General features: G+C 31.3%; 48 protein-coding genes (1 of these 48 running past the window's edge). 23 read left to right on the top strand and 25 right to left on the bottom strand.

What is annotated here, in order from left to right; genetic code table 11:
* On the bottom strand, positions 1 to 828 hold the 5' portion of the coding sequence (locus ABD939_RS00265; protein ID WP_345162997.1) for an OmpA family protein. Its footprint begins 270 nt before the window's first position; only the first 828 of its 1,098 coding nucleotides appear in the window; the start codon lies at positions 826 to 828; its stop codon lies beyond the left edge, outside the window.
* 133 nt (positions 829 to 961) lie between these two features.
* Positions 962 to 1,816, bottom strand: a complete 855-nt coding sequence (purU, locus tag ABD939_RS00260) for a formyltetrahydrofolate deformylase (RefSeq protein ID WP_345162994.1) — start codon at positions 1,814 to 1,816, stop codon at positions 962 to 964.
* Between the two features lie 145 nt (positions 1,817 to 1,961).
* On the opposite strand from purU, the gene ABD939_RS00255 reads away from it, so the two are divergent.
* Together ABD939_RS00255 and ABD939_RS00250 are read left to right on the top strand one after the other, a co-directional pair.
* Entirely contained in the window at positions 1,962 to 5,402 is a 3,441-nt protein-coding gene (locus tag ABD939_RS00255) for a methylmalonyl-CoA mutase family protein (protein ID WP_345162990.1), read from the top strand.
* 56 nt (positions 5,403 to 5,458) lie between these two features.
* Complete coding sequence (locus tag ABD939_RS00250; protein WP_345162987.1) at positions 5,459 to 5,887, top strand: hypothetical protein; 429 nt, start codon at positions 5,459 to 5,461, stop codon at positions 5,885 to 5,887.
* Positions 5,888 to 5,904: 17 nt separating this feature from the next.
* Here the strand turns inward: ABD939_RS00250 and ABD939_RS00245 are convergent, their stop codons facing one another.
* Positions 5,905 to 6,300 (bottom strand): hypothetical protein, encoded by a 396-nt coding sequence (locus ABD939_RS00245; RefSeq protein WP_345162983.1) that lies wholly within the window; start codon positions 6,298 to 6,300, stop codon positions 5,905 to 5,907.
* Between the two features lie 123 nt (positions 6,301 to 6,423).
* Here ABD939_RS00245 and ABD939_RS00240 point away from each other — a divergent pair, with 123 nt between their 5' ends.
* Positions 6,424 to 6,867, top strand: coding sequence for an Lrp/AsnC family transcriptional regulator (locus ABD939_RS00240; RefSeq protein ID WP_345162978.1), 444 nt, complete (start codon positions 6,424 to 6,426; stop codon positions 6,865 to 6,867).
* Between the two features lie 4 nt (positions 6,868 to 6,871).
* Here ABD939_RS00240 and ABD939_RS00235 read toward each other — a convergent pair whose 3' ends face one another.
* The 3 genes from ABD939_RS00235 to ABD939_RS00225 are packed head-to-tail and all read right to left on the bottom strand — an operon-like array spanning position 6,872 to position 9,790.
* Positions 6,872 to 7,609: a DJ-1/PfpI family protein gene (locus ABD939_RS00235; protein ID WP_345162975.1), complete on the bottom strand. Its 738-nt coding sequence runs from the start codon at positions 7,607 to 7,609 to the stop codon at positions 6,872 to 6,874.
* A gap of 3 nt (positions 7,610 to 7,612) precedes the next feature.
* Positions 7,613 to 8,575 carry a YpdA family putative bacillithiol disulfide reductase gene (locus ABD939_RS00230; protein WP_345162970.1) on the bottom strand — a complete coding sequence of 321 codons (963 nt, stop codon included), beginning with the start codon at positions 8,573 to 8,575 and terminating at the stop codon, positions 7,613 to 7,615.
* Positions 8,576 to 8,584: 9 nt separating this feature from the next.
* A complete protein-coding gene (locus ABD939_RS00225; protein ID WP_345162965.1) occupies positions 8,585 to 9,790 on the bottom strand; it encodes an MDR family MFS transporter in 1,206 nt (401 codons plus the stop codon).
* Between the two features lie 270 nt (positions 9,791 to 10,060).
* Here ABD939_RS00225 and ABD939_RS00220 point away from each other — a divergent pair, with 270 nt between their 5' ends.
* Together ABD939_RS00220 and ABD939_RS00215 are read left to right on the top strand one after the other, a co-directional pair.
* The gene (locus ABD939_RS00220; RefSeq protein ID WP_345162962.1) at positions 10,061 to 10,591 is read left to right on the top strand and encodes a DUF4252 domain-containing protein; all 531 of its coding nucleotides are present in this window, start codon (positions 10,061 to 10,063) and stop codon (positions 10,589 to 10,591) included.
* Positions 10,592 to 10,755: 164 nt separating this feature from the next.
* Positions 10,756 to 11,328: a DUF1684 domain-containing protein gene (locus ABD939_RS00215; protein ID WP_425550272.1), complete on the top strand. Its 573-nt coding sequence runs from the start codon at positions 10,756 to 10,758 to the stop codon at positions 11,326 to 11,328.
* A gap of 1 nt (position 11,329) precedes the next feature.
* Here ABD939_RS00215 and ABD939_RS00210 read toward each other — a convergent pair whose 3' ends face one another.
* A complete protein-coding gene (locus tag ABD939_RS00210) occupies positions 11,330 to 11,566 on the bottom strand; it encodes a hypothetical protein (protein WP_345162955.1) in 237 nt (78 codons plus the stop codon).
* A 143-nt stretch (positions 11,567 to 11,709) separates the two neighbouring features.
* On the opposite strand from ABD939_RS00210, the gene ABD939_RS00205 reads away from it, so the two are divergent.
* The 5 genes from ABD939_RS00205 to ABD939_RS00185 all read left to right on the top strand — a co-directional run bounded on the left by ABD939_RS00205 (position 11,710) and on the right by ABD939_RS00185 (position 19,378).
* Positions 11,710 to 13,665 (top strand): peptidylprolyl isomerase, encoded by a 1,956-nt coding sequence (locus tag ABD939_RS00205; RefSeq protein ID WP_345162952.1) that lies wholly within the window; start codon positions 11,710 to 11,712, stop codon positions 13,663 to 13,665.
* Complete coding sequence (locus tag ABD939_RS00200; RefSeq protein ID WP_345162949.1) at positions 13,666 to 14,517, top strand: peptidyl-prolyl cis-trans isomerase; 852 nt, start codon at positions 13,666 to 13,668, stop codon at positions 14,515 to 14,517. It abuts the gene before it with no gap.
* A complete protein-coding gene (locus ABD939_RS00195; protein WP_425550269.1) occupies positions 14,480 to 15,955 on the top strand; it encodes a peptidylprolyl isomerase in 1,476 nt (491 codons plus the stop codon). The genes ABD939_RS00200 and ABD939_RS00195 overlap by 38 nt, the downstream gene beginning before the upstream one ends.
* A gap of 4 nt (positions 15,956 to 15,959) precedes the next feature.
* A complete protein-coding gene (locus tag ABD939_RS00190) occupies positions 15,960 to 16,913 on the top strand; it encodes an AAA family ATPase (protein ID WP_345162942.1) in 954 nt (317 codons plus the stop codon).
* A 197-nt stretch (positions 16,914 to 17,110) separates the two neighbouring features.
* Entirely contained in the window at positions 17,111 to 19,378 is a 2,268-nt protein-coding gene (locus tag ABD939_RS00185; protein ID WP_345162939.1) for an aconitate hydratase, read from the top strand.
* A 288-nt stretch (positions 19,379 to 19,666) separates the two neighbouring features.
* On the opposite strand, the gene ABD939_RS00180 is transcribed toward ABD939_RS00185, so the two are convergent.
* Together ABD939_RS00180 and ABD939_RS00175 are read right to left on the bottom strand one after the other, a co-directional pair.
* A complete protein-coding gene (locus ABD939_RS00180) occupies positions 19,667 to 20,893 on the bottom strand; it encodes a tRNA modification GTPase (protein ID WP_345162936.1) in 1,227 nt (408 codons plus the stop codon).
* A gap of 245 nt (positions 20,894 to 21,138) precedes the next feature.
* Complete coding sequence (locus tag ABD939_RS00175) at positions 21,139 to 22,671, bottom strand: carboxypeptidase-like regulatory domain-containing protein (protein WP_345162933.1); 1,533 nt, start codon at positions 22,669 to 22,671, stop codon at positions 21,139 to 21,141.
* 302 nt (positions 22,672 to 22,973) lie between these two features.
* Here ABD939_RS00175 and mazG point away from each other — a divergent pair, with 302 nt between their 5' ends.
* Positions 22,974 to 23,747: a nucleoside triphosphate pyrophosphohydrolase gene (mazG, locus tag ABD939_RS00170; RefSeq protein WP_345162930.1), complete on the top strand. Its 774-nt coding sequence runs from the start codon at positions 22,974 to 22,976 to the stop codon at positions 23,745 to 23,747.
* A 37-nt stretch (positions 23,748 to 23,784) separates the two neighbouring features.
* Here mazG and ABD939_RS00165 read toward each other — a convergent pair whose 3' ends face one another.
* The 11 genes from ABD939_RS00165 to ABD939_RS00115 form a co-directional block, all read right to left on the bottom strand.
* Positions 23,785 to 25,824 (bottom strand): DUF349 domain-containing protein, encoded by a 2,040-nt coding sequence (locus ABD939_RS00165; protein WP_345162927.1) that lies wholly within the window; start codon positions 25,822 to 25,824, stop codon positions 23,785 to 23,787.
* A gap of 103 nt (positions 25,825 to 25,927) precedes the next feature.
* Positions 25,928 to 26,668 (bottom strand): shikimate dehydrogenase family protein, encoded by a 741-nt coding sequence (locus tag ABD939_RS00160; protein WP_345164047.1) that lies wholly within the window; start codon positions 26,666 to 26,668, stop codon positions 25,928 to 25,930.
* Positions 26,669 to 26,673: 5 nt separating this feature from the next.
* Positions 26,674 to 27,690 carry a DUF368 domain-containing protein gene (locus tag ABD939_RS00155; protein WP_345162924.1) on the bottom strand — a complete coding sequence of 339 codons (1,017 nt, stop codon included), beginning with the start codon at positions 27,688 to 27,690 and terminating at the stop codon, positions 26,674 to 26,676.
* 2 nt (positions 27,691 to 27,692) lie between these two features.
* Complete coding sequence (locus ABD939_RS00150) at positions 27,693 to 28,703, bottom strand: DUF368 domain-containing protein (RefSeq protein WP_345162921.1); 1,011 nt, start codon at positions 28,701 to 28,703, stop codon at positions 27,693 to 27,695.
* A 52-nt stretch (positions 28,704 to 28,755) separates the two neighbouring features.
* Positions 28,756 to 30,144, bottom strand: a complete 1,389-nt coding sequence (locus ABD939_RS00145) for a tetratricopeptide repeat protein (protein ID WP_345162919.1) — start codon at positions 30,142 to 30,144, stop codon at positions 28,756 to 28,758.
* A gap of 160 nt (positions 30,145 to 30,304) precedes the next feature.
* Positions 30,305 to 31,486, bottom strand: coding sequence for an aspartate aminotransferase family protein (locus tag ABD939_RS00140; protein WP_345162916.1), 1,182 nt, complete (start codon positions 31,484 to 31,486; stop codon positions 30,305 to 30,307).
* Between the two features lies 1 nt (position 31,487).
* The gene (locus ABD939_RS00135; protein WP_345162913.1) at positions 31,488 to 33,281 is read right to left on the bottom strand and encodes an OstA-like protein; all 1,794 of its coding nucleotides are present in this window, start codon (positions 33,279 to 33,281) and stop codon (positions 31,488 to 31,490) included.
* A 134-nt stretch (positions 33,282 to 33,415) separates the two neighbouring features.
* Positions 33,416 to 34,699 carry an adenylosuccinate synthase gene (locus ABD939_RS00130; protein ID WP_345162910.1) on the bottom strand — a complete coding sequence of 428 codons (1,284 nt, stop codon included), beginning with the start codon at positions 34,697 to 34,699 and terminating at the stop codon, positions 33,416 to 33,418.
* 9 nt (positions 34,700 to 34,708) lie between these two features.
* The gene (locus tag ABD939_RS00125; RefSeq protein WP_345162907.1) at positions 34,709 to 35,167 is read right to left on the bottom strand and encodes a Fur family transcriptional regulator; all 459 of its coding nucleotides are present in this window, start codon (positions 35,165 to 35,167) and stop codon (positions 34,709 to 34,711) included.
* 26 nt (positions 35,168 to 35,193) lie between these two features.
* Positions 35,194 to 37,413 (bottom strand): RelA/SpoT family protein, encoded by a 2,220-nt coding sequence (locus ABD939_RS00120; RefSeq protein WP_345162904.1) that lies wholly within the window; start codon positions 37,411 to 37,413, stop codon positions 35,194 to 35,196.
* Between the two features lie 73 nt (positions 37,414 to 37,486).
* On the bottom strand, positions 37,487 to 38,062 hold the full coding sequence (locus ABD939_RS00115; RefSeq protein ID WP_345162901.1) for a non-canonical purine NTP diphosphatase: 576 nt from the start codon (positions 38,060 to 38,062) through the stop codon (positions 37,487 to 37,489).
* 81 nt (positions 38,063 to 38,143) lie between these two features.
* Between ABD939_RS00115 and ABD939_RS00110 the strand changes: the two genes are divergently transcribed.
* From ABD939_RS00110 to hpf, 4 genes are all read left to right on the top strand, one after another.
* The gene (locus ABD939_RS00110) at positions 38,144 to 38,533 is read left to right on the top strand and encodes a hypothetical protein (protein WP_345162898.1); all 390 of its coding nucleotides are present in this window, start codon (positions 38,144 to 38,146) and stop codon (positions 38,531 to 38,533) included.
* A gap of 62 nt (positions 38,534 to 38,595) precedes the next feature.
* On the top strand, positions 38,596 to 40,170 hold the full coding sequence (locus ABD939_RS00105) for a tetratricopeptide repeat protein (protein WP_345162895.1): 1,575 nt from the start codon (positions 38,596 to 38,598) through the stop codon (positions 40,168 to 40,170).
* A gap of 6 nt (positions 40,171 to 40,176) precedes the next feature.
* Entirely contained in the window at positions 40,177 to 41,820 is a 1,644-nt protein-coding gene (locus tag ABD939_RS00100; protein ID WP_345162893.1) for an AMP-binding protein, read from the top strand.
* A gap of 108 nt (positions 41,821 to 41,928) precedes the next feature.
* Positions 41,929 to 42,228: a ribosome hibernation-promoting factor, HPF/YfiA family gene (gene hpf, locus ABD939_RS00095; RefSeq protein ID WP_345162890.1), complete on the top strand. Its 300-nt coding sequence runs from the start codon at positions 41,929 to 41,931 to the stop codon at positions 42,226 to 42,228.
* A gap of 3 nt (positions 42,229 to 42,231) precedes the next feature.
* Here the strand turns inward: hpf and rlmH are convergent, their stop codons facing one another.
* On the bottom strand, positions 42,232 to 42,705 hold the full coding sequence (rlmH, locus tag ABD939_RS00090) for a 23S rRNA (pseudouridine(1915)-N(3))-methyltransferase RlmH (protein ID WP_345162887.1): 474 nt from the start codon (positions 42,703 to 42,705) through the stop codon (positions 42,232 to 42,234).
* 129 nt (positions 42,706 to 42,834) lie between these two features.
* Here rlmH and nadC point away from each other — a divergent pair, with 129 nt between their 5' ends.
* The 3 genes from nadC (at position 42,835) to priA (ending at position 47,167) form a co-directional block, all read left to right on the top strand.
* Positions 42,835 to 43,695: a carboxylating nicotinate-nucleotide diphosphorylase gene (nadC, locus tag ABD939_RS00085; RefSeq protein ID WP_345162885.1), complete on the top strand. Its 861-nt coding sequence runs from the start codon at positions 42,835 to 42,837 to the stop codon at positions 43,693 to 43,695.
* Positions 43,696 to 43,765: 70 nt separating this feature from the next.
* Positions 43,766 to 44,707, top strand: coding sequence for a YihY/virulence factor BrkB family protein (locus tag ABD939_RS00080; RefSeq protein ID WP_345162881.1), 942 nt, complete (start codon positions 43,766 to 43,768; stop codon positions 44,705 to 44,707).
* Positions 44,708 to 44,710: 3 nt separating this feature from the next.
* Positions 44,711 to 47,167, top strand: coding sequence for a replication restart helicase PriA (gene priA / locus ABD939_RS00075; protein ID WP_345162879.1), 2,457 nt, complete (start codon positions 44,711 to 44,713; stop codon positions 47,165 to 47,167).
* Between the two features lie 15 nt (positions 47,168 to 47,182).
* On the opposite strand, the gene ABD939_RS00070 is transcribed toward priA, so the two are convergent.
* The gene (locus tag ABD939_RS00070) at positions 47,183 to 47,878 is read right to left on the bottom strand and encodes a LytR/AlgR family response regulator transcription factor (RefSeq protein ID WP_345162876.1); all 696 of its coding nucleotides are present in this window, start codon (positions 47,876 to 47,878) and stop codon (positions 47,183 to 47,185) included.
* A gap of 199 nt (positions 47,879 to 48,077) precedes the next feature.
* On the opposite strand from ABD939_RS00070, the gene rpsF reads away from it, so the two are divergent.
* The 5 genes from rpsF (at position 48,078) to hisS (ending at position 51,200) form a co-directional block, all read left to right on the top strand.
* Positions 48,078 to 48,416 carry a 30S ribosomal protein S6 gene (gene rpsF, locus ABD939_RS00065; protein WP_345162873.1) on the top strand — a complete coding sequence of 113 codons (339 nt, stop codon included), beginning with the start codon at positions 48,078 to 48,080 and terminating at the stop codon, positions 48,414 to 48,416.
* Positions 48,416 to 48,715, top strand: coding sequence for a 30S ribosomal protein S18 (gene rpsR, locus ABD939_RS00060; protein ID WP_172625923.1), 300 nt, complete (start codon positions 48,416 to 48,418; stop codon positions 48,713 to 48,715). Before rpsF ends, rpsR begins: the two co-directional genes overlap by 1 nt.
* 13 nt (positions 48,716 to 48,728) lie before the next feature.
* Entirely contained in the window at positions 48,729 to 49,172 is a 444-nt protein-coding gene (gene rplI, locus ABD939_RS00055; protein ID WP_345162870.1) for a 50S ribosomal protein L9, read from the top strand.
* A 78-nt stretch (positions 49,173 to 49,250) separates the two neighbouring features.
* Positions 49,251 to 49,718, top strand: a complete 468-nt coding sequence (locus tag ABD939_RS00050; RefSeq protein WP_345162867.1) for a DUF6495 family protein — start codon at positions 49,251 to 49,253, stop codon at positions 49,716 to 49,718.
* 105 nt (positions 49,719 to 49,823) lie between these two features.
* Positions 49,824 to 51,200: a histidine--tRNA ligase gene (gene hisS / locus ABD939_RS00045; RefSeq protein WP_345162864.1), complete on the top strand. Its 1,377-nt coding sequence runs from the start codon at positions 49,824 to 49,826 to the stop codon at positions 51,198 to 51,200.
* A gap of 69 nt (positions 51,201 to 51,269) precedes the next feature.
* Here hisS and ABD939_RS00040 read toward each other — a convergent pair whose 3' ends face one another.
* The 3 genes from ABD939_RS00040 to ABD939_RS00030 form a co-directional block, all read right to left on the bottom strand.
* Positions 51,270 to 56,186: a LamG-like jellyroll fold domain-containing protein gene (locus ABD939_RS00040; RefSeq protein ID WP_345162862.1), complete on the bottom strand. Its 4,917-nt coding sequence runs from the start codon at positions 56,184 to 56,186 to the stop codon at positions 51,270 to 51,272.
* A gap of 200 nt (positions 56,187 to 56,386) precedes the next feature.
* On the bottom strand, positions 56,387 to 57,370 hold the full coding sequence (locus tag ABD939_RS00035; RefSeq protein WP_345164043.1) for an immunoglobulin-like domain-containing protein: 984 nt from the start codon (positions 57,368 to 57,370) through the stop codon (positions 56,387 to 56,389).
* A gap of 14 nt (positions 57,371 to 57,384) precedes the next feature.
* Positions 57,385 to 57,648 (bottom strand): immunoglobulin-like domain-containing protein, encoded by a 264-nt coding sequence (locus ABD939_RS00030; protein ID WP_425550271.1) that lies wholly within the window; start codon positions 57,646 to 57,648, stop codon positions 57,385 to 57,387.
* Positions 57,649 to 57,671: the final 23 nt, after the last annotated feature.

Here is a 57,671-nt window from a genome sequence, read left to right as displayed (position 1 = left end):
TAAAGTTTCATCAATTATTTTCTTTGAAGCTGGTGTAATACGTGCACTACCTAATTCGTAAAATATTGGTAAAACATTAGCATTTAATAAACCACAATCAACTTCTTCCCAAGTTGTAATACCACCTTTTTTAGCTAAAACAGTTCTTGTTACTGTTTGAGATTTGGCAGGAATAGTAACAGTTCTTGTTGAAGCAGGAGTGGCTAAAACTTGACGTGTTATTGTTGTGTATTGCGCTGGAATTTCAATTTCATCCATTCTAGCAGGTGTTTTTATAACACGTTTTTTGTAAGTTGTTCCTACTTCTGGAACAGGTACATTGTTAACAGTTGCATCTTTTGCTAAAGTTGTAAAACTTACATCTCTAAACTGAGCAGGATATCCAACAAAGCATGCTACCATACAATCTTCTTTATTAGGAGAGTCACATGCTGTTTCTTTGTATTCCCATCCAGATGTTTCTGGATAAACCTCAAAAGTTCTGGAGTTTGATCCAAAAGTAGCAGGGCTAATTTTTAAATCATTTCTACTTTCCTTTTTTATATATGATACCTCTACCGTTTCGTAAACAGCAGGTACATATACTAATTTTTTAGAAGCTTCTTTAACTAATACTCGCTCCTCAACAGTTTTATATGTTGCAGGAATTACTTCTAACTTTGAATAAGCTGGATATACTTCAATGGTTTCTTGTACGTCTTTAAATTCATCTTTTGTAATACATTTTACGTAACATTTGCCAGGTTCTGGATTAGATGGCAAATTCTGAGCTTGTAATGCTCCAGAACTAAAAATGACAATTAGACATAAAAATAGATTTGTTTTCATAATACTTTAAAATTTAGTTAATGGATTATAATTTTTATTCTCTGTTGTGACACAGATAAAAATAGCGAGTCACATTAACACTTGTTAATTTTAAAAAAAAATGAGTTTTAATCAGATATTACAAGAAGAATTATTAGGAGAAAATAACCGTTTTGTTGTTGTAAACCATGACTTTTCTATTAGCATGAAGTTTTACAGCATTTGCAAGTACAATTTTTTCAAGATCTCTACCTTTTGCAATTAAATCTTTTATAGAGTATGTGTGCGTTACATGAGCAACATCTTGTTCTATAATAGGCCCCGCATCTAATTCTTCGGTTACATAATGGCTAGTCGCGCCAATAATTTTTACACCGCGTTTAAATGCTGAATGATAAGGTTTTGCACCAACAAAAGCAGGTAAAAAAGAGTGATGGATATTAATAATTTTATTAGGATATTTACTTATTAATTTACTGGACACAATTTGCATATATCTTGCCAAAACTATAAAATCTATGTTGTGTTTTTCAAGTAGTTCTAATTGTTTGTCTTCAGCCTCACTTTTAGTTTCCTTAGTAACAGGTATATGATAAAAAGGTATGTTAAAATTATCAGCAATCGTTTTTAAATCAACATGATTACTTACTATAAATGGTATTTCTAGATTTAATTCTCCCGAATTGTATCTACCCAACAAATCGTATAAACAATGGTCATATTTAGAAATAAATAATGCCATTCTGGGCTTTGTTTCAGAAGAATAAATACGCCATTTCATTTCAATTTTTCCAGCTATTTCCTTCTTAAAACTAGACTTGAATTTATCAGTAGAAAAGCTACTAGAAATAAACTCGCTTTCTAATCTCATGAAAAAGATATCCTGTTCGGTGTCTACATGCTGATCCAAATAAATAATATTTCCACCATTTATTGCTACAAAATTTGTTACTGTAGCAATAATATTTGATTGGTCTTTACAATTAATTAGAAGCGTAATCTTGTTCATGTAATTTACTTTAATTCGGCTTAAAATTAGTTTAAAAAAAATTGATGTGTTAAGCTTGATTTTAATTTTAGATAATCATGTGTAAATCGAATATTTTTTTGAATATTTCGTAAATTGCGTATCTAATTTTGATATTTTTTTATTGATGAAACAAATTTTGCCATACAAACCCAAGCATAAGGTTAGAATAGTAACGGCTGCATCATTATTTGATGGACATGATGCGTCTATTAACATTATGCGAAGAATTATTCAAGCAACGGGTGTAGAGGTTATTCATTTAGGGCATGATAGAAGTGTGGAAGAAGTTGTAAACACAGCCATTCAAGAAGATGTAAATGCAATTTGTTTAACATCATATCAAGGTGGGCATAACGAGTATTTTAAGTATATGTTTGATTTGCTAAAAGAACGAGGAGCAGAGCATATAAAAATATTTGGTGGAGGCGGAGGTGTTATTTTACCTTCTGAAATTAAAGAACTTATGGATTATGGAATTTCACGTATTTATTCTCCAGATGATGGACGTGAAATGGGATTACAAGGTATGATTAATGATTTAGTTGAAAAATCAGATTTTGCCATAGGAGATTCATTAGATGTTAATATAAACAGCTTGCCTAATAAAAACTCAAAAGATATTGCACGAGTTATTTCATCAGCTGAAAATTTTAGAGAAATAGCAAATCCTATTCTAAATAAAATACATGAAAAAAATAAGGCTTCAAAAACACCTGTTTTAGGAATTACTGGAACTGGAGGTGCAGGAAAATCAAGTTTAGTTGATGAGTTAGTTCGAAGATTCTTATTAGATTTTCCAGAAAAAACGATTGGAATTATTTCTGTAGACCCATCCAAACGAAAAACAGGAGGTGCGCTTTTAGGAGATAGAATTAGAATGAACGCCATAAATAATTCTAGAGTTTACATGCGCAGTTTGGCTACAAGACAATCCAACTTAGCGTTGTCGAAACATGTAAATGAAGCCATTGAAGTTTTAAAAGCGGCGGAGTTTGATTTAATTGTTTTAGAGACTTCTGGAATTGGACAGTCTGATACCGAAATTATCGAGCATAGCGATGTGTCTTTGTATGTTATGACTCCAGAATTTGGAGCAGCAACCCAACTTGAAAAGATTGATATGCTTGATTTTGCAGATTTGGTTGCTATTAACAAGTTTGATAAACGTGGATCGTTAGATGCCTTACGCGATGTGAAAAAACAGTACATGCGTAATAATAATTTATGGGATATTCCTCAAGACCAATTACCTGTTTTTGGAACAATTGCATCACAGTTTAACGACCCAGGAATGAATACGCTTTACAAGGCGATAATGGATAAATTAGAAGAAAAAACAAATGCAGATTTAAAATCTAATTTCCATATTTCAACTGAAATGAGCGAAAAGATTTTTATCATTCCACCAAATAGAACACGTTATTTATCTGAAATTTCAGAAAATAACAGACATTATGATAAACGATGTAATGATCAAGTTGAGGTTGCGCAAAAGCTTTATGGTATTTTTAAAACTATCATATCTGTTTCAAATGTTACATCGAGTAAAATTGAGAAGTCTTTTGTAGGGAAATTAGGTTTAAATGAAGATGAAGTTTTAAATCAAATTAATGATGAAAGCAGTAAAGAATTTCTAGGATTGTTGTTAAAAGAATTCGATCGTGTAAAACTAAATTTAGACCCACATAACTGGGAAACAATTATAGGTTGGGACGATAAATTAAACCAATATAAAAATCCAATTTATACTTTTAAAGTAAGAGATAAAGAGATAAAAATTGAAACTCATACAGAATCGTTATCCCACACTCAAATTCCAAAAGTAGCATTACCAAAGTATCAAGCATGGGGAGATATTTTAAAATGGTGTTTAAAGGAAAACGTTCCAGGCGAATTTCCATTTGCTTCAGGTTTGTATCCTTTTAAAAGAACTGGTGAAGATCCTGCAAGAATGTTTGCAGGAGAAGGTGGTCCAGAGCGAACCAACAAAAGATTTCATTATGTAAGCGCCGGTTTACCAGCAAAGCGTTTGTCAACTGCTTTTGATAGCGTAACACTCTATGGTAACGACCCAGATTACCGACCAGATATTTATGGGAAAATAGGTAATGCAGGTGTTTCAATTTGTTGTTTAGATGATGCTAAAAAACTCTATTCAGGTTTTAATTTAGCAGATGTAATGACTTCTGTGAGTCTGACTATAAATGGACCTGCACCAATGCTTCTTGGTTTTTTTATGAATGCAGCAATTGACCAACAATGCGAGATTTATATAAAAGAAAATGGTTTAGAAAAAGAGATTGAAGCTAAAATTTTAAAACTTTATAAAGATAAAGAACGGCCTAAATACAATGCTGAATTACCTCAAGGTAATGATGGTTTGGGCTTAATGCTTTTGGGAGTAACAGGCGACCAAGTTTTACCTAAAGACGTTTATCAAAATATTAAAACAAAAACAATTGCTCAAGTTAGGGGTACTGTTCAAGCAGATATTTTAAAAGAAGACCAAGCGCAAAATACATGTATCTTTTCTACAGAATTTGCTTTACGTTTAATGGGTGATGTGCAAGAATATTTTATTCATAACAACGTTCGTAATTTTTATTCAGTATCAATTTCTGGGTACCATATTGCTGAAGCCGGTGCTAATCCAATCACGCAGTTGGCGTTAACGTTATCAAATGGTTTTACTTACGTAGAATATTATTTAAGTAGAGGTATGGATATTAACAAATTTGGTCCAAACTTATCGTTTTTCTTTTCCAATGGAATCGATCCTGAATATGCTGTTATTGGCCGTGTTGCTAGAAAAATATGGGCAAAAGCTATGAAGCTTAAATATGGTGCTAATTCTCGAGCACAAATGCTTAAATACCATATTCAAACGTCGGGTCGTAGTTTACACGCTCAGGAAATTGATTTTAACGATATTCGTACAACTTTACAAGCACTTTACGCCATTTATGATAATTGTAACTCATTGCACACCAATGCTTACGACGAGGCCATAACTACACCAACCGAAGAATCTGTTCGTCGTGCAATGGCAATTCAGCTAATCATAAACAAAGAATTAGGTTTAGCTAAAAATGAAAACCCAATTCAAGGGTCTTTTATTATTGAAGAATTAACAGATTTGGTTGAAGAAGCTGTTTTAATTGAATTTGATAGAATTACAGAACGCGGTGGTGTTTTAGGAGCTATGGAAACCATGTATCAGCGTTCCAAAATACAAGAAGAAAGTTTATATTATGAAACACTTAAACATAATGGTGATTTCTCCATAATAGGTGTAAATACATTTTTAAGTAGCAAAGGTTCTCCAACAGTTTTGCCTGCTGAGGTTATAAGAGCGACTGAGGAAGAAAAAGAATTTCAAATAAAAACACTTCAAAATCTACATAAAGCTAGTGATACAGATTCGGTTTTAAAAAGCTTGCAAGAAACAGCTATAAATAATGAAAATATTTTTGAAGCTTTAATGGAAGTTTGTAAAGTATGCTCATTAGGTCAAATAACTAAAGCATTATTTGAAGTAGGAGGGCAGTACCGTAGAAATATGTAACGCAACCATTTTTAATATTCAGTATCTATTAAGAAACTTGTAAATTGATACATAAAATGAAGAAGGCTTGTGTATTTCTTTTAGCTTTATTTTTGATAAACTGTACTTCAGATGATGGTAACACAAATGGAGATAATGTTTTAATTGGCAAATGGAAATTGATAGAGCAGTTGGTAGATCCAGGTGATGGAAGTGGCACTTTTCAAACAGTTACAAGTGATAGAGTAATTGAGTTTTTTAATGACGGAACAGTAAAAGTTAATGGCGAGTTATGTTTTATGAGTACAGAAACCGGAGATGAATCTATGGGGACGTTCAAAAAAACAAGTAGTAATAATACAGATATACAAAACGATGGTTGTATAACACCAGATAATTGCGATTTTAGCGAAACTAAAATTTATTTTGATTTACCATCAAGTGGTAACCTAATACTTTGGTATTTGTGTATTGAAGGTTGTGGACAAAAATTTAAAAAAATATAATTAATATAGATTACAGATTATAAGGTAAGCATCCAGCTGCTCTGTAATTTTTTAAACTTTTTTAATTCACTTCGTAGAATAGGTAAAAAATCTTTACCATTACTATTAGATTTTTCTAGTCTGTATGAATTTTTATAGAGTTTATTGGTAAGCCTTTTAAGCGATGCTAAATGTTTATACTTTCTTTCAGAATAGCGTTCTAGTTCTGCATTAACAATTTCTGGTACTAATGATACAGATTGTTGAACAATATCACCAGAGAAGTAAATGTTATTATCTTCAGAACCATCTGATTTTAAGTTAGATATATCATGGCTTATGTAAGTAGAAATGTTTTGCGACAAGGCAAATATCTCTAGGGCTTTTTGGTAAACCGGTAATTCCGATAGGTTTGGTGGGGTATTCTGTAACATGATCTAATTCTATAAGCAATTTTATCAAAATTACTCACTAGAAACGAGATTCATCTTTAGGTTTTAAAGTAAAAATGTATATTTGCTTTAGATTTTAATTATTTTAAGTTAATTTTCATTAAAATGATATTAGATTCGATTAACAGTAAAATATTAAAGTTTTTGCAGCAAAATGCAAGACTATCTAATGCCGAAATAGGCAGACAAGTTGGTATAAGTTCTCCAGCTGTTTCAGAACGCATTAAAAAAATGGAAGACCTTGGTATTATAGAAGGTTATAAAACCATTGTGTCTCCTTTTGAAATTGGATATCAGTTAAAGGCAATCATTACATTGCGGGCTTTTATGGGGAAACTAAAACCATTTTTAGAAAAAGTTAAAACATTTGAAGAGGTTATTAATTGCTACCGAATTACAGGTGATGAAAACATTGTATTAGAAGTTGTTTTAAAAAATCATAAACATCTTGAAACTTTTATAGACCAGTTAATTACCTATGGAGAATCTAAAACCCAAATTGTTTTATCTAATGTTGTTAAACAGAAGGAAGTGATTCCAATAAAGTAAAGTGTTATTTTTTTATTATTAGGTGCGGAACATCATTCAGATTCCAATCTATAACTAAACCTTTTGCCAAATCTTCAGCAATTTTTTTTCCGTATAAATATTCACATAAATACAATGCTGCTTCAAAACTTTTTGCACCTCCTGCAGATGTTATGTATTTACCATCATGAACAAATAAAACATTTTCCCTAATATCTAATTCAGGAAATGTAGTTTTCATTTTATCAATATCGCTCGGAAAAGTTGTTGAAACCACACCATTTAATAATTCAGCTTTTGCTAAAACAAAAGCCCCATCACAATGTGACGTAATAAAAAGCGCGTCTTTATCAACTTTTTGTACAAAATTAATCATGGTCTCATCCTCTAAATCAGTGTCTAAATGATGTTCTGCACTGGGAATAACAAGGATGTCTATTTTTGGAGTTTTATCTTTTAAATAATTAAAATCTGGCAAAATACGCATGCCCTCAAAAGTAGTTATTGCCTCATCAGTATTTGCAACCGTAAAAACATTCATCGCTTTAATACTATCTCTAAAAATAGTGTGTTGAAAAATATCAAAAGGCGCTGTTAATTCTGTGTTATAAACACCATCCATAATTAAAAAACCAACATTATATCTATTTGAATCTAACTTTGGGAATTGTTTTTGTGTTTTTAGGTTTTTGTTTTCTTCTTTTTTTACCGGATTACAGTTAAATAATATACTTAAAACCAAAGTGAATAATAAATATTTCATAACTTAAACTAATGCGTTTTCAATATGCTCAGCAATCCTTTTAGCATGAATTCTACTATTTTCTATAAACCATTTGTGTGTTTCCATGCCTCCACAAATTACACCAGCAAGATAAACACCTTTAACATTACTTTCCATAGTTTCAGGATTGTATTGAGGTAATTTTTTATCGTCCATTGAAAGTGTGATACCCAATTGATTTAGTAAATCGAAATTTGGTTTGTAACCAGTAAGTGCAATTACAAAATTATTAGAAATCGTTTTTATGCCATCTGGAGATTTAAAAGTTATTTCGGTTTCTGTTATTTCTGTAATTTCAGAATTAAAATAGGCTTTTATACTGCCCTCTTCAATACGATTAATTACATCTGGTCTTACCCAATATTTAACGCGTTTACCAATTTGTTCTCCGCGAATAATCATCGTTACATTGCCACCTTTTCTATAAATTTCTAGTGCGGCATCAACGGATGAATTACTTGCTCCAACAACAGCAATTTCTTGCATGCTATATGGGTGGGCTTCTTTATAATAATGAGTTACTTTGGGTAAATTCTCTCCAGGTACGTATAATAGGTTTGGAATGTCGTAAAAACCAGTTGCTAAAACTATTTTTTTTGTGTTGTAAGTTGATTTATTAGTTTCAACAAGAAAAAAATCATTGGTCTTTTTTAAAATCTCAGCGGTCTCAAACAAATTTATGTTGATTTGGTTTGAGGTTGCAACACGCCTGTAGTACTCTAAGGCTTCATCTCGACTAGGTTTTGGGTTATTACTGATAAATGGAATATCATCAATTTCTAATTTTTCAGAAGTTGAAAAAAATGTCATATTTTTTGGGTAATTAAAAAGGGAGTTGGTAAGTGCTCCCTTTTCAATAATTAGATAATTCCAATTACGTTTTTTACATTCCAATGCGCAAGCTATTCCAATTGGTCCGCCTCCAATAATTATTACGTCTATCATTTTTTTAATCTAACTACGCTTTATATTTAAGTGTGCTTTTAAAATAAGTAATAAAATTACACAAAAACCGCCTATAAGTGTTATTGTATACCAAGTATTATCAAAACCCCAATCATCAACCATTTGTAAACCAGCCTTGTGTCCAAAAATATGAGCCATTGAGAAAGCGATGGAATACAATGCCATATATTCACCTTGATTTCCCTTTTTAGCACGTTCCATAGCAAAGGCATTTGAAAACGGAAAGGCTATCATTTCTCCAATAGTCATTAAAAACATACCTATAATTAAAATACCAGACCAGGTAGTAATATTTAAAACAATAAAACTAGCTGTAGTAAGTATTGCTCCAAAAAGCATAAGTTCTGTTTTAGAAAATCTACTGTTTTCTAACCATTTTATAAGAGGCATTTCTAATAGGAAAATAATAAAACCATTTGCACCCAGAAGTAATCCTATTTCAAACTCAGTCAAAATATGCGCTTCTCTATAATACAAAGGCATTGTAGAGAAATATTGCAAAAATATAACGCCGAATAAAAACATAGCTACTAAAAATATAGTAAACGCCTTGTCTTTGTAAGCAGAGTCTGGATTAGTAACAACAATATCATCTAAAATTTTAGATTTCTTAGGGTTTAAAACCATGAATAAAACTACAGTTGCTAATATACATGTAATGCCATCAACCCAAAATAAATAGCCATAACCCATTGTTGCAATAATTAATCCACCAATAGCAGGACCTGCAGAAAAACCAAGATTTATAGCTAAACGAATAAGTGTTACGCTTCGAGTTTTATTTTCTGGTTTGCTATAAGCACTTAACGCTACAAACATTGCAGGACGAAACATATCAGCAACTAGCATTACTAAAAATATACCTAAGCAAATTGTATAAAAAGTATTCAAAAATTGTAGAGCTATAAACAGCACGCCAGTACTTAACAAGCTTCTTACCATAACCTTATAATAACCAATGGTATCAGTTAATTTTCCACCAAGCCATGAGCCAGCAACAGACCCTAAACCAAAACACATCATTATAGTACCAACATTACTTGGGGTAAATTGTAAATCTTCGGTAAGATATAATGATAAAAAAGGAATAACCATGGTTCCTGCTCTATTAATAAGTGTAATTAAAGCTAGCCACCAAACTTCTTTTGATAATCCTTTGAATGTGTTTAGGTAATTGTTGAATAAAGTTTTCATGAGTTCTAGTTGTTCAGTTTTCTACATACTTGATAATTAATTTGATTTTTTTTCAAAAAAAAAGTCCGACTGCGAAGTCGGACTTTTTAATATTGTAATATTTTATATTATATCACCACAATAAATAAATAGCCCAACAACTTGTCTTTAAACAAGAGGTCCATTGCTTTCTATAAATAGTGACGTTATTACGCATTTTTGTTTATTTTGATTTGTCAAAGCTAGATAAAATAATCGTAAGTTGTATTTTTGAGATGAAATTTTTTTAAAATGAAGAAAATAATAATTGTATTAAGCCTATGTTTTATGGTGTTTTCATGCGGAAGCAGCTTTCAAAGTTTCTATAATAATCATAAGGCAGACTTGGGCGTAACATCCTTTCAAGTGCCTAATTTCATGAAAGCCGTTTTAAGTAATATTTCACCCCAGGTGAAACATGCTATTGGCAACATTTCAGATTTTAAATACATAAAGTTTGAAAACATAAATACATTTAAGCGCCAGAGTCTTATCACAGAAATGAATGCTGTAACTAAAAACGGTTTTACAGATGTTTTTAGAAAAAACGATGTAACCAATACCCGAATAATTTCAGTTGGCGAGGTTGGAGTAGTAGTTACAGATGTAATAATTTTTGCCAGCACAGAAACCGAAACCACAGCCTATTACCTCCAAGGAAATTTCGATCCAGAAAAAATTAAATCATTTGCTAATGAAGAAACGTTTGATGCCTTTTCAAACGATTTATTACAGATGTATCAAACCAATCTAAACCCATCTTTTAACCCAGTAAATAAATGAGAAAACTAACTAAAAAATTATTTGGGCGTTACCCACAAGGGGTCGGGCTTTCACTACTCAATCCCTCCTGCGTCGGGGATTTCAAACATACCGTTCAATCCCTAACGCGAGCAACTCAGCCAACAATAAGCAAAGGGCTCTTTTCAGTATTACTTATATTGGTTATGGTTTCTACAAGTTGTGCACAAAAAAAACGGCCAATACAAGGCGAAACCGAATTTCAAAAAGAAATTAATGCAGACTATAAAGATGCCAGCAAATCGCCTTTAAAAGAAAAAGATAGAAAAAACTTCGAAGGTTTAGATTTTTTTAAATTCGATTCTACTTATGTGGTAACAGCAAATTTTAAAAGAACACCAAATGAAAAATCTTTTAAAATGAAAACAACAACAAGCCGCCGACCAATTTATGTAAAGTATGGCGAGTTAACCTTCAATTTAAAAGGAGAATCCTTCAAATTAAACATATACCAAAACCAAGGTTTAATTGAAAAAGAAGGATACGAAGATTATCTGTTTCTACCTTTCCTAGACGAAACCAACGGATTAGAAAGTTATGGTGGTGGACGCTATGTGGATGCAAGAATTCCAAAAGGAAATACTATGATTATAGACTTTAATGAGGCTTATAATCCATATTGTGCTTATAATGATAAATATTCCTGCCCTATAGTACCTAGAAAAAACTACTTAAAAACCAGAATAGAAGCAGGTGTTAAGGCTTTTGATAAGCATTAATTTATTCTGCGTATACCTGTCCTCTATGAGGTTTTAAGGCATCTCGTATAGGTTTCATGTCACGCTCATCAACTACTAAAAAAGCCACAACGTGCATATCGTTTATCTTCTCTGTACCCGTTATTTTTATATCTAGTTTTTGAATAGAGATATAATCTTTTAAATGAATTTCATGATGTTCAGCTATCTTTAAAGCATCGGGACCACGAAAATCCCAAATAAGTTTTAGTTTCCTCATATTAGTATTCTGTCAAGCTATTTAAAGATAAAAAACATATAATTAAATAGGGTAATATTTTTACTTTTTAATCGTTTGTTAAAGCAACTTGCAATATAGGTTTATATTAGTATTTTTGTAGCCGTCTCATAATTTTTAATCCAATGAAATTAAAGTTTTTTTTAATAGTATTTATTTCTTTTTTTGTTTTCAACATTCAAGCACAAGCCAACCAAAAAGAAATTCTTTTCTCGGTTGATGATGAGCCTGTTTATACCTCAGAGTTTATAAGAGTTTATAATAAGAATTTAGACTTGGTACAAGATGAATCTCAGAAGGATATTGATGAATATTTAACGCTGTTTACCAATTATAAATTAAAATTAAAAGAAGCAAAGGCTTTAGGACTTCATGAAAAGGCCTCTTATAAAAGAGAGCTAAATAATTACAAAAAGCAACTCGCAAAAGGTTTTATGACAGATACTAAAGTAACTGATGCTTTAGTTGAAGAGGCTTATGATAGAATGTCGTACGATGTTAAAGCCAATCATATATTAATTAAAGTTTTAGAAAATGCTAACCCAGAAGATACACTATTAGCGTATAACGATATTTTAAAATTAAGAGAACGCGCTTTAAAAGAAGGGTTTGATGTAGTTAGAAAAGAAGTACACAACGGGCAAACTATATACGGAGAGGAGTTAGGTTATTTTTCAGGTTTTAAAATGGTTTATAAATTCGAGAATGTTGCCTTTAAAACACCTGTAGGAACAATTTCTCAACCTTTTAGAACACGATTTGGATACCACATAATTAACGTTCAAGATAAACGTAAATCTAGAGGAGAGCGAACAGTTGCTCATATTATGGTGATTAAAAAAGAGGGTGATTCGTTAGCAGAAAAACCTGAAAATAGAATTCAGGATATTTATAAAAAATTAAATCAGGGAGAAGATTTTGAGGCTTTGGCTAAACAATTTTCTGATGATAAAAGTTCTGCCTCAAAAGGCGGAAAGTTGTCACCGTTTTCTAGCGGACAAATAAGTGCACAAGAATTTGAAAATGTAGCATTTGGTTTAGAAAATATAGGTGATATTTCTAAGCCTTTTCAAACACAATATGGATGGCATATTATAAAATTATATGGTAAAAAGCCAATTCCTCCATTTGAAGAAATGAAAGCTGAATTACAAGAAAAAATAAAAAGAGACTCTAGATCAAAATTGATTGATGACGCGCTTACTAGTAAACTTAGAAATCAATACAATATCGAAATTGAGGATAAAGATTTAGATTATTTTGCTTCAATTTTAAATAAAGATTATTTAGAAGGAAAATGGAGCTTACCAGATAATTTTAAAAATGAAAATACTTTTTTTAAGATAGAGCAAACACCTTATTCATATAAGCAATTTGCAGATTACCTCTTAAAAACACAACGTAATAGTAAGTCGTCAAATTCTTTTAAAAATATAGTTTTAGAAAAGTTTGAAACATTTTTAAATACTAAATTATTAGAGTATAAGGAAGATAATTTAGAAAACGAAAGCGAAGATTTCTCATATATTCTAAGTGAATATAGAGAAGGACTGTTGTTGTTCGATTTAATGGAAAGTACCATTTGGAATGCTTCTAAAACCGATTCTACTGAAATTAAAAACTATTATGAAACTAATAAAGGTAATTATATAACTCCTAAAAGAATAGATGCGGTTGTAGCGTCGTCTAGCAAACAAAAAACATTAAAAAAAGTATCGAAATTGCTTGAAGAGAATATGCCATTAGATGAAATAAAACGTCTAGTAAATAGTAATGACGATGTTCAGGTTATTTTTACTAAAGATATGATGGATGCTAATCATCAAGCCATTCCAGATAATTTTAAATTTAAAAAAGGAATTTCTAAAATTTACAATCATAATAGTGCCTTTGTAGTTGTAAAAGTGAATGATGTTTTACCAAAAACTCAAAAGACATTTGAAGAGGCTAAAGGAGCAATTATTTCCGACTACCAAAATTATAAAGAGGAAAAATGGCTTAAAGAGCTACATGAAAAGTATAAAGTAGTAGTTAATGATGATGTTTTAGTTAAAGTTAAATCTCAAATCAAAAATAAATAAGTGCGTTACAAATCCCTCATTTTTTTATTGTTTTTAATAGCTGTGTCGTGTCAGTTTTTTAATAAAAAAGACAATCGCATTCCTGTGGCACGTGTTAACAATGCTTATTTGTATCAAGAAGATATTGAAGCACTTGTTTCAGAAGACATGTCTGATGAAGATAGCACACAGTTGGTTCAAAATTTTATTAATAGGTGGGCAACTCAGCAGCTTTTTCTTGACGGCGCCTTACTTAATTTAAGTGAAAATAAACAAGAGGCTTTTAATAAGCTGGTAAATCAATATAAGAATGATTTATATACTAAGGCATATATAGAAGCATTAGTAAAAAGAAGTATTGACACCTTGGTAAGTACTGAAGAAATTGAGGAATATTATACTTATAACAAAGAAGCATTTAAACTTAATGAGGAGTTATTGAAGTTTAGATACATTAATGTTGATGAAAATATAATCGACTTTAAAAATATTGAAGAAAGGTTTAAGCGTTTTAATAACGAGGATAAAAAAGTTTTAGATTCCATTTCAATTCAGTTTAGGTCATACTCTTTAAATGATTCTATTTGGATAAAATTAAATCAAGTTATTAATAAAATTCCAGCTGTAACTAATGAAAATAAAAATGAACTGTTAAAAAAATCTAATTTTGTACAACTCAAAGATTCATTAGGAGTATATTTGATGCAAATTAATGACGTTTTATTAAGAAATGAAACAGCACCGCTAGAATACGTTAAGCCAACAATAAATCAAATTGTTGTTAATAAACGAAAACTAGAACTTATCAGGAAATTAGAAAAAGACATTACTAAAGATGCTATTAAAAATAAAGAATTTGAAATTTACAATTAATTTTAAGCAGCCATTGCTTTTTGTTATAACAATGCTGGTTGTAAACGTATGTTCTGCCCAAGAAATAATTGAAGAAACTAAAGAAGTAAAAGCAGATAGTTTAAGCGAGCAGTTTATAAAAAAACTAGATTCTGTTAACACATTTAAAGCCAGAAAAGTTGATGGTGTTACAGCAGTTATCGGCGATTTTATTGTTTTAGAATCAGATGTAGATAAAACCTACTTACAATTAGAAGCCCAGGGTGTAAATGTAAAAGATATAGAAAGATGTGATTTATTTGGCAAACTTTTAGAAGACAAATTATATGCCCACCATGCTATACAAGACAGTATATTGGTTTCTGATGCTGAAATTCGTCAGAATGTAGATTACCAAATTCAACAGTTTTTACAACAAGTAAATGGCTCTATGGAAAGACTCCTCCGAATCTATAACAAAGAAGATGAGCAAAGTTTTAGAGAAGAAATGTTCGAAATTAATAAGAGCAATCAGCTTGCACAAAAAATGCAGGCAAATATTGTTGAAGAACTAGAGGTAACACCTGAAGAGGTAAGAACGTTTTTTGATAAAATACCAAAAGATGAACGACCAAGATTTGGAACAGAATTAAAGGTTGCTCAAATTGTTGCTGAACCAAAAGTTTCTGAAGAGGAAAAACAGAAAGTAATAGATAGATTAAAAAGTTTTAAAGCTGATGTTGAAGAAAATGGTGCAAGTTTTCGGTCTAAAGTAGTTCTTTATGGAGAAGATCCAGGTTTAAAACAATCAGGTTATAAATATACCCTCGATAGAAAGAAACCAAGAATGGTTAAAGAGTTTAGGCAAATTGCTTTTTCACTTCAGGAAGGGCAAATATCAGAGCCTTTTGAGACCGAATTTGGTTTCCATATTATCCATTTACAAAAAATTAGAGGTCAGCAATATGATGTAAGTCATGTGCTTTTAAAACCTAAAGTTTCTGTAGAAGCTGAAAAAGAAGCTGTTGAAAGATTAAGTAAAGTTAGAGAGCGCATAGTAAGCGGAGATATCTCTTTTGCAGATGCTGCCAGAGAAGCCAGTGATCAAAAAGAAACTCGAAATGATGGCGGACAATTAATTAATCCTCAAACACAAGATTATAATTTCGAGTTAACAAGAATGGATACAGAATTGTACGCTCAAATTCAGAATTTAAAAGATGGAGAGGTTAGTTTAATACAAACCGAGCAAGATAGAACTGGGAATAAAAAGTTTAAAATTTTAATGGTTACAGATAGAATTGAAGACCATGAGGCAGACTATGCAAGAGATTATTTAAAGATTAAGGAGTTGGCCTTAAACGAAAAAAGGATCAAAACTATAGAAAAGTGGCAAGAAGAGAAAATATTGGATACTTATATAAAAGTTAGTGGTGAATATAGAGATTGCGCGTTTTCTGGTAACTGGTTAAAAAAATAATTATATGTCTGATGTCGCTGCAATAGAACAGTTTGTAAAGCAATATAAAGATTTAAAAACGGAAATAGCCAAGGTTATAGTTGGTCAGGATGAGGTGGTAAACCAAATTTTAATTTCTATTTTTTCTGGAGGTCATTCATTACTTATTGGTGTTCCTGGATTAGCTAAAACATTAATGGTAAATACTATTGCACAAGCTTTAGGTTTAGATTTCAAAAGAATTCAATTCACTCCAGATTTAATGCCTAGTGATATTTTAGGAAGTGAAATTCTAGATGAAGATCGGCATTTTAAGTTTATAAAAGGGCCAATTTTTGCTAATATTATATTAGCAGATGAAATTAATAGAACACCACCTAAAACTCAGGCTGCACTTTTAGAGGCCATGCAAGAACGTGCTGTAACTGTTGCAGGTCACCATTATAAGCTAGAACTTCCTTATTTTGTTTTAGCCACTCAAAACCCTATTGAGCAAGAAGGAACTTATCCGTTACCAGAAGCTCAATTAGACCGTTTTATGTTTGCTATCAATTTAGATTATCCAACTTTTGAAGAAGAAGTTCAAGTTGTTAAATCTACTACTAACGATGTTCAGGCTAAAGTAAATGCTTTGTTTTCGGCTCAGCAAATTATAGACTTTCAACACCTTATTAGGCGTATACCAGTGGCAGATAATGTTATAGAATATGCTGTAGCAATGGTAGGTAAAACAAGACCCAATAGTGATGAAGCAAATGATTTAGTTAAAAATTATATAGATTGGGGAGCAGGACCAAGAGCTTCTCAAAATTTAATATTAGCAGCAAAAACTCATGCAGCTATTAATGGTAAGTTTTCTCCAGATTTTGAGGATGTACAAGCTGTTGCATATAGCATTTTAAGACATAGAATCATCAAAAACTACAAAGCAGAAGCTGAAGGTGTTTCAGAAAACCAAGTAATTAAAAGTCTTTTTTAAGAAAAGATAATTCTCTTCTTGATAAATCATCATTTTTATCGAAAAATCAATGATGAAAATACAATCATACTAATTAATAATATTAGTATAATAAATAAATATACCCCGCTATTGTATTGCACGGTTTATTTTTAAAACTTTGTATTTATTTAGTAACTTGCGTTACGTTTTAACAAATCAAAATAAAAACAAATTATATGGCATTTGACATCGATATGATTAAAGGTGTTTACACCAAAATGGCTGATCGTGTAGACAAAGCACGAGAGATAGTAGGGAAACCATTAACCCTTTCTGAAAAGATATTATATTCTCATCTTTGGGATGGAACACCTACTAAAGCTTTTACAAGAGGAAAGGACTATGTAGATTTTGCACCAGATAGAATTGCATGTCAAGATGCTACAGCGCAAATGGCATTATTACAATTTATGCAAGCTGGAAAAGATAAAGTAGCTGTTCCAACAACAGTACATTGCGATCACTTAATACAAGCCAAAGAAGGCGCTGCAACAGATTTAAAACATGCAAATAATGTAAGTAGTGAGGTTTTTAACTTCTTAGAATCTGTGTCCAATAAATATGGTATAGGTTTTTGGAAACCTGGAGCCGGTATTATTCATCAAGTAGTATTAGAAAATTATGCATTCCCAGGTGGGATGATGATTGGTACCGATTCGCATACAGTAAACGCTGGCGGGTTAGGTATGGTTGCTATTGGTGTAGGAGGAGCTGATGCTGTAGACGTTATGGCTGGTATGGCCTGGGAATTGAAGTTTCCAAAGTTAATAGGTGTAAGATTAACAGGTAAATTATCTGGATGGACAGCACCAAAAGATGTTATTTTAAAAGTAGCTGAAATTCTTACTGTAAAAGGTGGAACAGGTGCAATAGTTGAATATTTCGGACCTGGAGCAACATCAATGTCTTGTACAGGAAAAGGAACCATTTGTAATATGGGTGCTGAAATAGGTGCAACTACATCAACATTTGGATATGATGAATCTATGGAGCGTTATTTACGCGCCACAGATAGAGAAGATGTTGCTGATGCGGCTAACCAAGTTAAGGAACATTTAACTGCTGATGCTGAGGTTTATGCAAACCCAGAACAATATTTTGATCAAGTTATTGATATTAACTTATCTGAACTTGGGCCATTATTAAATGGACCATTTACTCCAGACTTATCTACTGAAGTTGGGTCAGATATGACTGAAAAGGCAACTTCAAACGATTGGCCCCTAAAAGTAGAATGGGGGTTGATAGGTTCTTGCACCAATTCATCGTATGAAGATTTATCAAGAGCATCATCTATCGCACAACAAGCTTTAGATAAAGGTTTAAAAATGAAAGCTGAATTAGGAATTAATCCAGGTTCAGAGCAAGTTCGATTCACAGCAGAACGTGACGGAATTCTTGGTATTTTTGAAAACCTAGATGCTAAAATATTCACAAATGCTTGTGGACCATGTATTGGGCAATGGGCAAGATATTCGGATCCAAAAAATGCACCTAAAAACAGTATTGTTCATTCTTTTAACAGAAACTTTGCTAAGCGTGCTGATGGAAATCCAAACACACATGCCTTTGTAGCATCACCGGAATTAACTGCTGCTATTGCGGTTGCAGGACGATTAGATTTCAATCCGTTAACGGATAAGTTAATTAATGAGAATGGAGAAGAAGTGATGTTTGAAGAACCAACAGGATGGGAATTACCTCCAAAAGGTTTTGCTGTTGATGATAACGGATATTTAGCACCAGAAGCAGATGGAAGCCATGTTCAAGTTTCTGTAAAAGATGATTCAGAGCGTTTACAATTATTAACACCGTTTACGCCTCTTGGTAGTTCAATTACAGGTGCTAAATTATTAATAAAAGCATTTGGTAAATGTACTACCGATCATATTTCTATGGCTGGTCCTTGGTTACGTTTTAGAGGTCATTTAGATAATATTGCAAACAACACATTAATTGGAGCTGTTAATGCCTTTAACCAAAAAACAAACTTTGTTAAAAATCAATTAACAGGAGATTATGGTGGTGTACCAGATGTACAACGCGAATATAAAAAGGCAGGAATCAAAACTATTGTTGTTGGAGACCACAACTACGGTGAAGGATCATCCAGAGAGCATGCTGCAATGCAACCACGTCATTTAGGAGTTGCTGCGGTAATTGTAAAGTCGTTTGCACGTATTCACGAAACAAACCTTAAAAAACAAGGGATGTTAGGTTTAACATTTGCGAATGAAAGCGATTATGATTTAATCCAAGAGAACGATACATTCAATTTCATAGATTTAAGTGAATTTGCTCCAGGTAAGCAGTTAACTCTAGAAGCTGTTCATGAAGATGGATCAAAAGACCTTATCAAATTGAATCATACTTACAATGATGCGCAAATTGCATGGTATAACGAAGGTTCTGCGCTTAATTTAATTAAGAAGCAAAACGCATAAAATACAAGCACTTATATTTAAAAATCCAGTCTGCAAAGGCTGGATTTTTTAGTTTTATAAAGTTATTTGAGTGTCTTGAATTTTATTTTTAGATATGTTGAGAAGTTTAGCGTTGTAATAAATGAGTAATCTTTCAGTTGCATATTGATACAGACAGACTATAAAAAACAGCTTATCTATTGAATAAGAAGTGAAAATAATGGCTAGTGTACTTATCAGCTTGCTTTGTTTTTAAACCGAAATTAGTTTTGTTTTTGAAGAGGATACAATTTAATGTCCATAATTATTTTAAAAAATAGTATAACCAAACAATATTGATACGGATGAAAATTGTGAACCCCATGCACCTAGACCATTTAAAAGATCATGCTTTGGTAAGTATCTTAATTCCATAGAATATCCTGCCCTATGTTTACACCCAATACCAATTGCAGCATTACCTCCTGAGGTAATATCTAGTTTCTCAACAGATTTCCCTTCTATTGAAGAAGTAATAGTTATTGAAGAATCAAAACTTTTTGTGTATGTACCTATTATGTTAGTAAAAATATTGATCTTCTTATTTGAAGAGATATAATATCTAACACCAAAATTGAGATCAAGAGCTTTTTGATTGGCTGCTACGAAAAATTCTTCATCTGACGTAAATATTGAATTAAATGTTTGTTCTGTTTTGAAATTTTTATAAGTAGGCTCTATAAGAAGTGACCATTTACTGTTGTTAAAACCTAAAATTAATTCAGCTTCAAGACCAAGTCTCAAAGAAGTTATTCCTTTATCAAAATCAAAGTTTCTCCTAGAGTTTCGATTTCCAATGCTTAGAGATGAGCTTCTTAAACCTGGACGTATCGTTAAATTAAATAAATCTCTTTTTTGTTTTTTTTGATAGTTAACAAATTCCGAATTTATACATTCATTATATTTTGAAAAAAACTTTATCAATTCAGATTGTCTGTAGTTTATTTTAGCTAACTGATCCATAGAAATATTCTCGCACTTTAGAGTATTCCATAATTGTCGTCTAAACTCATTGTTTTTAGCAACCATTCCTTCGTCAGTTAAATAATTTTTGAATATTAATTGCTTTACTTCTGTCAGGTCTTTATTAAAAAAGTAACGTACTAAGCCTTTATCTTCATATAAATATAAATTTGCCTTTCCTTCTATGAGTACTTTTAAAAATAATTGTTCTTTTTTGAAAATGGGGTTTTTATCATATCCCATTTCATTGATTACATTACTAGATCTATCTATATTAATATTATGCCTAACATACTTTGCTACGTTAATAATTACAAACTCCTTAACTAAATTGATAGTTTGGGTTTCTTGTTGTGAACTTTCAGAAAGTTTATATTTGAATTCAGTGGGGTTATTTAACCAATCAACGTTTTTTATGAGACAATTTATTTTTTCATTTGAGTTGTTAATGTAATACCCTTTTATAAATGAACTTTGCGTAAAGCTATTTAATCCTAAAATTAGAGCAAGAAATAAAGTTATTTTTTTAAACATTTTTTATTTAATTGACGATTTTTATTTTACTTATTATAATTGTGTATTCTTAGGCTGAGATAAACTTTAATTATAATTAGTTAAATATAAAATATTTCTTTCAGTAATTAAGATAATTTACTTACTATTAAATATTGTTTTTTACCTTCAATTAAGTTATACTAACTATTCAATTTGATCTTTGATTGTTTAATGTTTTGTAATGAAGTATTGTATTAATTTTTTTTTCAAATTATAATATCAAGCTAATCAGTTTTTAAAGGCGTATTCAACCAATAATCTGAAAGATTTTCAAACGGAGCTATGGGTTGATTTTTAAAAATAGGATCGTTTTTTAACATGAAGAAAGTGCCTGATGGTTTAGAAGAGTTTATTTTAAGTTCTTGAACAAAAAACTCTCTAAATTGATTATAACTTATAAATTCTCTTTGGTTTACTAAATTCCCATTAATATCTTTTAAATTTTTGACTTTTATATTTATATTGTTTTCAATTTTTTCATTTGAAGACTTCATTTCCCTAGAACTCAAAATCAATTTTTCATTTAAATACAAAACTACTTTATCTTTATTGACTTTTATATTATCAATTTTCAGTTTTTTATCTCTGTACCATAATTTATAATTACTTTTTTTAAACGCATTTTTTGGGGATAATATATTATTAAAAGTAATCTCAAAACTATTAAAAATGATTTCATAGGTATTAGAAATAGGATCAAAACTTTTTGTGTAATTAATCTCTGCACCAACTGTGGTAAATTTTGGATTCTGTAAAACTTCAAATGTGTTATTAAAAGAAATATAGTTTAAATACATTTTTTCTTTCTTTAATTGATATTCTAAAATAATTTCATAAAGCAGTTTTCCAAAACTCTGTTCTTGTGTATCTAGTTTCTTGTTAGGTTTTCTGTTGTCATAAACTGCGTATTGCATTTTATAAATTTTAAAGTCTCCTTTACTTATATAAATTTTACCATTCACTATAATATTATCTAAAGCTTTATAAATATCTATACAGTAAAGAGGAATGTTGTTAATTGATGTATCTGGTAATCGCTTAATTTGATGGTTTTTAACAAAATTAAAGTCTAGTCTATTTACAAAATCATAGGTGTTTATATTATAATTTCGTATTGCATCATGCGACCTTAGAATAGTAAATTCGTTTCCATTTTCATTACGTATATTAAAATTTGAGGAAATTTTTTTTTCACCTTTTATAAAATCATAAGGTTTACTGGCAATGGTGTCAATTGGAAAAATAGTATTCTTCTTATATTGATATATTCTTGTTTGGGTGTGATTAAAATCGTTTAGGGCAAAACCTGGATCGAACACTTCCATTATGGCTTCGTTTAGATTTAAATATTCTTTTTCTTTTATCTGATAATCTCTATAATACCCTACATAAGAAAATGGTGTAAAAGGATAGTTTTCTGGTATTTTCTCTAGAGCTAAATTGAAAATTTCCAATGCGCTTCTTCGTTTTATTTTCTTCTTTGAAGCAATTACAACCACTTCATTTAGTATTTCTGTTTTTTCAGCTAACGTTATTACATTAATTATATCCGTATCAAAGTCCGATAAGGAAACTTCTTTAGTAGTATACCCAATAGAAGAAATTACCAGCGTATCATTTAATGTTTTTAGTTTATAAGGAATTTTAAATCCTCCATCTATATTAGATATTAAACCTTTAGCTTTATTTTTAATTAATATAGTAGCAAAAGGTAATGGAGTTTTATTTTTTGAATTTATTAATTTACAATTAAACAATTTATTTTCTTGAGCATTTATTAAGTTGGAAAATAATACTAGGAATAATAAAAAAAATAAACTTGATTTTTTTGTAATTAAAAACATCTAATCTTACGTTGAATTTTTATCAACCTAATGTTAATTTAGACTGAGAAAAATTTTGTCTCAACAAACTTTTTTAGGTATTAAACGAAGTTATCTTTTTTTTCTCACAAAGACAAGCTGTAAACTAAATAACAACTGTCAATTTAAAAGAGATTTTTAATAGATTATTCTAATCTAAAAAAACCAAAACCGTATTTTTGAAAAAACTTCAAAATATGAACTCCAGACAAGATAAGTTAAAAGCTTTTGATAGATTATTAACCATTATGGACGAGTTACGCGAACAATGTCCATGGGATAAAAAACAAACTATGGAAACCTTACGCCACTTAACCATAGAAGAAACTTACGAACTTGGAGATGCTATTTTAGATAAAGATTTAGAAGAAGTAAAAAAAGAATTAGGAGATGTGTTATTACACATTGTTTTTTACGCTAAAATAGGTAGCGAGACCAAAGATTTTGATATTGCCGATGTGTGCAATAGTATTTGTGAAAAACTAATAAATAGGCACCCACACATTTACAGCGACGTAGAAGTAGAAAATGAAGACGATGTAAAGCGCAATTGGGAAAACCTAAAGTTAAAAGAAGGGAAAACTAGCGTTTTAGAAGGTGTTCCAAAAAGTTTACCAGCTTTAGTAAAAGCTAATAGAATTCAAGAAAAAGTGGCGGGAGTAGGTTTTGATTGGGAAGAACCCAATCAAGTTTGGGAAAAAGTAGAAGAGGAGCTAAACGAGTTTAAATTAGAAGTAACATCTGGAAACCAAGACAAAATGGAAAGCGAATTTGGAGATGTAATGTTCTCAATGGTTAACTATGCACGTTTTTTAAATATTAATCCAGAAAACGCTTTAGAACGAACCAATAAAAAGTTTTCCAAGCGCTTTCAATATTTAGAGAGTAAAGCAAAAAGCTTAAACAAACCTTTAAAGGATATGACTTTAGCTGAAATGGATGTATTTTGGGAAGAAGCAAAAGGCCTTTAATCTAATTACTTAAGTTTTTAAATATTACTTGTCTTTTTTAGTAAAACCCTTTAATCTTCTTAAGCTTTGCTTTCCAAACATCTAGATCTTGTTTGTGTTTTTTGATATTAGTATGAACTTCTTTTACTAATGGGTTGTCTTCATCGACGTTAGTAAAAAATTGTAAGTTATTTTCTAGCTGATTTATTTGTCCTTTTACCTCATCAATTTTCTTGCGAATATAGTTTCGTTCGTTATCTAAATTTTTGGTGTCGTCTGGGTTTACTAAGCTATCAAGTTTATTTTCATACTTAATCATTTCAGCTTCAGTTTTATCTACCTTTAAAGTGGTTAATAAACCATCAATAGTTTTTTGAAATTTTCCATCTATGTAGCGTTTATCGTTAGGAACACGACCTATAGATTGCCATTGTTTTATTTGTTCTTTTAGGATTTCTACACCTTTTTCCTTGTCCTTTGGAAGTTTTAAATCTTTTAAACTAGTTAAAAATCCATTCTTTTTGTTGTAAGCTTCAACTTGTTCTTGGCTTGCAGCGTTTCGTTTAGAATGTATTCTATCAAAATAATAATTACAAGCTGCTTTGAAACGTTTCCAAATTTTGTCACTATCTTTTCTTGGAACATGACCAATCTTTTTCCAATCACTTTGAATCTTTTTCATCAAAGGTGTAACGGTTTCAAAATCCTCACTTTCTTTGTTGTCTTCAGCAACTTTTATCAAATCAAGTTTAAGTTGTAGGTTTTTATATTGATCTTTTTTAAGCCCTTTGTAGAAAGCGTTTTTTTGTCTATTAAATGTTCTTACTGCATCTTTAAATTTAGCCCAAGTTGCTTCATTTACTTTAATAGGGACTTTACCGGCATTGAAAAACTGATCTCGTAATTCTTCAACTTCTTTAATTCTCTTTTGCCAACCACCGTGAGAATTAGTCTGCTGGGTATTAAGAGCATCAATTTTAGCTATGATTTCAAGTTTATTTTCAAGATTTTTCTCGTAAATCTTATCTATCTCTTTGTAATAAACTTGACGTTTATCATTTATTATTTTTGTAGCAGCTTTAAAACGTTCCCAAATCTCTTCTCGATGCTCTCTACCAACAGGTCCGAGCTCTTCTTTCCACATTTTGTGAAGTTCTTGTAACTCTCTAAAGGATCGCATGGCATCGTCATCTTTTGCTAATTCTTCTGCACGCTCAATAATTAATAACTTTTTTTCAAGATTGTGTTTAAAATCTAGATCGCGTAGGTCTCTATTTAAATGTAAAAAGTCATAAAACATTTCTACATGATGATGGTAGCTATTCCAGGCATTATTGTACTTGTCTCTTGGAATTGGTCCTGTATTTCTCCAACGTTCTTGTAATTCTTTAAAGTGCTTGTAGGTAGTATTTATGTTCTCTTCTAGATTAAGAAGCCCTTTTAATTCCTCTATAATTTCAAGTTTATCAGCTAAGTTTTGCTTTAAATTTTGTTCTAAACTCTTATAGTGATCGTTGAGTTTTTTTCTATACTCTCGATGTGCTTCTTTAAATCTTTTTTGAACAGGAGATGAATAATAAAAATCTATTTCGTTTCCACCATCGTTTAAAAACTCTTCTTTTTTCTCATCAATTAATGCTTGAAATTTAGTTTTAAATTCCCCATTAATACTATCTACATGTTTTTTTATTGCTTGTACTTTTTCCGTTTTTAAAAGCTTTTCCAATTCTATAGCCAATGCTTCTAAAGACATGGAGTCGTATTCTTTTACCTCAATGGTGTGTCGCTCTTTATTGCCTTCATCTTCAGCATCTTCAGCGTTAGATTCTTCTATTTCATTTATTACCTCATCATTCTCAGTTGCTGAAGCTTTCTCTTCAGTAATTTCTTCATCTTTAGTGTCTGTTTCATTTGGTAGCTTATCAACATCATCACTTTCTTTAAGATTACTTTCTTCTTTTGAATTTACAGTACTTTCAAAATCATCTACTTCAGCAGAAGTATTATTAGTAGATTCTGTATTATTTAATTCATTATTAGTATTGTTAATCTCTTCAGCTCCTTCTGCATTATTTTGCAGTTTATTAATATCAGACATTTTAAAATGTTTAGGGTTCGTTAAATTAGGTAGCATTAAAGATACTAACAAGTCTAGTATTTACAAAAGAGATGAAAGGCTTTTAATTTAATAAATGAAGATTTTAGTCTAATTTCCAGATAGACCAAGATTTTTCAGCTTGTAATTCAAGCATTCTGAAGCCATTTTTTGTTGTAGCTCCTTTTTCTTTGCCATATTTTAAAAAAGTGGTTTCTTCTGGATTATATATTAAATCGAATAAAATATGATGATTTGTAATACCACCGTAAGGAATATCTGGGCAATCATTAATATTAGGAAACGTGCCTAATGGCGTGCAATTTATTATCAATTTGTGTTGCTTAACGATACTCTCGGTCAAGGTTTCATATGTATAACTAACGCCGTCTGAGTTTTTTCTTGAAACGTAATGATAAGGAATATCAAGCTTTTTTAGACTATAAGCTACAGCTTTACTAGCTCCGCCTGTTCCTAAAATTAGAGCACTCATATGATAGGGTTTTAAAAGTGGTTCTAAAGATTTTGAAAACCCATAGTAATCTGTGTTATAACCAATAAGTTTACCTTTTTTAGTAACCTTTATTGTATTTACTGCGCCTATATTTTTTGCTATTTTTTTTACTTTATCTAGATAGGGCATTACTTCTTGTTTGTAAGGAATTGTTACGTTCAAACCTTTTAAATCTTCAGTGGTTTTAATTACTGAAGGAAATAAATTAATGGATTTAATATCAAAATTCTCATAGGAGATATTTTCGATATTTTCATCTTCAAACTTTTTTTTAAAATATGTTTTTGAAAATGAATAAGATATATCTTTTCCTAAAAGCCCTAGTTTCCTCAGTTTTTTCATTTTTGTTTTCTGGTTTTTTGTCCATAAACTTCAAGTGCCAAAACTATAGCAATTCCAACAATAATAAAAGCGATTGCGTAATAGGTTTCAGTATTTAATTCGGGGAAATACCGTTTATAATTTTGAATGATTTTTTCGCCTGTGGAGTCAAATAGGAATTCTCCGTTTTCATTTGTTATGTAAATAGTTTTTTTCCAAGGCCACACAACACCAAGTGAGCCAATAATAAAACCAATTATAGAAGCAAGTGTAATGCTTTTGTAATGCTTAAGAATATAACTTAAAAGATGAGAAAAAGTAACTAAACCTGTAACAGAACCTAATGTAAAAACGGCAAGAACTTTTAAATTTCTGGTACGCTCTGGGTTTTCATAAAAACTAAAATTGCCACCTAAAATTTCGTAAACCGTATCATATAATGCATTTACAGAATCGACTAGCAGTAAAACGTAATTGCCGAGTAAAATTAGTATGAAAGATCCAGAAAACCCAGGAAGTGTCATGCCTGAAACACTTATAATTCCACAAAAGAAAACAAACCATAAGTTATCATTTTCTTTAGCAGGATTTAAAAAACTAATGCCTACTCCTAAAACGATTCCTATAATTAAGGCTGTATAAGTCTTGTAATTCCAGTCTTTAAAGTCTTTATTTATGTAGTAAATAGATCCAATTATCATTCCAAAAAAAACACTCCAAACAAAAAGCTCGTAATGTATAATAAGATAATCTAAAATTTTAGAGACACTAAAATAACTTATTATCATGCCTAAAAATAAAAGGCTTAAAAAACGTCCATTTATATAGTTAAAGAAACTTTTAAAGCGACCGTTTATAAGCAACTTAAGCGCTTTACCATTTACCTTTTTAAGTGAGTAAATAAATTCTTCATAAAAACCAGCAACAAAAGCAACTACACCACCAGAAACTCCGGGAACCTTATTAGCAGCACCCATACCAAGCCCTTTGAGGGTGAGGAAAATTTTATCTGATAATGTTCTGGTTTGTTGCATTATTATTTTTTAGAGCCTAATCGTTCTAAAATAAAAATAGTTAAAAATCCTAAAATCATTAAAAATATTGACGTTGTTAACTGCGAGCTTGCGATGTAGCTATTTAATTCTGAGTAATGTATTGGAAGCACGCTTTCTTCTAAAACGGTTTTATATGATTCAAAATCATTCATTTGTTTTTGGTAAACCGATAGTGTCCCTAAATCTGTAATTGATGAAAAATTAACGATATCTCCTGTTTCATCATTCATTACAGAAACTGTTTTTTTCCAAGGCCATACTTTATTAAGTGATCCAAAAATAAAACCAGTTAATATGGCCAGGGTTATATTATGATAATGTTTAAAAAGCCATTTTAAAACATGACTAAAACTTAATAACCCTATTACAGCACCAGATGTGAATATTAAAATTTTTTTAATATCAAAATCATGAAGGGCGTCACTTAACGTTTTGTATGCACCAAGAATTATCAAAATAAATGACCCAGAAATACCTGGTAGTATCATGGCACAAATAGCTATGGCACCTGCAATGAAAAGATATAATGAATTGTCGTTACTTGCAAGAGCAGGAAGTGTAGTGATATAAAAGGCTATAACTGCGCCAACAATTAAAGCCAAAATTACAGCTAAATTCCATTTTGTAATTTGTTTACCAATAAAGTAAATACTAGCTATAATTAGTCCAAAAAAGAAAGACCAGATTAAAACTGGGTGGTGTTCTAATAAATATTTTGCTAGCCTCATAAAGGATATAAAACTAATTACTATACCTAGCATTAATGACAGAATAAAATTTCCATTTAACTCTTTCCAAAAGGATTTAATTCCTTTATTAAAAAGTGTTTTAAAAAGTGAGATGTTTACATTACTTATAGTAGAAATTAATTCCTCATAAATACCAGAAATAAAAGCGATGGTTCCTCCAGAAACTCCCGGAACAGCATCTGCCGCTCCCATTGCAATGCCTTTAAGAGATATAATTAAGTAGTCTTTAAAACGTCTTTGCATATTTTGATTTTTAAGCCGAAACCAAAGATATGTATTTTAATGAAACGTTTAATTAGAGATTTGTTTTAAGTATGTTTTTTACTAAAATTTTATTTAGCACTTCAGGAAATAATTCTTCAATAATAAAGGCGTATTCTTCATTATGTTTTAAACCGTTTTTTAAGTAAAATATACCTTTATCGTTTTCATTCACTACAAAGTATAAACCAGCTAACCTATATTCTAACTCAGCATTATCTGGGTAAAACTCAATAGCTTGTTCGTAGTTATAAATAGCAGCTTCTGGTTCACCTAGTTTTATTAATAAATCGCCTCTAGAGAGCCAAGTGTTTAATTCGTAATTTCCTAATTCTAGTGTTTTTTTAAAGCCACGCTCAGCTTCTTCGTAAAAATTTAAACGTTGGTTTATTTGTGAGTATAACTTCCAATAAATTACATTTTCAGTATCGATATTAATAGCTTTATTGATGTAATATAAAGCCTTTTGGTAGTTTTTTCTTTTGTTGTAATACTTTGTAATGGCAATCCAACCTTTATCTAAAAGCGGATCTTCATGAACGGTTCTGTCGTAATATTGAAGTGCTAACTCATGGTTTCCTAATTTTTCATAACAACTACCAATTCTTAGTAGGGCAAATGAGGTAGGGTCTTCAAGCTTTAATGTAATGGTATAATTTTCAATAGCTTCATCGTACCTCTTTAACTTTTCTAATATTTTGCCCCGTTCTAGATATGCGCCAATGAAAGTATCATCAGAAATAATAGCAAAATCAAAAGAAGTTAATGCTTTCTCATACTTTTTTAATATGAAATATTGTTTGCCTAATTGATGCCATGCTACTTCACAATACGGATTTTTGTCTAAAAAGATATTTAAATATTCAATTGCAGATTCATTCTGGTTTAAAAATTCGAAGCAATAAATAACATTATAAAGTGCAGAATAATCATCTAAATCTTCCTCTAAACATTTCATAAAGTATGTTTTAGCATCTTCAAATTGATCTAAAAACAAATATTCCATGCCTATTAAAGAATACAAATCAACTACATCATCGGTAAGTTCTAAAGCTTTTTTTAATACATCAACTGCTTTTTGATGTTCATCTTTTTTTGAAAAAATATTAGCTTTTTGAATGAAGAGTTCTTCGTTTTTTGGGTCTACGCTGTAAAGTTCGTTTAGTAATTCATCAGCTTCATCAAGTTTGTCTTCGAATACATAAACTTCAACTTTAAAAAGTCTTAAATTAATAGAGGTAGGATGTTGGTCTAAACCTAATTTTATGGCTTTTTTAGCTAACGCTATTTTACCTTGATTTAGATAGTGATGAATGATGTTTTCAAATTCTTCTGAATCAAAAAACAAAATATGATTTGTTTTTAACATCGATTCAAACTTAGTAAGCGGCAAATTGTTGTTGTCATTATGACGAAACTCCATAAGCACATTTGTAAGATTTCTACAAGTTTAAATTTAAGCTTCTAAACCTTTTTTTGTTGGTGATTTTGTAAATGTTTTCAACAAAGTAATGAACAGTTATTGAATTTACTGGTATTTTAAAGTGTTCTTCTTTGACTTTCAGAAAGTTGAAGAATAATATTTACTCATTTATTTCATCTAAAACGCTAATAATTATTTCACATCCTTTAATAATTTCCTCATTAGAGATGGTTAAAGGTGGTGTAATTCGAACTGCTTTAGGCTCAAAAAGTAACCAAAATAAGATTAAGCCGAGGTCTTGACATTTAAGAATTAATGAGTTTGTTATAGTTTCAGACGGTGTTATTAGGGCTAGCATTAAACCAATTCCTCTAACGTCTTTAATTAATGGATGTATTAAATGTTTTCTAAATAACTGTTCTTTTTTTAGGACTTCATACATTAAATTGCTTTCAGTTATTTCCTTTAATGTAGCAAGGGCAGAGGCTGCAATAACTGGGTGTCCTCCAAATGTAGTAATATGTCCAAGTTTAGGATTATCTTTTAATAAGTCCATTAATTTACTTGAAGCTGTAAAAGCTCCAATAGGCATGCCACCTCCTAAACCTTTTCCTGTAACTAATATATCTGGTGTACAATTGTAATTTTCGAAACCAAAAAGTTTTCCAGTTCTGCCAATTCCTGGTTGAATCTCATCTAAAATCAAGAGAGCCCCAAAGTCATCACATTGTTTTCGTACTAATTCTAAATAATTATTTTTAGGTTCAATAAAACCTGCACCACCTTGAATAGTTTCTAGAATTATACAAGCTGTCTTTTTTGTTATTTTTTTTAAATCAGATATGTTATTGAAATCTATGAATCTTACGTTGGGTATTAGTGGTCTGAATGCTTGCTTGCGTTCTTCAAACCCCATAACACTTAAAGACCCCATGGTATTTCCATGATATGCTTTGTTTGCTGCTATAATTTCGCTACGCCCTGTGGCGCGTCTGGCTAATTTAAGCGCACCTTCTATAGCTTCTGTTCCTGAGTTAGTTAAATATGTTTTTTCTAGTGGCTTTGGTAAATTTTGAGCAAGTAGTTTTGTAAGTTCTGTAGCTGGCTTTTGAATATATTCGCCATAAACCATTACATGTAAATACTTATCTAACTGTTCTTTAATTGCATTTATAACTTTTGGGTGGTTATGACCTAGCGGACATGCCGAAACACCGGCAACAAAGTCTAAATATTTTTTTTGATTTGTGTCATAAATATAAGATCCTTCTGCATGAGAAATTTCCATGGCTAAAGGGTGCGTTGTAGTTTGCGCTTGATATTTAAAAAAATCTGATGTCATTTTACTTCTCCGTGAGACTTTTTGAATCTAAAAGTTTCTTTTTGTCTTTTGCTTCCTGAGGTAAATTTCTTGAGGCTTTAGGTTTAGCGTTTTTATCTTTTTCAGCCTCATCGTCAGCTTTTTTTATTCGCTCTAATAAAGCGTTGTCAAAGAAATCTTCTTGAGGAATATAGTCGTCTAATCCTTTTATAATAGGTAAATTTAAAGGCGGATCACCTTTAAACAAATCTTCTACACTTTTAGGGCGTTCCTCGTCTCTCCAATCGAAACCTTTTAAAATAAGTTCGTTTTTAGGGGCTTTAGATTCCGGATAGGTTTTAGCATCAATTCTGTTGAACCTATTATATTCTTCAATATCACCATTATCAAATAACATAGAAATGCTTCCAGATTTAGCTTTGTCTATACCTGTAAGTTCTTGTTGGTCATTTCTAACATAAAAGATAGATTGCGCATTTTTATCAATATCTACTTTTCGTAATGAGTTTTCATCATTAAACCAACCTGTTAGTTTCATGCCTTTTATTTGGTTGTATCCGTTTTCGCTAATAGTATCCCTACTAATAATAAATGCATTGTTAAAAACGTAAAGAGAATCTAACTTTTCAGTTTCAGGGTTTGATATTAAGTGTATAGTATCACCCGTCATTTGGTTCTCTAAATTCCAAAGTATAGGTTTTCGTTTAGTAGAGAAGGCGTCACCTGGTGAAAAACGATCTACATTAATTAACTTGGTAAGCCCCGTTTTCTGATCTGTATGAATAGAATCTGCCTTAGCACTAATGTCAGATTTATATATTTTGGCATTGTAATACCCCTTTATAATTCTATGCTCGGGTTTTCCGGTAACCGTTAATCTGTCAGCGTGCATGTATATAGAATCGTTTTCTTGTAGCGTAATGGCAAGTGCTCTTTTTGTTATGAATAGCGAATCTTTTTCTTCACTTCTGTAAACTTCGGCATAATGACCTTTTACAATACTGTTGTTAATAGTGTCTGTAACTTTAATATTATTTGTTGCAGATGCGAAATTGGTATTGTTGTCAAAATATAAGCTATCTCCTTCTATAATACGTTCATCATAGTCGATTCTAGCATTTTTAAGTGCGTATCCTACTTTGCTCTCAGTATCGTAAAACCCTTTTTCGCAATAGGTTTTACTTTCCTCTGTTACTATAGTTGACGGACCAAATAAATAAGCATGACCGGTATCTGAATAAAAGTCAAAAAAGTTTGAATTTATAGTAGCTTCTTTATTGACCAAAACAACATCTTCTACAAATTGATACTTTTTAATATTCATGTAGTAACGTCCAATTTTACTTGTAATAGTTCCTGATGAATCTTTAACTACAGTACCGCCTGTTCTATAATAGGCTTCTTGTTTTTCTCTATCAAAATGAAGGGTATCTGATGTAATGGTTGAATTTGGGTCTTTTAAAACAACATCTCCACTTGCGAAAGCTAATTGTGTTTTTCCACTATATTCAATGTATTTTGAAGTCATATTTACAGTATCGCCTTGAATCATTTTAACGTTTCCGTAAGCTTCAATAAATTTGTCTTTGCTATAATGAATGGCTTTGTCGCACCATAAATTCATATTTTTATGAATAATGTGTACTTGCTCTGAATCATCTCGAGTTAAAACCTTAGCTCCAGGATAATTTTCTTCATCAAAAGTTAAAAACCCAGTATACTTAATTTCTATTTGTTTTTTTTCTTGCGCATTAACTTTTGCTAAAGAAAATAAACTGACTAAGATTATGAAAAATATAGATTGTAATCTATTCAAAATATAAAAGCATTTGTCACAAAAATAACGATAATATTAACGTTTAATTATTTGTTAGGTTTTTTTTTATGATTTTGTTTGAAACAAAAAACGCCCCAAAAAATTGGAGCGTTTTAAATATTTAAAATATAAGATTATACCAGTTGTTGTCTAAATATAGTTTGTTTTCTATCTGGCCCAACAGAAACGATAGTAATAGGAATTTCTAATTCTTTTTCTAAAAATTCTATATACTCATTCAGTTCTTTTGGCATTTGTGAACCTTCGGACATTTGAGTTAAATCTTCTTTCCAACCAGAAAGCTCAGTGTAAATTGGTTCTACATTTTCTGGTTCTATGTTATAAGGTAGATGTTCAATAACTTCACCTCTGTATTTGTAAGCTGTACATACTTTAAGCGTTTTAAAACCTGAAAGCACATCTCCTTTCATCATCATTAATTGTGTTACACCATTAACTTGACAAGCATATTTTAGTGCTACTAAATCTAGCCAACCACAACGTCTTGGTCTACCTGTTGTTGCTCCGAATTCGTTACCAACACGCCCCATGGTTTCTCCATCTTCGTCAAATAATTCGGTTGGAAAAGGACCCGAGCCTACGCGGGTGGTGTACGCTTTAAAAATACCAAAAACATCTCCAATTTGACCAGGCGACACGCCTAAGCCAGTACATGCACCTGCAGCGGTTGTGTTACTAGAGGTTACAAAAGGATAAGTACCAAAATCAATATCTAGTAAAGATCCCTGTGCACCTTCTGCTAAAATAGTTTTTCCAGATTTTTGTGCTTGATAAATATATTCTTCAGAGTCTATAAAGGTTAATGATTTTAAAACCTTAACGGCTTTAAAAAACTCTTCTTCTAATTCTTTTAAATCGTATTGAATGTCTACATCATAAAAAGCAATCATAGACTCATGCTTATCAGCAAGAGTTCTGTATTTTTCTTTCCAATCACTTAATTCTAAATCGCCTACACGAATACCATTCCTACCGGTTTTATCCATGTAAGTAGGTCCAATACCTTTTAGTGTAGATCCAATTTTAGCTTTTCCTTTAGAAGCTTCACTAGCAGCGTCAAGTAAACGGTGCGTTGGTAAAATAATATGTGCTTTTCTAGATATTAATAACGATTTTCTGTAGTCTACATCTTGTTCCTCTAACTTATCTAATTCACCTTTAAAAATAACAGGATCAATAACAACACCATTACCTACCAAATTTGTGGCATCATCATGAAAAATCCCAGATGGAATAGTGTGTAAAACATGTTTTCTTCCATTAAAAACAAGTGTGTGTCCTGCATTTGGACCACCTTGAAATCTTGCTATAATGTTGTAATTAGAGGTAAGTACATCAACAATTTTACCTTTGCCTTCGTCTCCCCATTGTAGTCCTAGTAGTAAATCTACTGCCATTGTAAAAAATTAGTTATTTGTGGTTGATTTTCTATTCCCGTAGAAATAGAGTGAGTGGTTATTTATTTCTATATCGAAAACTTCTTCGATAGTTTTTTTTATTGATTGAATTCTTGGATCGCAAAATTCAATAACTTCACCAGTGTCTGTTAAAATAACATGGTCGTGTTGTCTATCAAAATATGATTTTTCGTAATGTGCTTGATTTTGACCAAATTGGTGTTTCCTAACCAAGCCACATTCAAGTAATAATTCTATTGTATTGTAGAGCGTTGCACGAGAAACCCGATACTTTTTGTTTTTCATGTTAAGATATAGTGATTCTATATCGAAATGCTCATTATTATTGTAAATTTCTTGAAGTATGGCGTAACGTTCGGGAGTTTTTCTGTGCCCGTTAGTTTCTAAAAAGTTAGTAAAAACGCTTTTTACTATGTCTTGATTTTTTGTATCTGCCTTTGCATTCATAATTCCGTCGCAAATTTACACTTTTTTTACAGTCTGGTAACCTTATCGATACCATTAATTTTTTTAAGTCTGTTTAAAAGCTTTGTTAAAAGTGTTTTGTTTTTTACTACAACGTTAATTTTTCCAGAAAATAAGCCATCGTCACTATCAAAACTTATGCTTTTCATATTAACGTGCATGTTTTCTGAAATTATTTTAGTTATATCATTTACCAATCCTATATGGTCTATACCTGTTAATATAATTTGGGCGGAAAATTCTTGTTGGGTAGAATCTATCCACTTAGCAGCCATAATTCTATAGGCATAGTTAGATTGTAAACTCAAGGCATTAGGGCAATTTTTTTTATGTACTTTAATGCCTTCTGTAACTGTTAAGAATCCAAAAACACTATCGCCAGGAATAGGATTACAGCAGTTTGATAATTTATAGTCTAATTTTTCTTCTTCTTTACCAAAAACCAGAGAATCAAATTTTGCAGTAACTTCTTCTTTTTCTAAATCTTCTTTTTTAGGAGTTGATTTTCTTGTTATTTTATTTTTTATAAAGCTCATTATTGCGCCGCTTCTACTGGCAGAATAACTCTTTATCATAGCATTATCAATAGTACCTAGACCAACTCTGTAAAATAAATCTAAACTTGTTTTTAATTTAAAATAGGTAACTAATTCGTTAACAGTATCTTCATTTAAAGTGATTTTTAACTGTTTTAGTTTACGTCTTAAAATTTCTTTTCCTTCTTCTCCTATTCGTTTTTTGTCCTCTTTTAACGCCGATTTAATTTTACTTCTAGAACGTGCCGTTGTTGCATAATCTAACCAGTTAGGATTCGGTTTTGCATTTTCTGAAGTTAAAATATCTACTTGGTCTCCGCTTTTAAGTTCATGACTTAAGGGAACCAGTTTTCCATTTACTTTTGCACCTCTAGTTTTCATACCAACTTCTGTATGAATACTAAAGGCAAAATCTAGAGCAGTAGCACCTTTTGGTAGCGATTTTAATTCACCAGTAGGCGTAAACACAAATATTTCTTTAGAGTAAAGGTTGAGTTTAAATTGTTCAACAAAATCTACTGCATTGGTTTCAGGGTTTTCTAAAGCTTCTTGAAGTCTATTAATCCAGCCTTCTAAATTATCTTCTTTTTCGTTATTCTGTTTGTATTTATAATGCGCTGCGTAACCTTTTTCGGCAATTTCGTTCATACGTTCACTTCGTATTTGTACTTCAACCCATCGTCCTTTTGGCCCCATAACCGTAATATGAAGTGCTTCATAACCAGTACCTTTTGGAGAAGAAATCCAATCACGAAGTCTAATAGGGTTTGGTCTAAAATGGTCAGTAACTACAGAGTATATTTTCCAAGCAAGAAATTTTTCGTTTTCAGCATCACATTTATAAATAATACGTACAGCAAATTTATCGTAGACTTCATCAAAGGGAACACCTTGATTTAACATTTTTCTACGAATTGAGAAAATAGATTTTGGCCTTCCTTTTATGGTGTAATCGAGCTTTTCTTTATCTAAAGAGTTTTTTATAACTTCACTGAACTGAGCTATGTAAAGATCCTGTTCTTCTTTGCTTTCTTTTATTTTACTTAAAATATCATTGTAAACATCAGGTTCTGTATATTTCAATCCTAAGTCTTCTAGCTCTGTTTTAATATTGTAAAGTCCAATTCTGTGCGCTAAAGGAGCATAAATATAAAGTGTTTCGGATGCAATTTTTATCTGTTTATCTTCACGCATAGCATCCATGGTTTGCATGTTGTGAAGTCTATCAGCAATTTTAATAATGATAACACGAACATCATCATTAAGAGTGAGAAGCATCTTTCTGAAGTTTTCTGCCTGTAGCGAAACATCCATGTCTTGCTCTTTACTTAAAGACGATATTTTTGTAAGCCCATCAACAATGGTTGCAATGGTTTTACCAAACTTTTTCTCGATGTCTTCTATGTTATAATCAGGGCTGTCTTCAACCACGTCATGAAGCAATGCGGAAGCAATGGAAGTAGCATCTAAGCCAATTTCTTGAGCTACAATTTTTGCAACAGCTAGGGGATGGAATATGTAGGCCTCTCCAGATTTTCTTCGTTGGTCTTTATGTCCATCTAAAGCAACTTCAAAGGCACTACGTATAAGCTTTTTGTCATCTTTTGTTAATGTAGTGTAACTAACTTTTAATAACTCCTTGTAGGCTTTTGTTATGGCTGCATTTTCTATTTCTATGGCTTCTACTGTCATAAATTAAAAGTAGCATAAAGAAAGTAAACCACCAACCTTAATTTTGGTTTTTTAATGCAAAAATTTTAAAATTTTAAGTGTTTAAAAAAGTAATAAGTTTTGAGATTGCTTTACCTCGGTGTCCAATACTATTTTTTGTTGCTAAATCCATTTCAGCAAAAGTAATATTGTATTCTTTTGGTTTAAAAATTGGGTCGTATCCAAAACCTTTTTCACCATGTTTTTCAGTTGTAATTTCGCCTTTGCAAATACCGGTAAAGGTCTCTAATCTCCCATTGAGATGTAGTGCTATAACAGTTTTAAATTGAGCCGATCGGTCACTTTTATTTTTTAATTCTTTAAGTAATTTGTTCATATTATCATTAGAGTCTCGTTTTTCTCCAGAATACCTTGCAGAATAAACTCCAGGAGCTCCATTCAATGCGCTAACCTCTAAACCAGTATCATCAGCAAAGCAATCATAGCCATAGTGTTTTTTTATATATTGTGCTTTTTGTATCGCATTCCCTTCAATGGTTTCTTGTGTTTCTGGAATGTCTTCAAAACAATCAATATCTTTTAAGCTCAGTAATACTATTTGTTGAGGTATTAAGGCTTGAACTTCTTTAAGTTTGTTTTTATTATTTGTTGCAAATACTAGTTTATACATGTTTTGAAATTTGCTAGAAACTTTATTACGTTTTTTTTAGTTAGCTTTATGAGATACAAATAATATTAAATTTAACTAGATATGAAAAAAATATTTGTAATTGTAACATTATTAATGTTCTACACAGTAAGTTTTTACGGTCAAACTTTAAGGCAGACTGCTAATAAAACAAAATATGAAAACATATTTTATAAAACAACTAGTACAAATTACACCTCATTTAATGTTGAAAAAATAGTGTATATAACAAGCCATATTGGGTCAAAATCTGAACATAAATATCAGATTGCATTTTATGGCAGACTAAAAGGAGAAAAAAAACAATTAGTTTACAATGGAAAATCTACTGACGAGCTTCAGTATTTCAAAGAAGTTTTTGAAGGTAGATATAAAAGGGTAAATTTATTTGAAAGTAATTACAAAGTTGGAGGTAAAAATTATTTTAATACATCTATTGAAGTAGAATATTAAAACTTCTAAGGTTTTTTATGCCTCTATCAGCCAAATAATACCTACAATACAAAACAAAAATCATGAAAAAACTATTTTTACTTTTAATTACGATTTCACTTTTTTGCTGTAAAAACAATGAAACTAAAGTTGATTATTTAGGTGTTGTAAATTTAGAGGTAACTGGCAAAAAAACTGCCATATCTGAATTTGAAAAAGGGTTGTTACTACTTCATAGTTTTGAGTATCAAGATGCAAGAGAAGCTTTTTTAAAGGCTCAAGAAAAGGATCCAAATATGGCTATGGCGTATTGGGGAGAAGCTATGACGTATAATCATAGTTTATGGAGGAGCCAAGAATTTGATGATGGTTTTTCAGCCATCGAAAACGCAAAAATAATTCAGGAAAGAACTAGTTTAAATGCTATTGAAAAAGGCTTATTAAATGCTGCTGAAATATTATACAAACCAAAAACTTCAAAAAAAGAACGCGATAAAAATTACATGAACTATATGAAGCAGCTTTACAATAAGTATCCTAATAACCATGAAATAGCTGCATTTTATTCACTGTCCTTACTAGGTTCTGTTTCAGAAGGTAGAAATGATTCTATTTATGGTTTAGGAGCAAATATTGCAAATAAAATTTTAAAAGATAATGCTAAACACCCAGGAGCTTTACATTACTTGATTCACTCTTATGATGACCCAGATCATGCTTATTTAGCTTTAGATGTGGCAGACTCTTATGCTAAAGTTGCTCCAGATGCAAGTCATGCATTACACATGCCATCTCATATTTATGTGGCTTTGGGTATGTGGGATAAGGTTATAGCTTCAAATATCGATTCTTATGAGGCAAGTATTCATAGAATGGAAGCTAAAGAATTAGGTAATGATGCCCGTGGCTACCATGCATTTCATTGGTTAGAATATGGTTACCTTCAAAAAGGTGAAATTGAAGCTGCTGAAAAAATGGTATTTGATATGCAAAACTATTGTGAAGAAAATCCATCAGGCAGAGCTAGAGTTCATTTAATGTTTTTGAAAGGTACATTTTTAGCAGAAACAAATCTTTGGGAAAGCCCGATAGCAAATATCAAGGTTGATGTATCTAATTTAAATATTGGTGTTCGATCTCAAAACTACTTTATAGATGGTATGTTAGCTTACAAGAGTAATAATGAATCTTCATTAGATAATATTATTGATAAAATGACAACTGAGATAAATAAAGAAACTGTTTTAGTAGAAAATATAAAAAGCGGCTTTACAGTATGTTCATCTGCATCTAGGCAAACGCCAACACAATCCGACATTAGAAATGCTACGGTTATGAAAACCCAATTAATGGCATTAAGAGCTTGGATGAGTAACGATTTAGAAGAAGCTGAAAAACTATTCAAATCATCTGTTGCAATTAAAAATGAGGCAAGTTATAACTACGGGCCACCATTCATTCAAAAGCCAACAGAGGAATTGTATGCGGAATTTTTAATTGGTCAGAATAGACCTAAAGAAGCCATGGATTTATACGAGCAATCATTAAAAAAAGGAACAAAGCGATTAGCTGCACTAAAAGGAATGAAAAAGGCAGCCTCTCTATTGGGAGATAACAAACTTATAGAAGAAGTAGACATGCAACTAAGCCAAATTTGAAGTTATATGATTCAATTTAATTCACCTTTATCAGCGTTTTTGCATTGGGAAAAAGTAATACCCAACAGAGTTTTTTTAAAACAACCTATTGAGGGTAAAACTATAACTTACACTTTTGAAGAAGCAGGAATAGAGGCTAGAAAAATTGCTTCGGCTATAAAAGGATTTGAATTGCCTAATCATAGCCATATTGCATTATTGTCAAAAAATTGTGCACATTGGATATTATCAGATTTAGCTATCATGATGTCTGGTCACGTGTCAATTCCAATATATCCTACGCTTACAGCAGATGCTATCAAACAAATTTTAGAACACAGCGAGTCTAAATTAATCATCATTGGAAAATTAGATAATTATGAATCTCAAAAAACAGGTATACCAGATATTCCGAAAATTAGTGCAGATTTATACGGGGAAACTGAAGGTAGTTTATGGACAGAAATCGTTTTAAAAAACGAACCATTAAGTGCTATTTATGTTCCGCAGCTTAATGATTTACATACCATTATATACACATCAGGTACAACAGGAGTACCTAAAGGAGTTATGCATACTGTTGGGAATTTTACAGCTAGTGTTGGTATAATTTACAGAGGTTTAAAATTGAAAGAGCAATCACGGTTTTTTTCATATTTACCATTAGCTCATATTGCTGAAAGAGTTGGTATAGAAAACTATGCATTGGTTTTGGGAGCAGAAATTTCATTTGCAGAGAGTTTAGATACTTTTGCTCAAGATCTTGAAGCTTGCCAACCTCAATTATTTTTTGCTGTACCAAGAATTTGGGCTAAGTTTCAAGAGAAAATATTAGAAAAAGTTCCACAGAAAAAGCTAAGCGTTTTATTAAGCATTCCGTTTTTAAATACCATAATTAAGAATAAATTAAAAAAGAAATTAGGATTAAGGTTTTCAGAAGTTGTAGTTTCTGGAGCAGCTCCATTATCAACAAGCTTGATGCAATGGTTTGAAAAAATTGATGTTACAATTTTTCAAGTTTATGGTATGACGGAAGATTGCGTTATATCTCATTGCAATAGGCCCGGTATAATTAATAAAATTGGTACCGTTGGCAAAAAATTAGAAAGCGTATATGTTAAATTGTCTCCTGAGGGAGAGATTTTAATAAAAAATGACTGTTTAATGACAGGGTATTTTAAAGCACCTGAGATAACCGCAGAAGTTTTTGAAAATGGATATTTTAAAACCGGAGATATTGGTGAGTACGACCATGAAGGCTATTTAAGTATTACAGGTCGAGTTAAAGATCAGTTCAAAACAGATAAAGGTAAATATATAGCGCCAACACCTATAGAATTACAAATGTCTACCAATACCAATATAGAACAAATATGTATAGTTGGCACTGGAATTCCGCAACCAATAGCTTTAATAACAGTAGGTGAAAACGGAAAATCAAAATCCAAAACAGAACTTTCTGATAGCTTGTTAGCAACGGTTAACGAAATTAATCCTACTCTCGAAAAGCATGAAAAAATAGAGAAAGTTATTATTATGAAGGAAGATTGGACTGTTGATAATGGTTTAACCACACCAACTTTAAAAGTTAAAAGAAATGCTATTGAGAAAATTCACCAACCGTATTACAAAGCTTGGTTTAAGATGAGCGAAAAAATTATTTTTGAATAAATTTTTGCAAACCTTATTTTAATAAAAAAATTATAAATATTTTATGACTTTTGTCTTGTTAAGTTATTCTAAAAACCAGTAAATTAGTATAAATATAAAAGTTTAAATATGACAGTAAATATTCAATATGTTGGAGTAGATGTAAGTGAAACATTATCCACTTTCACGGAAGAAAAATTAGAAAAATTATTTGAAAAATATGAATTTTTGATAAAAGCCATGGTGCATTTTAAACAAGATGGTAAAGACCATGATGCTGGTAAAATTTGTAATATAGAGTTAAGCTTACCAGGACCTAGAATTTTTGCAACCTCTAATGAGCATAATTTTGAGGTATCTGTACGTGAGACAATTAGCGACTTAGAGCGTCAATTAAAAAAGCGCAAACAAGTTTTTAAAACACATTAATTATCATCTATGATGATATGGTTCATTTTTTAAAATAGTAAAGCCTCTGTAAAGCTGTTCTATAAAAAATAAGCGAATCATTTGATGGGAAAATGTCATTTTAGATAATGATATTTTCCCATTTGCTTTGTTATAAATATCTTCAGAAAAACCATAAGGTCCGCCAATAACAAAAACCAATTGTTTAATGCCAGAATTCATATGTTTTTGAAGATATTGAGAAAAACCAACAGAATCCAATTGTTTACCATTTTCATCTAATAAAACTAAAATGTCAGTAGGATTTAGTTTCTTTAGTATAAGTTCGCCTTCCTTTTGTTTCTGCTGTTCTTCACTTAAATTTTTAGAATTTTTTACATCCGGTATAATCTCTAAAGAAAACTTAATATAAAAACCTAAGCGTTTTTTATAATCATCAATTAAGGCAGATAAATTTTTATTATCAGTTTTTCCTATGGCTAGAAGTTTAATGGTCATAAAAGCAAAATTAATATATCCTATTTATGAATAATGCATTTAAATAAGAAAAAAATATAAAATTCATAAATCTAAAATTTAATAAAGTAAATCTATTTCTTATTTTTGCTTGACAAACTAACAAAAATTATGATTACACAGGAGCAGTTTGATACTGAAGTTAAGATGATAATATCTAATGCTATTAGAGAAGATGTTGGAGATGGAGACCATAGTTCTTTGGCTTGTATTCCAGAAAATGCTAGAGGTAAAGCTAAGCTTTTAGTAAAAGATAAAGGTGTTATTGGTGGTGTAAATTTCGCAAAAAAAGTATTTGCTTACGTAGACAAAAGATTAAAATTAGATGTACTTATTGAAGATGGAACAGAAGTTACCTATGGCGATATTGTTATGTATGTTGAAGGGCCGTCTCAATCTATCTTAAAAGCAGAGCGTACCGTTTTAAATGCTATGCAACGTATGAGTGCTATTGCTACTAAAACTAGAATGTTTGTTAATTTAATTGAAGGTACAAAAACCAGAATTTTAGACACACGAAAAACAACACCTGGAATTCGTGTTTTAGAAAAATGGGCTGTTAAAATTGGTGGTGGTGAAAATCATAGGTTCGCTTTATACGATATGATTATGTTGAAAGATAATCATATAGATTTTGCAGGTGGAATAACGAAAGCTATAGATACAACTAAAGAATATTTGAGAGAAACTGGTAAAAACTTAGATATTATGGTTGAAGCCAGAGATTTAATTGAAGTTGAAGAGATTTTAAAAAGCGAAGGTGTTTATAGAATTTTGTTAGATAATTTTGATTATGAAGACACTAGAAAAGCTGTCGAATTAATTGGAAATAAATGTCTTACAGAATCGTCAGGTAATATTAATGAGACCACTATAAGGCATTATGCAGAATGTGGTGTAAATTATATTTCTTGTGGGGCTTTAACGCATTCTGTTCATAATATGGACTTGAGTCTAAAAGCAGTTAAGTAATAATTAACTACACAAATTTAACAACCATAAATTTAATAACTTTGCAGTAAATCTTAAATGCAAAGTATTAATGTCCAAATCTCTTGAAGACAAACTAGATAAAATTCCTATTATAAATATTCTAGTTAGGCTTTTTAAAGGAATAAAGCTACCAGGTCTTGAAGGATTATCGTTTTACGATTTATTAGAATTATACATTACAGGTATTGTTAGAGGGGCTTTAACCACTAGGGCTAGTGCAATTGCATTTAGTTTTTTTATGGCTATTTTTCCTTTTTTATTATTTGTTTTGATAGTTATTCCCGAGATACCTATAGATAACTTTCAAAAAGAATTCATGGATTTTTTAGAGTCCTTTTTGCCACCAAGTACGTCTGATTTTTTCTTTCAAAATATTTTTGAGAATATAGAAAACTCACAAAGAGGTGGGTTATTATCATCTGTTTTTGTTTTATCTATAGCTTTAATGGCAAATGGTGTAAATGCTGTTTTTTCGGGCTTTGAAAACTCATATCATGAACAGCTTACTAGAAATGCAATCAGGCAGTATTTGTATGCTTTAGGAATAGCACTAATATTAGCTTTTTTACTTATTATAACTATAGCCGTTTTGGGTTACTTCCAAATATATATAGTTGAAGGTTTATTGGATGCTCTGCAAAATAGAGGTTATGAAATTGAATCGAATAGTGTCATTTGGACAGATGTTGTAAAGTATATATTTTTTGTTATTATGGTGTATTTGGCAACCGCAACGTTGTATTATTTTGGCACAAAAGAAGGTAGAGATTCTAAATTCTTTTCTATAGGAGCATTGTTTACAACATTACTAATTATACTTACTTCATTTTTATTTGGTATTTATATTGAAAATTTTGGTCAATACAATAAACTATATGGTTCTATAGGCGCACTTTTAATCTTGATGTTTTATTTGTGGTTAAATTCAAATATTTTATTGTTGGGTTACGAATTAAATGCATCTTTGAATAATCTTCGTAAAAGGTGTTAGTTTATGCAATACTTTATAGATGTTATTATTCCCATTCCGCTTCAAAAACTGTTTACATATAGTATTACCGCTTCTGAATCTGGTTTTTTAAAAGTTGGTATGCGCGTTGCTGTACCATTTGGGAAATCAAAAATATATACTGGGATAGTTTACAAGATTCATGAAAATGCACCAACAGTTTATGAAGCTAAGGATATTCAACAAATACTAGATGATAGCCCACTTGTAAATGAAATTCAATTACAACTTTGGCAATGGATAGCTGGTTATTATATGTGTACTTTGGGTGATGTGATGCGAGCTGCTTTACCAAGTGCTTTTATTTTAGAAAGCGAAACAGTAATTACTAAAAACATAGTTGAGAATTTTGATGAATCTATTTTAAAAGATGATGAGTTTCTAGTTTTTGAAGCTTTACATCATCAATCAACTCTTAAAATTCATGATATTTCTAACATTCTGGATAAAAAAAATGTACTTCCTGTAATAAAAAGACTTATTGAAAAAGAAGCAATTTCAGTAGAGGAAGAGGTGTATGAAAAATACAAACCAAAATTAGTACGTTATGTGAAATTACATGCTAAGTATTCTTCAGAAGAAAGTCTATCAAAATTGTTGAGTGATTTACAAAGAGCGCAAAAACAAAGACAAATAGTGATGACATTATTTATGTTATCATCTAAAACTAAAAAGCCTGTAAAAGTTAAAGACTTAGTAAATGAAAGTGCTGCATCTTCAGCCATTATAAAAACATTAATAGATAAAGGAATTCTTGAAGAATATCATATTCAAACCGATAGAGTGGTGTATTCTGGCAGTGAAGAAACAGAAGCTACCAAGCTTTTAAACGAATATCAAAAAACAGCTTTAAGTGAAATAAAAACATCTTTTAAAAAACAAAATGTTACTTTATTGCATGGTGTAACTTCTTCAGGAAAAACAGAGGTTTACGTTAAGTTGATTGAGGATGTTTTAAAAGATGGCAAGCAAGTATTGTACTTACTTCCAGAAATTGCTTTAACGGCTCAATTAATTACAAGACTTCAAAATTATTTTGGAGAGCAGGTATCTATTTTTCATTCAAAATATTCAACTCACGAACGTGTTGAGGTTTGGAATAATGTTTTGCATAATTCTGCCAAAGCAAAAATAGTTTTGGGGGCCAGATCTTCTATATTTTTACCCTTTAGTGATTTAGGATTAATAATTGTTGATGAAGAACACGAACAGTCTTTTAAACAATTTGATCCTGCACCACGCTACCATGCTCGTGATACTGCAGTAGTATTAGCTAATATGCATCAAGCAAAAATCCTTTTAGGGTCGGCAACTCCAAGTTTAGAGAGTTATTTTAATGCGAAACAAAATAAATATGGTTTTGTTGAAATAACTAGGCGATATAATAATGTTTTGATGCCAGATATTGAATTGGTAGATATTAAAGATAAGTTGAAAAAGAAACGTATGAAAGGTCACTTTAGCGATAGGCTTATTGAAGAAATGACTGAAACGCTTAAGGCTGGACATCAAATTATCTTATTTCAAAATCGTCGTGGATTTTCGCCAATTGTTGAATGTAAAACTTGCGGACATTCGCCTCAATGCCCCAACTGTGATGTGAGTTTAACTTATCATCAATATCGTAATCAATTACGTTGTCATTATTGCGGGTATAATGCAGCTATGATGCAAGATTGTCAAGCTTGTGGAAGTCAAGATTTAGACAATAAAGGCTTTGGTACAGAGCAGATAGAAGAAGAGGTTAAGTTGTTATTTCCAGACAATAAAGTAGCTCGTATGGATTTAGATACAACACGTGGGAAATATGGTTACGAAAAAATAATCACTGCATTAGAACAGCAGGAAATTGATATTTTGGTTGGTACACAAATGCTAACTAAAGGTTTGGATTTTAGAAATGTAAAACTTGTTGGTATTATGAACGCTGATAATATGTTAAACTTTCCAGATTTTAGAGCACACGAGCGTAGTTATCAACTTATGCAGCAAGTATCTGGTAGGGCAGGGCGTACGGAAGAACGTGGTAAAGTATTAATCCAAACGTATAATCCGCATCATAATATTTTGCAACAAGTATCTACTAATAATTACGTAGATATGTTTATTGAGCAAATGAACGAGCGGTTTAATTTTAAGTATCCACCTGTTTTTAAGCAGATAAAAATTACATTAAAGCACAAAGATTATATTAGAGTAGAAACCGCATCCATTTGGTATGCTAAATCGTTAAGGCAGATTTTTAAAGACAATGTATTAGGTCCAGAATCGCCACCAATAGCTAGAATTAGGAATCAGTTTCATAAAAATATCTTGGTTAAAATACCTAAACAACAATCGTTAGTAAAAACGAAAGAAGCTATTATTAAAATTAATAATAGCTTCCAGAGTATAAAAGATTTTCGGTCGGTTAAAGTAATTTTAAATGTCGATAACTTTTAATTTTTTGGGTTGGTTTTAAATATTGTTTAAAGCGTCAACCAGTTGCGTCTTTTTATTTCTACTTAAAGGAATTTCATAAGCACCAACTTCAACATTTTTACTGTTAAACCTATCAATTTTGTCAAGATTTACAATATAAGATTTGTGAATTCTTAAAAACTTACCTTCAGGTAATTCTGCTTCAAAAGATTTCATAGTAGATAATACTACTAAGCTATTTTCTTCTGTAACAAGTTTTACATAATCACCAAGGGCTTCAATCCACTTAATGTCTTTAATGTAAACTTTACGTTTTTTAAGATTGCTCTTTACAAATATATGTTCGCCTTCTTCTTCATTAAAGTCTAAAGTCAACTTATGTTGCTCTAAAGCTTTATCTACAGAGGTGTTAAAACGTTCTCTTGTAATGGGTTTGTGTAAGTAATCGGTAGCATCATAATTAAATGCTTTAAAAGCATACTCAGTTTTACCGGTTACAAAGATAATTTGGGGTTTGTTGTTTAATACGTCTAAAAGTTCAAATCCATTTAACACTGGCATTTCAATATCCAGGAAGATGAGATCAACTTGATGCGTATTTAAACCATTTTTAGTTTCTAAAGCACTACTGTACTCTGCTATTAAGTTTAGAGATGGGTGATTCTCGACTAACTTAACAATAGAGAGACGTTGTATTGCTGAATCGTCTACTACTACACAGTTTAAAGTCATAACATTTTATATTATTTCGGTTAAGATATCGACAATAGTACAAAAAATTCGGCTAAAAACCAAAAATCATCGGTAAAGTGTTCATTTTAACATTTTTTTAACACTTTTTATCCTCTTTAATTTAGGGTTGTAATTAGTTGTGAAATATATAGAATTTATTTATTTTTGCAGCCAATTTTTAACAATAAAATAGATTTTTATGAATCATTATGAAACTGTTTTCATCTTAAATCCCGTTTTATCTGAAGATCAGATAAAGGAAACAGTAAAGAAATACGAAGATTTTCTTGTTTCTAACGGCGCTAAGATGATAGCAAAAGAAGATTGGGGGCTTAAAAAGTTAGCTTACCCAATACAAAACAAGAAAAGTGGCTTTTATCACTTATTTGAGTACACCGTACCTGGTGAAGTAATTAACCCATTAGAAGTTGAGTTTAGACGTGATGAGCGTTTTATGCGTTATTTAACAGTAGCGTTAGATAAGCACGCTATTTCTTGGGCAGAGAGAAGAAGAGATAAACTTAAACAAAAAGCTTAATTATGTCATCAATAGAACAACAATCAAAAGGAAAAAAAGACGGTGAAATTAGATATTTAACACCGCTTAATATTGATACAAACAAGACAAAGAAATATTGTATGTTTCAAAAGTCTGGAATTAAGTATGTTGATTACAAAGATCCAGATTTCTTAATGCGTTTTATAAACGAGCAAGGTAAAATTTTACCACGTCGTTTAACAGGAACCTCATTAAAGTATCAAAGAAAAGTGGCTGTTGCTGTAAAAAGAGCACGTCACTTAGCGTTAATGCCTTACGTAGGAGATTTATTAAAATAAAATACCGATAACAATGGAACTTATATTAAAACAAGACGTTGAAAACTTAGGATTTAAAGACGATGTTGTAACAGTTAAGAACGGTTATGGTAGAAACTTTTTAATTCCTCAAGGACAAGCTGTTTTAGCAACAGTATCTGCTAAGAAAGTTTTAGCAGAAAATTTAAAGCAACGTGCTTTTAAAGAAAAGAAAATAGTTGATGATGCTAACACAACAGCTGAAGCAATTAAAGCTCTAGAAATTAAAATACCTGCAAAAGTTGGAACAGGAGACAAATTATTTGGATCTGTAAACAACATTGATGTTGCAGCTGCTTTAGAAAAAGAAGGACAATCAATAGATAAAAAATTCATAACAGTTACAACTGTTAAGCGTTTAGGTAAATATACTGCAGTAGTACGTTTACATAGAGAAGTATCTGTAGATTTAGAATTTGAAGTTATTGCGCAAGCATAAACTTTAAAGAAAATATATTGAAAGCCTCAACCTAGTTGAGGCTTTTTTTGTAAAATTTTTAAAACTAAATTTTATTTCATGAAGTATAGTAGACTTACTAAAGAACAGTTTGAAGAATTACATCAAGAATTTATTAACTTTTTGGCAACACAATCGATTACACATGACGAGTGGACAAACCTTAAAGTAAATAAACCAGAGTTAGCTGAAACAGAATTAGATGTGTTTAGCGATTTAATTTGGGAAGGCGCTTTAAATAAAGCAGAATATTTAGAGCATTTTGCGCCACAGCACATGTATTTGTTTCATTTAGGAGAAGAAAAAATGCATGCCATAGTTGTTAATTTGAAGAATGACGTAGATATAACAACTACTGAAGGTTATAATTGGTTACGTGAAAATTTAATGGATGATAATGTTGAATTTTTACAAGCAGATAAGGATTATACCGAGGACAAAAATTTAGATAAATTTAGAATGATTGAGCAAGGAGCTGTAATTACAAAAGGAGATTTATATAAGTATTTTAATAACATTATAAATTAATATTGTTACAAAGTAAACCCACAATCTGTTTTAAAATTAAAACTATTATTTTTGTTATTCAATAAAATGACTGAACAAGTTTAAAATATACCACACAATAAATAAATGGCTCAAAAACCATCAACTCCAAAAGGAACACGAGATTTTAACCCAGAACAAGTAGCTAAGCGAAACTATATTTTTAATACTATTCGCGGTGCTTTTGATAAATTTGGATTCCAGCCTATTGAAACGCCAAGTTTTGAAAACTCTGATACGTTGATGGGTAAATATGGTGATGAAGGGGATAGACTGATTTTTAAAATTTTAAATTCTGGAGATTTTTTGTCAAAAGCCAATCAGCAAGCTTATCTAGAGAAAGATTCAAATAAGTTAACACCTTCAATTTCAGAAAAAGCCCTTCGTTACGATTTAACGGTACCATTTGCTCGCTACGTCGTACAACACCAAAACGAGATTGAATTCCCTTTTAAACGTTACCAAATACAACCTGTTTGGCGTGCAGATAGACCACAGAAAGGTCGTTTTAGAGAGTTTTACCAGTGTGATGCAGATGTTGTTGGAAGTAAATCGCTTTGGCAAGAGGTAGAGTTTATTCAATTATATGATACCGTTTTTTCAGCTTTAAAACTAGAAGGCGTTACTATTAAAATTAATAATAGAAAAATACTTTCTGGAATTGCTGAGGTTATTGGTGCCTCTGATAAATTAATCGATTTTACTGTTGCACTTGATAAATTAGATAAAATAGGTGAGGAGAAGGTCAAGGCTGAAATGCTTTCTAAAGGTATTTCAAATGAAGGTATTTCAAAGTTACAACCTTTGTTTTCTTTGTCTGGTTCGTTTGAATCTCAAATTGAAAGTTTAAAAAATATTTTATCATCTTCTGAAGAAGGACAAAAAGGTATTGAAGAATTAGCTTTTATAGATAAAGCCATTAATGAGTTAGGCTTATCTAGTGCAAAATTGCAATTAGATGTTACGTTAGCACGAGGACTAAATTATTATACTGGTGCTATTTTTGAAGTTTCAGCTCCAGAGCATGTAAAAATGGGTTCTATCGGCGGCGGTGGACGTTACGACGACTTAACCGGTATTTTTGGGATGAAAAATATGAGTGGTGTTGGTATTAGTTTTGGTTTAGACCGTATTTATTTGGTTATAGAAGAATTAGGTTTGTTTCCAGAAACAGTTAATAAAAACATAGATGTACTATTTATAAACTTTGGCGATAAAGAGGCTTTGTTCAGTTTAAAAGCCATTAAAGAATTACGTTCTCAAGGTGTAAATGCTGAATTATATCCAGACAATGCTAAAATGAAAAAGCAAATGAATCATGCAAATAATAGAAATATTCCATTTGTAGTTATTGTTGGAAATGATGAAATGACATCCAATACTTATGCTCTTAAAAACATGATTACTGGTGAGCAAGAAAAAGTACCATTAGAAACTTTAGTTTTAAAAACAAAGAAGTCCTGAAGGTCAGTTCAGGACTTGTAAAAGGCATACACAAGAATTTTTCATTTTAAAGTGACTAACATCAAATAATTATTCCACCAATACCTTTTTAGAAGTTTCACCAAATTCGGTTTTAATTTTAATAATATACGTACCTGTTTTTATTTGGTCTGCTCTATATTCTAAATGATTTTCTGTAGTATCTATTTTTAAGTTAAATAGAGATTGCCCAAGAATATTAATCATTTCAACAGATTCTATAAGGTTCGAATTTGGGTTATTAATTATAATTTTATTTTTTTCATTCGAATAATAAGCTTCAATAGGATTGTCATAAACTTCATTTACACCTAAAACTTGTGTTTTAGAGAAGGTTATTTCAAATCTATTTAAATAGTTTCCAGCACTTAAAAACACACTATAATCACTTTGTTTTAAATCGCTGTAGCTATCAAGTTCTTTATCATGAATATATATGTTTAAATTATCGTCTGCATTTTTAATGTCATCAATAGTAATAGTATTTACTCCATTGTTTTTTACATGAATTCCTAATGGTATTATGGTAGATTCATTAATTGCATTTATACCTTGAACTAAATATTTTTTGCTATCAATCATCCAATACATATCATCAATTTGGGTATCAATATATGGTGCATCGTAGCCCCAATCATAATCTAATGAGGCATTTTCATCAACTGTAATTAATAGTTGCCTTCGTATTGTATTTACCGAATTAAAACCAATTCTAATTTTTGTTCTATTATCTGAAACCTCCAGTTTATTATTTGAATTTTTACCAGATTTACTATTACTAGATTTTGCAAAAACAGAATTAATACCGTCTTCAATTTGAAAAACACGCTGACTGTTATTGAAGTTTATTGTGCCACCATTTTCAGCAGTTACAAAAAATCCTTGAGCAACTGGTATATAGCGTCCAGGTGTTTTTGTAGGTATTCCACCAGTTCCCACATCAGGGTCGTTAGTACCCATCGCTGCTGCTGGTACACCCCCAGAAAGTGTGTAAGTGGCATAACCGCCTTGGTAGTCTGCTAAATTATGCGAACCGCCTCCCCAATGTTCCCAGAAATATAGTGTTCCGTTTATATTTGGTCCAACATCGGTTCCGGAAATTGTAGGGCCGTTATCGGTAATAAATTTATGAGCATCAATAGCTGAAGGGTAAGGGTTGCCAACCAAATAATCGTTGCCTGCACTAATAGTTAAACTAATGTCTCCGTTGTTAGGTTTGCCTTCTAAAACATAATTTTGAGGTGAGGCTATAGAGCCGGTTCCCGGACCTTTCATGGTAAAGCCTTCTCCAACTAGCATAGTGCCTGTACTTCTTACATGCTGCCATTTAGAATAATCGTCACTTTGCTGGTTGCTAAATTTCCAAATCCAATAATCAGCAATGGCAACAGGAGATGATGTACCGTTATAGCCAGAGGTTAAAAAGTTTACATTTGTAAATATATTTGATAGCGTATAATTATTATTGTTTGTTGAGTTATTGGCTTGCCCTACGGGAGATGACCAGTAATTGTAAGTATACGTATCAGCAGTTCCTTGTTGATCTTTTTCTAATGTTCCAGAACTATTAGGCTCTAAGCTACTTTCTATGTTTTGTATTAATTGAGATTCGCCTTCTAAATCAATTTTTCCATCTAGTTTAAAATACCATGAGTTTGATAAACCAGAGTCTCCGCTTACAACTAATTCGCTTCCGCTATCTATTATTAAACCAACTGTAGATATATCGCTATTCACATCTAGATTTCCTCTTAAATGAACGATAGCAGATTCTGGAATCGTACTGCTAATATCCCATACATTTCCATTAACCCAATTATTAGGGTCATACCAACTACCATTACAAGATATATTTGTTATATAAGGTAAAGGTGCTGTTTGCGTGTCAATAAATTTGGTGTTATATATTCTCGCCCCACTACCAACGTCAATACTTGCAGTAGTTAAGTCGTCTATAATATCATCTTTATAAATGTCTAACCTATAATAACGAATGAGGTTAGCCCAATTTAAAGGGGATGAAGTTTGCGTGCCAGAGTCGTAATGTGTTATATCTTTAGGTAAATAACTACCTCGAACAACACCTGAATTGTCTTCTATTTCTTGATGAATAATCTTGTGTAATTCGTTGTTTGATAGTGCTTTATTAAAAACTCTAACTTCATCTATATAGCCTTTAAAATATTTATTATTTGAGTCTGGTTGTCTTCCAATTGAAAAACTAGATGTATCTGAATTGAATGCACCTGAACTTACAGATGAATTTTCAACTTCGGTTCCATTTATATAGAGTTTGAATTCTCCGTTTATACAATCGCAGCTATATGTTGCTGCAACGTGTATCCATTTATTTGTTGCTAAAGCTGTTGAGTGATTTAAACTATAACCATCGGCATAAGATGTAATAGTTTTATCTGAGTTTAGTTGAATATAAAATTCGTTTTGTCCAATAATTATCTGGTCGCCGGAAGCCGAAGGGTCAATTTTTATCCACGCCATAATAGAGGCTTCATTCCATTGATCAATTACCGTAGCTTCATCAGCGTAATCATTTCTTCCATCAAAATATAAATTAAGTTTTCTATTTAAATCTCTTGGAGACCCGAAAACATTATCATCGGTATCAAACAGATTTACAATTCCATCACCTTCAGTGTCTGTTGTATCATCTATTATTCCATCATTATTTGCATCTAAGGAAGCATATAATGTGTGTGAAATATCGAATGTTGATCCATCTGATGTTACATCCATATAGTCTGGAGTACCATCATTATCCGTATCTGCAACATAATATTCCCAACCAGACCCTGTAGAACCTTGGTTAGAATTTCCATATGCAGTGGCCATTGTGGTACCATTAAAAAAGTCGTATAAATCTAAAATACCATCTGTGTAATACTCTAGAGTACCATCAGAATTAATATCTGTCTCTCTAACGGTATCTGTATCCGTACCGTCACCTACACCATCTCCTGTAATATCACCATCTCCATTTTGGTAGTTTGGATCAGCCGAATTTGTAGCTCCAGATTCGTCTACATCAAAAATAGTATCGTTATCACTATCTAAGTCTAAATAGTTTGGAACGCTATCTCCATCTGAATTTAAAACGGTATGACCTTCAGCAGAATCATGCATTCCGTTTGCATTGGCATCTACCCAACTTCCAACGCCAGTAAGCGTTGCTTTTCCTTCGCTGTAGCTTCCTAACCCAGCTTCAACAACATCGGGTATACCGTCGTTGTCTGAATCTAAATCAAAGACATCAGCAACACCATCACTATCGCTATCACAAAGTGTTTGAGATATCACAATATCATCTATGGCTAAATCGTTACCACCTCCACCAACTTCATTATTTATAAAGTAAACATAAAATTCACTAACATTAAAGGTTAAACTTGCCGAGAATTGGTGCCAGCTATTTGCTGGATCTCCATTAATAGAAGGCGGAATATCTCCGGTTGTTATTGATGCTAAAACGTTGTTATTAACATCTCTAAATTCTACTAAAATATCTGGTCTAAGTCTAGTAGCAATTCCAGGAGCTGTGGTTGTGTCTAGATTTAAAACCCAAAAACTATAGGTAATAGGTACGTTTGGTAATGAGCCTATTATAGTTGCTGTGTAAAAAGTTCCAGGGTCGTAAGAGGCATTAAACATAGCCATTCTACCGTTAGTATCTCCAGAAGTATGATCTTCTCCTGTGTACCAATAATCATCTGCCCAAGAGGCTACTTCAGCATTTGGAGTATCATCTATTCCGTCACCGTCTGCCGCTTTGTAATAAACGGTATACTCACCATCGTTAAGGTCGTCTCTATGTAAATCTGGACAATTTGTAGTACTTGTGCCATTTGTACCATCTTCGTAACAATACGTTGTAATGGCATCGTAGGTTGTGTTAATAGTTGTTCTATTGCCAACTCCAAAAGTTTCATTTAAAAATTTATAGTTTGTTGTTGTGGCAGTTAATGATGTTTTACATGCCAGTTCTTCTTGAGAATCTGAAATACCATCATTATCATCATCTATATCAGCGTTATCTAGAATACCATCCCCATCACTATCGAAAAAATTTTGTTCTGCTCTTGCGCTAATGTCAAATTGAAACGAAGCTTCATCGGTATCATTATTAGTGATTGTTACGGTGGTCGTTTTTGTACCTAGCGTTACCGAATTAAATTGAATAGTAAACGTTGTTGAGCCTATTGATGGTAAAACAGGAGATGTATAAAATGGTGCGACTATAGAAAAATCGATAGCATTAGATAAAGCTATATTTGAAACAGTTAAGTTTGCACCACCTTTGTTGTATATGGTATAAGTTCTGGTTACAATAGTTCCTGCATTGGCTGTACCAAAATCTGTATAATCAGAATTTATGGGTGTAATATCTCCATTCAATATTGAAATATTATTCCCTGTTATGTCTATTTCTGGAGCTGATACTTTTATTAAAACATCATCAAAATAATTATATTCGCCATTATCACTAGCAGTACCTGTAAATCTAAATTGAGCGTTACTAACTAAACCGGCATTTACTGTGGCGTAAAATTCATATTTAACATTATTTGATGTAAAGTCTGACCCTAATACGTAGGTCTTGAGAGTGTTCCAGCTTATTCCATCAAAATATTGTAGTGAAAAACCTTCTCCAGAGTCTATATTTCTTCCAATGTATGAAAATGAGATATCTACTGAACTATAAGACGATAAATCTAAAATAGGAGATGTGGTTAAGTTTTCGACAGTATCGTCATCTCTAGAGTAAATGGATTGAAGACCACTAGCCGAATAAATAGTAATTGTATTTAGGCCAGAGTCTGAACCACCATCTGTCCAACCTTGCAAACCACTTTCAAAATCATATGATGCAATAGTTTGTGATTGAGCGTTAAAAACGACAATAACGCTAAGCATAAGTACAGCAAACCAGTAATGGTTAGTTAACGTTCTCATAAGTAGGTATTTAGTTTGGGACTAAATATTAATTTGGTTACTTAATTTATGCTGCTAATATATGTATAAATTTTATATTTATACGATTAAAAGCAAAAAAATACGATAAAATGCAATTTTTTATATTTTTAAAAAAGAGAAAATAAAAAAGTCCAGATAAATATTTATCTGGACTTTTAAGTATATTAATTTAATTTTTGTTAGTTACTTTTTACAAATCGTTTAGTTATTCTCTCAGTTCCATCATTTACTTCTATGAAATAAACTCCAGCTTGTAAGTCATTAACTAATACTTCTTTAGTCGTATTTCCAGTTTTAACAATTTTACCAAGAGTGCTTATTATTCTATAAGATACTTTATTATCTATTCCATTAGATAATTTAATATTTAAAACATCTCCTTTAACAGGGTTTGGATATAGAGTAAGTTCATTTTTAGAAATTTCAATTTCAGGAACACTCAGTACTTTACTAGTTTCAGATGGGTTTGTAGCTTTTGCTGCAGCTCCGCTACTTCCAAATCCAGTAATTACTACTTGGTCTATGAAAATCTGGTCATTGTTTCCTGATGCATCACATTGTAATCTAAACCTAGCATTATTAGATAAGTTATATTGAGAACTATTTAATAATACTGTAAAATTACCAAACGCATTATTGTTAAAGTCTGTACCTCTAGCCCAAGTCGCAATAGTTACGAAACCAGAGCCATCGTCATATTGTAACCAAAAATCTTCGCCTACTTCCATGCTATTAGAGAAGAAAAAGAAATCAAACTCTACCTCGTTGAATGTTGATAAATTAAATGTTGGTGAAGTCATTGAAGAAGCTACTCCAGAATTATCACGAATTCTGATAGAAAAGTTTCCTTCAAATGATCGCGCTGCATCAGCTCTTCTATCACAATCAGATCCGCCATCAATCCATCCATCTAAGCCTGTTTCAAAGTAACCTTCGTGAATAATAACATCAGTTGGAATACTTATTACATTCACTGTTCTGGTAACTTGTGCCGCAGCATTACCAGCCGCATCGCTTACGTTATAGGTTACTATGTATGTTCCCGCAGTGTTAGTTTCAACCACATCACCACCAATAATAATGTTTGCAGTAATATCGCCATCTAAATTATCAGATGCAGTTGCTCCAGCCTCAGAATAGCTATCACCGACATTTAAGTCGATTGATGCGTTTCCTATTAATGTAATAACCGGCGCAGTAGTATCCGGAATGACGTTAACTGTTCTGGTAACTTGTGCCNAACAATGTTTGCAGTAATATCTCCGTCTTTATTATCAGATGCAGTTGCTCCAGCTTCGGTATAGCTATCACCAACATTTAAGTCGATTGATGCATTTCCTATTAATGTAATAACAGGCGCAGTAGTATCAGGAATGACGTTAACTGTTCTGGTAATTTGTGCAGCAGCATTCCCAGCAGCATCACTTACGTTATATGTTATTACATATGTTCCTGCAGTGTTAG

The sequence above is a fragment of the Algibacter aquimarinus genome, from assembly GCF_039543265.1.
In the GTDB taxonomy this organism is placed as follows: Bacteria; Bacteroidota; Bacteroidia; order Flavobacteriales; family Flavobacteriaceae; genus Algibacter_B; species Algibacter_B aquimarinus.
Note: the sequence above shows the minus strand (reverse complement) of the source record. Positions and strands in the feature narration are given on the sequence as shown.

What these genes read in the sequence shown, in the direction of transcription:
- ABD939_RS00040 (WP_345162862.1), bottom strand. Translation starts at nt 56,186, where the DNA reads ATGAGAACGTTAACTAACCATTACTGGTTTGCTGTACTTATGCTTAGC.
- ABD939_RS00145 (WP_345162919.1), bottom strand. Translation starts at nt 30,144, where the DNA reads ATGGAGTTTCGTCATAATGACAACAACAATTTGCCGCTTACTAAGTTT.
- mazG (WP_345162930.1), top strand. Translation starts at nt 22,974, where the DNA reads ATGAACTCCAGACAAGATAAGTTAAAAGCTTTTGATAGATTATTAACC.
- ABD939_RS00130 (WP_345162910.1), bottom strand. Translation starts at nt 34,699, where the DNA reads ATGGCAGTAGATTTACTACTAGGACTACAATGGGGAGACGAAGGCAAA.
- purU (WP_345162994.1), bottom strand. Translation starts at nt 1,816, where the DNA reads ATGAACAAGATTACGCTTCTAATTAATTGTAAAGACCAATCAAATATT.
- ABD939_RS00215 (WP_425550272.1), top strand. Translation starts at nt 10,756, where the DNA reads ATGGTTTCTACAAGTTGTGCACAAAAAAAACGGCCAATACAAGGCGAA.
- ABD939_RS00250 (WP_345162987.1), top strand. Translation starts at nt 5,459, where the DNA reads ATGAAGAAGGCTTGTGTATTTCTTTTAGCTTTATTTTTGATAAACTGT.
- ABD939_RS00105 (WP_345162895.1), top strand. Translation starts at nt 38,596, where the DNA reads ATGAAAAAACTATTTTTACTTTTAATTACGATTTCACTTTTTTGCTGT.
- ABD939_RS00125 (WP_345162907.1), bottom strand. Translation starts at nt 35,167, where the DNA reads ATGAATGCAAAGGCAGATACAAAAAATCAAGACATAGTAAAAAGCGTT.
- ABD939_RS00070 (WP_345162876.1), bottom strand. Translation starts at nt 47,878, where the DNA reads ATGACTTTAAACTGTGTAGTAGTAGACGATTCAGCAATACAACGTCTC.
- ABD939_RS00165 (WP_345162927.1), bottom strand. Translation starts at nt 25,824, where the DNA reads ATGTCTGATATTAATAAACTGCAAAATAATGCAGAAGGAGCTGAAGAG.
- ABD939_RS00185 (WP_345162939.1), top strand. Translation starts at nt 17,111, where the DNA reads ATGGCATTTGACATCGATATGATTAAAGGTGTTTACACCAAAATGGCT.
- ABD939_RS00180 (WP_345162936.1), bottom strand. Translation starts at nt 20,893, where the DNA reads ATGTTTAAAAAAATAACTTTATTTCTTGCTCTAATTTTAGGATTAAAT.
- ABD939_RS00220 (WP_345162962.1), top strand. Translation starts at nt 10,061, where the DNA reads ATGAAGAAAATAATAATTGTATTAAGCCTATGTTTTATGGTGTTTTCA.
- ABD939_RS00230 (WP_345162970.1), bottom strand. Translation starts at nt 8,575, where the DNA reads ATGATAGACGTAATAATTATTGGAGGCGGACCAATTGGAATAGCTTGC.
- rlmH (WP_345162887.1), bottom strand. Translation starts at nt 42,705, where the DNA reads ATGACCATTAAACTTCTAGCCATAGGAAAAACTGATAATAAAAATTTA.
- ABD939_RS00120 (WP_345162904.1), bottom strand. Translation starts at nt 37,413, where the DNA reads ATGACAGTAGAAGCCATAGAAATAGAAAATGCAGCCATAACAAAAGCC.
- ABD939_RS00240 (WP_345162978.1), top strand. Translation starts at nt 6,424, where the DNA reads ATGATATTAGATTCGATTAACAGTAAAATATTAAAGTTTTTGCAGCAA.
- ABD939_RS00190 (WP_345162942.1), top strand. Translation starts at nt 15,960, where the DNA reads ATGTCTGATGTCGCTGCAATAGAACAGTTTGTAAAGCAATATAAAGAT.
- ABD939_RS00080 (WP_345162881.1), top strand. Translation starts at nt 43,766, where the DNA reads ATGTCCAAATCTCTTGAAGACAAACTAGATAAAATTCCTATTATAAAT.
- nadC (WP_345162885.1), top strand. Translation starts at nt 42,835, where the DNA reads ATGATTACACAGGAGCAGTTTGATACTGAAGTTAAGATGATAATATCT.
- ABD939_RS00150 (WP_345162921.1), bottom strand. Translation starts at nt 28,703, where the DNA reads ATGCAAAGACGTTTTAAAGACTACTTAATTATATCTCTTAAAGGCATT.
- ABD939_RS00205 (WP_345162952.1), top strand. Translation starts at nt 11,710, where the DNA reads ATGAAATTAAAGTTTTTTTTAATAGTATTTATTTCTTTTTTTGTTTTC.
- ABD939_RS00245 (WP_345162983.1), bottom strand. Translation starts at nt 6,300, where the DNA reads ATGTTACAGAATACCCCACCAAACCTATCGGAATTACCGGTTTACCAA.
- ABD939_RS00155 (WP_345162924.1), bottom strand. Translation starts at nt 27,690, where the DNA reads ATGCAACAAACCAGAACATTATCAGATAAAATTTTCCTCACCCTCAAA.
- ABD939_RS00225 (WP_345162965.1), bottom strand. Translation starts at nt 9,790, where the DNA reads ATGAAAACTTTATTCAACAATTACCTAAACACATTCAAAGGATTATCA.
- ABD939_RS00115 (WP_345162901.1), bottom strand. Translation starts at nt 38,062, where the DNA reads ATGTATAAACTAGTATTTGCAACAAATAATAAAAACAAACTTAAAGAA.
- ABD939_RS00050 (WP_345162867.1), top strand. Translation starts at nt 49,251, where the DNA reads ATGAAGTATAGTAGACTTACTAAAGAACAGTTTGAAGAATTACATCAA.
- ABD939_RS00110 (WP_345162898.1), top strand. Translation starts at nt 38,144, where the DNA reads ATGAAAAAAATATTTGTAATTGTAACATTATTAATGTTCTACACAGTA.
- ABD939_RS00100 (WP_345162893.1), top strand. Translation starts at nt 40,177, where the DNA reads ATGATTCAATTTAATTCACCTTTATCAGCGTTTTTGCATTGGGAAAAA.
- rplI (WP_345162870.1), top strand. Translation starts at nt 48,729, where the DNA reads ATGGAACTTATATTAAAACAAGACGTTGAAAACTTAGGATTTAAAGAC.
- rpsF (WP_345162873.1), top strand. Translation starts at nt 48,078, where the DNA reads ATGAATCATTATGAAACTGTTTTCATCTTAAATCCCGTTTTATCTGAA.
- hpf (WP_345162890.1), top strand. Translation starts at nt 41,929, where the DNA reads ATGACAGTAAATATTCAATATGTTGGAGTAGATGTAAGTGAAACATTA.
- priA (WP_345162879.1), top strand. Translation starts at nt 44,711, where the DNA reads ATGCAATACTTTATAGATGTTATTATTCCCATTCCGCTTCAAAAACTG.
- ABD939_RS00140 (WP_345162916.1), bottom strand. Translation starts at nt 31,486, where the DNA reads ATGACATCAGATTTTTTTAAATATCAAGCGCAAACTACAACGCACCCT.
- ABD939_RS00235 (WP_345162975.1), bottom strand. Translation starts at nt 7,609, where the DNA reads ATGAAATATTTATTATTCACTTTGGTTTTAAGTATATTATTTAACTGT.
- ABD939_RS00195 (WP_425550269.1), top strand. Translation starts at nt 14,480, where the DNA reads ATGCTATTAAAAATAAAGAATTTGAAATTTACAATTAATTTTAAGCAG.
- hisS (WP_345162864.1), top strand. Translation starts at nt 49,824, where the DNA reads ATGGCTCAAAAACCATCAACTCCAAAAGGAACACGAGATTTTAACCCA.
- ABD939_RS00210 (WP_345162955.1), bottom strand. Translation starts at nt 11,566, where the DNA reads ATGAGGAAACTAAAACTTATTTGGGATTTTCGTGGTCCCGATGCTTTA.
- ABD939_RS00255 (WP_345162990.1), top strand. Translation starts at nt 1,962, where the DNA reads ATGAAACAAATTTTGCCATACAAACCCAAGCATAAGGTTAGAATAGTA.